The organism is Actinotignum sanguinis, assembly GCF_030230305.1.
GTDB classification, from domain to species: Bacteria; Actinomycetota; Actinomycetes; order Actinomycetales; family Actinomycetaceae; genus Actinotignum; species Actinotignum sanguinis.
The window spans coordinates 115,344-173,014 of sequence record NZ_JASPCQ010000003.1; the positions used below are offsets into that span (position 1 = coordinate 115,344).

Genomic DNA, 57,671 nt, shown 5'->3' on the forward strand with positions numbered 1-57,671 from the left:
AGTCCAATTCGGAAGAGCTGGAGACGGAGTCACCGAAGTATTCCTCAAGTTCCTCCACCCGCGAGGTAGGTAGGGCGACTTCTACCACGTCGCCCATTTCCAGGTAGGTATCCGGGGTGGCGAGGATCTCGTCGTCGGCACGGCGGATAACCGTCACTCGGGCTTCGAAACGGCGATAGAGCGGGAGGGTCCCCACCGTAAGTCCGGCAATATCCCGATTGGATACCGTAAAACGGTGCACCGTCAGATACGGATCAGTCAGCCGCCGATGGCGCATGCGGCTCCCCAGGCGTTCGATGGCTTCAGAAAGCGCTGCCCGGGAGGCGAAAATGCGAACCCGATCCCCCGGCTCCAGGGCACGTTCCATATCGAGGATGTGCCAGCGCCGATTGCGCCGCATTGCTACGAACCGCACCTGCTGACCCGCGATATCCCGCATCTGCTGCGCGGAGATCTCCCGATCCACGTACACGGTTGCCTGTTCCAGTTCCACATCATCCGGATCAAGCTGGTCGTTACGGGCCTTCCATTCCCGGTTAATAAAAATAGCGACCATGACAATGGCGAGCGTGACCCCGACCGGGTAACCAATGGAATAGCCCACCGCAGGGTTATCCGGATCGGTCATTTCCTGGGCGAGAGCAAGCGAAGGCGTCGAAGTGAGCGAACCTGCGAAAACACCCACGGCAGTGCCGCGCAATAAACCGAGAAGCTCCCCCAGTCCCACCGCGGCTGCCGAACCGGCCGTAATCGCAATAACGGAGGCAAGCATAAGGCCCAGCTGTTTGCGGATCTCTTGGAAGAATGTTTCCCCGGCTTCCAAGCCGATCATATAAACGAAAATACCCAGACCCAAATCTTGCAAGAGCACAAGAAGCGACGTGGAAGGTGGAACCACCGCACCGACAAGCAAACCGATGAAAAGCGCCCCCGCTGCCCCGAATTTCAGGGGACCGAAAGGAATCGCCCCGAAGGCGGCGCCGAGCGCCACCACGATGAAAACAACGAGAACGGTATTGCTGGCAAGGATATCGAGCACAGTGCCACCTCGGAGTTGAAGACTGGTAGAACGTTGTCTACTCTACCAAGTCGGTGTACCGTGCCCGCACTTTGGTGCACCGTGCCCGCCCCGTCCTACTCGGTAGGCGCTTCGTCAGGAGTACCTTTACCCATGATTTGGCGCGCCATTCCTGCCAGATAAACCGACCCAACGACCGCCACCACCGGCGTGGCGAGTTCTTCACCGGCCTCAGCCTCAGCCCATCCAGCAGCCTCGTCGATTGCGGCGAGCAGATCGCGTTCCACCCGCACCCGATCCTCACCGAAGACCTCCCAGGCCAGGCGCGCCAGATCCTCGGCGTCCATAGCCCGTTCCCCGGGCATATCGGTGATCACAACGGCATCCAGCACCGGCTCGAACTGCCCTAGGGTCCCTTCCACATCCTTATCTGCCATCATGGCGAGCACCCCAACCCGCCGGCCGGGATAATATTCTTCCAGCGCGCTCGCGGTATGTGCGGCGCCGTGGGGGTTATGAGCTGCGTCTACGAGGACGGTGGGAGAGGTGCGCACCACTTCGAGACGTCCGGGCGAAGTAACGGCCATAAGGGCATGTTCGACGACGTCACCTGAAAGCGCGCGCCCGCCAAAGAATGCTTCAACCGCCGTGAGCGCCAGCGCCGCGTTCTCTGCCTGATATGAGCCGCGCAGTGCGAGGGGAATATCGTCGTAGCGAGCCGCCGGGGTGCGCACGGTCATGAGCTGACCGCCCACCGCAGTCTCCCGCCCGAGGACCTGTATATCTTTCCCGTAGACAGATACGTGGGCACGGGCCCGGTGGGCTGCCTGAGCGATAGCCGCACCGGCTTCCTCGGGTTGGGCAGCGCTCACCACGCTGGCCCCGGGTTTAATAATCCCGACTTTTTCACCTGCAATCTGTGCGATGGTGTGCCCGAGCCAACGTTCGTGGTCGAGAGCGATGGGGGTGAGAACAGCGACGTCGCCGTCGATCACATTGGTGGCATCCCACCGTCCCCCCATACCTACTTCGACCACTGCCACATCGATAGGTGCGGCGGCGAAAGCTACGTATGCCATGACCACAAATACTTCGAAGAAGCTCATGCGCGGCCCTCCCTCGGCCTGGGAGCGCTGGTCCACCAGTTCAACGAAGGGCGCTACGTCTTCCCATGCCTGAATGAAATCGGCGCGGGAAATATTATGCCCGTCGATGGCGATGCGTTCACGCACCGACACCAGGTGCGGGGAGGTGAAACGCCCGGTACGCAGGCCGTGCTCACGTAGCAGCGCTTCGATCATGCGTGCCGTCGAGGTTTTCCCATTGGTACCCGTCACATGCACGCATCGGTAGGAATGGTGCGGGTTACCGAGCAAATCCAAGCACATCTGGACGCGTTCAAGAGAGGGTTGCACCTTGTGTTCGGGAGCACGGGTGAGGATATCCCGGTAGATCTCCTCCACTTGAGCTTCTTCTGCGGTGATATCCGCAAGTTCGATGGTGGGATCAGGTGACTCTTTGATATCTCGGAGCACCGCTTCGTCCCCAAAAATTCCAGAATTGAGGACCTCGGAAAGTGCCGCATCAAGTTCGGCCTCCCGCGCCTCTTCGCTGTCGTAGTCCGCACCGTCGTAGCTAGTGTTATTCGTGCCCATACCTGCCCCTTTCACGGCACACCAGCATATACTACGGGGCCCACGGTGCGACTGGCGCTGCCAGCCCCGTGGGCCCCGTTCCCGCACACCTATCGGTCTGCACAAACCATGATGTACGGATGTGTCTAGGCGGCGGATTCCTCAGCGTTCTCCACTGACGGGATGAGGGTGGAGAGCAGGAGCGCGATAATCACAAGGACCGCGCCCACCGCAATTCCGGCCTGGTAACCTCCCACCACGTTTTCAGTGCCGCCCACCGCGGTGGCCACCGCGGTGAGGATCGCGAAGGAAAGCCCAGCGCCCAGATTGAAGGCGCCGGCATTCATACCTGGGAGGTAGCCCTGGTTATCAGCCGGAGAGAGCACAATGCCCAAGCCGTTGAGCATGATATTGACGGTACCGGCGTAGGTAATACCAATGGCCACGCACAGGAAGAAGATGAGCGACTTCGAGGGTGCCCCCACACCGAACACCGCGATACCAAGGAAAATAACCGTGGAGAGCAGCCCCGCCTGGAGCACCTTCTTGTAGCCGAAACGCGAAGCGAGCTGCCCGGCAATCGGGCCCATAATGAGGCCGGCAATAGCGTAGGGCGTGAGCGTCACGAAGGAAACCGTTTCGGCCGGGATTTCCAGACCACCGGCGCTGGCTTCCAGCTGCGCCAGATTCGGGATAAGACCGTTCATGACCGCGAACACCCCGGTCATGGTGAAGAGAGTGGTAGATAGGAGCGCCCAGGTACGCCGTTGCTTGAGGTAGCGAGTGGCCACCAGCGGGTGGGCCCGCGAAGATTCGATCTTCCAGAAGATCACCGCGGACACGGCCGCCACCAGAAGTTCCACACCGATGAGCCACCAGCGGGCCTCCCCGAGCTTACCCAGCTCGTTGAAAGCGAAGTAGACGCAGCCGAAAACGATGAGCAGCGTGACAACCCCGGGCCAGTCCATTGGGGTGCGGTCGCCCTGGGATTCGCGAGTTCCGAAAATTGAAGCCACAAAGGCGACGGCGCACACAACTGCCATGCACACAAACACGTAGCGGAAGCCCCAGTTACCGGCAATCCAGCCGCCCAGCAGGGCGTCCACCCCGGCGATACCGCCGTTGACGGAGGTAAGAATCGCCATGTACTTGGCATAACGGCGCGGCTCGGGTACTTCCTGGTGCAGCATCACGAGGGTGAGAGGCACCATCGGCCCGGCAGTCCCCTGAATCACGCGCCCGATACCGAGGATGGTGACATTGGGTGCGAGCGCGGACACCACGCATCCAATCCCGGTAGCCAGCAGCATGCCCAGCAAAATCTTCTTGCGCCCGATCAGATCACCCCAGCGGGGCAGGAAGAGGGAAAAGAGGGCGGCGGAAGCGAAGAAGGCTGTTTGAGTCACGCCAATTTCAACTTCGGTCGCATTGAGTTCCACGCTCATGGTGTGCAGTGCTGGGGAGAGCATGGACGCGTTGAGCTGGAAAGCGAAGACCGCGCACAGCAGCGCGGCCATCAGCACGATAATATTCGTGCGCGAGCCGGTTTGTGCCCGGCCGCCACGCGTGGGAACGGAAGATGCCATAGTTTTTTCTTTCTCACCGGGGAGGACGACGCCGCACCGTGGCAGCGCCGTCCTCCGTTCACAAAGGTTGGGTTGGAAAGGGCCTAGCCCTTGTATTTAGCCCAGGTAGTGGTGTTCGCCTACACGCTCGAGCGCATCAGCGATGAGATCCCAGAAGCGCCCGTGATCGAGCCGGGTCGCAGCCCAGGTGTGGCAATCTTCGGGAATAGGTCCGCGGAAATCGGCCACCGTCATCCCCACGGTGAGGGTGCCGGTGAGTTCCACATCAATGGGGACCTGCACCGTTTCCACGATGGTGGGGTCGATAAGGTAAGCCACCGCGCACGGATCGTGTACCGGCGGGTAGTCGAAGCCCTGAGCATCCTGGTAGGAGGCACGGAAGAAGTCCATGAGTTCGTGGACGAAACGGGCCGGCTGGGTGCCCACCGCATCAATCTTCGCGTAGGCTTCCGGGGTGCAGAGCGCCTGGTGGGTGAGATCCAGCCCCACCATAACCACCTTCCACGGCTCGTTGAAAACAATATGCGCGGCTTCGGGGTCGATCTTGATATTGAATTCGGCGACGGCGGACCAATTGCCGACGTGGTAGCCCCCGCCCATGAGGACCACCTGCTTGACACGCTCGGCCAGGCGCGGTTCCTTGCGCACCGCCAGCGCGATATTGGTGAGCGGGCCGGTGGGAACAAGGGTGACGGTGCCCGGTTCGTGCGCCATCACCGTGTCGATAATGAGGTCGACGGCGTGCCGGGAATCAAGCTCAATAGCCGGGGCCGGTAGTTCGGTGCCATCCAGGCCGGTATCTCCGTGAATATCGGGGGCGACTTCCACCGGGCGTACCAGCGGACGATCACATCCGGCCGCGAAAGGCACGCCGGTCATTTTCATGACGGTGCCCACGGCGAGGGCATTATTCGTAACTTTCTTCAGAGTCTGGTTGCCACCCACCGTGGTGACGGCAAGCAGATCAATCTGCGGATTCGCCCACGCCAGCAGCATCGCAACGGCGTCGTCATGACCGGGATCGCAATCCAAAATGATTTTTTCCGGGGTGTGCTGTGTTGCCATGTTTTTCTCCACATCCTTGGGGAACTCCCGCGGAGTTCTACGTGGTTTCATTAAAACATAGAAACAATAATCTCACCGCGAGCGTTCACCAACACCCCGCAAACATGTACGAGCCTGGCGCCGTGGCCTCAGGATACTTGCGCCGTGGCTTCAGGAGACTGGCGCCGCGGCCGGCACATCGGCCCCCGCCCGCACCAGAGCCGGCGGAAACAATCGCCCCTGGATGCCGTCCACCGCTAGCCCGAGAACAAAACCGAGCAACGCCGGCCCGGCCCAGGCCAGTCCTTCTGCGCCCAGCGGGAAGAGCGCCAAAAACTCCGCAACGGGGGAGAAAATATCCCATTCGGTCACAACCAGCCCGTCCAGAAGCGCGAAAGGTGCCGCAATCCAGGCGGAGGCGCGGTAGGACCAGTGCAGGCGTCCGGGCACCGCCAGATCGACAAGCGTCACAAAGATAAGAACAATCGCGATGGGATAAATAAAGCGATTGATCGGGTTAATGAAATTGAGGATTCCTTCCAGTCCCAAGGTGGACATGGCGAAAGCAAACATGCCCTGCCCGATGAGGAGGGGACGGTACGCCAGCCCCGGAAGATAACTGCGGTAGAACTGGGTTGCCGCGCCCAGCAGGCCAATCGCCGTCGTCAAACACGCAAGAATCGTGATGGCACCGAAGATAAGCTGACCGCTCCGCCCGAAGAAACGCTCGGAAACAGCAGCCAATGCATCCGCACCGTTAGCGAAACCCTCGGTCGCCACCCGCACCCCTATCTGGGAGAGCCCCAGGTAGATCGCGGCGAGGATCAACGCGGCGATGAGGGCCACGCCCGCAGCTCCCCCGAAGAGTGCCCCGCGAGACGTAAAGCCCTTAGACCGCAGCGAAGACACGATGACGAGCCCGAAGACGAAGGCTGCCAGCGCGTCCATGGTCATATACCCGCTCAGCAGGCCGCCGGTGAGCGCATTCGGAGCATACGGCGCCTGCGGAAGGGCAACCTGGGGCGGCAGATGGAGTACCACCACCGTAATGAGAATCGCCATGAGGATGACGAGGGCTGGGGTGAGGATGCCTCCCACCCGATCCACCATCTTGCCCGGATTGAGGGCCACGAGTACGGCCACCACGAAGAACACGGCGGAGAAAACGAGGAGGGCGGGGCGGGCTGCGGCGTCGTCGTGCATCACGGGGCGGACCGCAACCTCGAAACTCACCGCGGCCACCCGCGGCACCGCATACAAAACTCCGGTGGTAATAAAAATCGCCCACAGCAGCGCATGACCGGGGATACGGCCGATACGGGTCGCAATATCTTGCGGGGTGCCGTCGCGGCTGGACGTGGCGGCGATGAGGCCGATGGCGGGGAGAATCACCCCGGTGCCAATAAAACCAGCGATAGCCAGCGGCGTATTCGTTCCGGCTTGAATACCGAGCATCACCGGGAAAATAAGGTTCCCCGCCCCGAAGAACATGGCAAAGAGCGCCAAACCGGTAACAGCGAGCGTGAGGACGCGCGAGTTTTTCATCCCTGACCTTCGTGTGAATTGTGAGAAGCCTGCGGGGCCGCGGCAGACACCATGGTGGTCTACCGCGGCCCGTGCAAGGCCCCTACTCTAGAGGATCACGGCGCGCCGTTACAGAGCGCGCCTCCCGTTAGCGCGCGACTTTCGTCACCTCGATGCCGAGCGGTGCGCCTTCTGCACCCGCCGTCACCTGCGCCTGCACCGCGAGGGTTTCCTCCTGGATGAAAGGCAGGTAGCGGCTAACCGCATCCACTCGCTCGGCGGGAACCGTGAGCTTGAGGGCGATCCGGTCGGCCACGTGCAGCTGCGCGTTCTTGCGTTCATCCTGCACGGCGCGCACGACGTCGCGGGCGTAACCTTCGGCCTCCAGTTCTTCATCCACCTCGGTATCCAGGGCAATGAAAGAACCGGAATCGAGCGCCGCGGCGACCGAGCCCGGATCGGCTTCCACCGATACGGTGATCTCGAACTGTCCGGGCGCCAGGCGCACCTCCGGATCGGTATGGAGCACCGCTTCCGCACCGTCCTCGCTCCAGTTCCCGGCCTTGGCGGCCTGGAAAAGCGCGGAGGTCATCTTGCGCAGCTGAGGATCCAGCTCGCGCGGGAGGACCTTGAGATCACGGCTGACCTTCATCCCCGATTGCGCCACGTCCTTGAGTTCAACGTTCTTGACATTGACTTCCAGAGCGATGAGGTCCGCGAAAGGTGCCAGATCACGGTCGGTGACAATGGTGAGGCTACGCAGCGGTTGCCGCACCCGCAACTGGTGGGTTTTACGCAGGGAGTGCGCGGCGGAGACGACGGCGCGTGCCTCGTCCATCGCTTCGCGCAGCGCATCATCCGCCCAGGAATCAGGCAGTTCAGGCCAGTCTTCCAAGTGGACGGAGCGCCCACCGGTCAGGCCCTTCCAGATCTCTTCTGTCACGAGAGGTGCGAGGGGTGCCATCACCCGCATGAGCACTTCGAGCGCCGTGTAGAGCGTATCGAAGGCGGCGTGGTCCTCATTCCAGAAGCGATCCCGGGAGGTACGCACATACCAGTTAGTCAGCACATCGAGGAAACCGCGCACCCGGTCGCAGGCGGCCGGAATATCGTACGTATCCAGGTCGGTGCGCACCTTATCGGCCAGCTCTTTAATGCTGGCCAGCAGGTAGCGATCCATAACATCAAGACCGGAGGGGTCGCTCACCCGCTGGGCCCGGTAGCCCTCCCCCTTCGAGCAGGTCGAGGCATAAAGCGCGAAGAAATAGTAAGCATTCCACAGCGGCAACAGCACCTGGCGCACGGTGTCGCGCAGCGCACGTTCGGTCACGATGAGGTTCCCGCCGCGCACGATGGGCGAATTCATGAGGAAGAAACGCATCGCATCGGCCCCGACCTCGTCGAACATCTCGTAGACATCCGGGTAGTTACGCAGCGATTTCGACATCTTCTGGCCGTCATCCCCCAGCACAATGCCGTGGGAGATACAGGTGCGGAAGGCCGGGCGGTCAAAGAGCGCGGTGGCGAGCACGTGGAGAGTGTAGAACCAGCCGCGGGTTTGCCCGATGTATTCGACGATGAAATCCCCCGGGTAGTGGTCCTCGAACCAATCCTTATTTTCGAAGGGATAGTGAACCTGGGCGTAGGGCATGGAGCCGGATTCAAACCAGCAGTCCAACACGTCGGTGATACGCCGCATGGTGGACTTCCCTGTCGGATCATCCGGGTTGGGACGGGTCAGCTGGTCGATATAAGGACGGTGGAGATCCACCTCTCCTTTCTCATTGCGGGGCAGTCGCCCGAAATCACGCTCGAGTTCTTCCAGGGAACCATAAACGTCTTCACGCGGATAGTTCGGATCATCAGAACGCCATACCGGGATGGGGCTGCCCCAGAAGCGGTTGCGGGAAATGGACCAATCGCGCGCTCCGGCCAACCAGTTACCGAACTGGCCGTGCTTGATATGCGCCGGGGTCCATTCGATCTGCTCGTTAAGCTCCACCATCCGATCCCGGAAGGCACTTACTCGCACGAACCACGAGGAGACCGCCTTGTAGATGAGCGGTTTACGGCACCGCCAGCAATGCGGGTAGGAGTGCAGGTAGGAGCGCTCCTGGACAAGCACGGCGCGCTCGTTTTCCGGACGGCGCGCCAGCGGCCCGGTTCCCTCACGCAGATCGCGGGTGATGGGCAGATTGGCATCAAAGACCTGGGTACCTTCGTAATCGGGCACCTCGGCGGTGAAACGGCCGGCGCCGTCCACCGGGACCACGGGGCGGATGCCCACTTCCTGGCAGGCGAACATATCGTCCTCACCGAAAGCGGGGGCGATATGGACGAGCCCGGTACCGTCTTCGGTGGTCACGAAGCTCCCGGCGATCACGTGATAGGCATGCGGGCCGGGTGCCTCGTCGGCCGCCCGGTTCATGAAGTAATCGAAAATCGGGGCGTAAGCGCGACCCACCAGCTGCGAACCGGGGAACCGTTCCACAACTTCCGGGTCGTCCCCCAGTTCCTTCGCATAGGATTCCAAGCGCGCGGCAGAGATAATCACCCGCTCGCCTTCCAGCTTGCCTTCGCGCGGAACCACGGTGAGGTACTCAATGTCCGGGCCCACGGCAATGGCCAGATTGGAGGGAAGCGTCCAGGGCGTCGTCGTCCAAATAAGGGCAAGTTCACCCGTTTCTAGGCGCAACCCGACGGTCAAGCTGAGGTCCTGCCGGTCCTTGTAGACATCGTCATCCATCTTCAATTCGTGATTGGATAGCGGAGTTTCGTCATTCCAGCAGTAGGGCAGCACCCGGTAGCCATCGTAGGCAAGGCCCTTGTCGTACAGGGTCTTGAAGGCCCACAGCACCGATTCCATATAGGTGGTGTCCAGGGTCTTGTAATCATGGGAGAAATCAACCCAGCGCGCCTGGCGGGTTACGTATTCTTCCCATTCCTTGGTGTAACGCAGCACCGAGGAGCGGCAGGCCTCGTTGAAGGTGGCGATGCCCATTTCTTCAATCTCATCGGTGGAATCGATCCCGAGGATACGCTGGGCTTCCAATTCGGCCGGCAGCCCGTGGGTGTCCCAACCAAAGCGGCGCTCAACCCGGCGCCCGCGCATAGTCTGGTAACGCCCCACCACGTCCTTGACGTAGCCGGTGAGAAGGTGACCGTAATGGGGTAGGCCGTTAGCGAACGGCGGGCCGTCGTAGAAAACGAATTCATTGGAGCCGTGCGGGCCGGATTCACGCTGCGCAACGGAGGACTGGAACGTATTGTCTTTCTTCCAGAAAGCGAGGGTGCCTTCTTCCATCTTCGGGAAGTTTGGGGAGGCGGGCACGCCGCCCTCGCGATGAAGCGGATACATATCCACGCGGTGTCTCCTCGTGTCTCAAACCTAGTCGGAATGAGGACGACGCCGGTTATCCGGTACCGCGGTACCACCTCATTTGCTACTCGCCACACGCGTGGTGCAGCGGGTAACCGCTTCATTAGGACGCTAACGGATCCACCCGCTCGGTTCTACTGGGCTCCACGGCGCGGGCCGCGCGGCTGTTCTTCCGAGAGCTCGCCGGTGATTGCCGGGTCAAAGCCAACGCCGCTCATTGTAGCCCTTCCTCGCGCGGGGCGCATCTAGCTTCCGGATGGCGGGCGCACCGGTACAGATCGGGGCGACGGCGCAGCTTCAGCCGGTAGCGCACCGGGCTCTGTAGTGATGCGAGCCAGTTCGCGCATCTGCGGGGAGTCTACGTTTTCCAAGTACTGCGAATGCTGGGAGAAGAGACCCCCGCGCCCCGCGAAATGATGCGCGGTGAAATCTGGATCCCGGCGCGGATTGAAACCTAGCGCATCGGTATGTCCACCCGAAACCGCTCCCCCGCCCACGGCATTGACCACGTTAATAATGTCTTTTTTATTGGAGAGGACGTGATTGGAGGCGGCGTTTCCAGCTCCGTGCGGCCCGGTATTCATATCCCAACCTTCGGCCACTACCCCGGGTGTTCCGTATACCACAAGGGTGTCGACGACGCCGGGCCTAGCCCGCTCCGCAGCCGCTGAAGCCGTCACCGAACCGTAGGAGTGCCCCAGCAGGTTAATACGCGGGCGATCCCCGCCCCGAACCTGGGCGATACCCTCCGCGAAACGCGCAAGGTTAGCTCCGCCTTCCCGGGCGCGCGCCGGGGTGTAGAGAGAGGAGTCCAACGCGCTTTGCGGGGCGGCGTAATCAAACCAGGTCACCACCGCGGGACTCCCTGTTTCGCCGCGGGCGGTGACAATTTCCTGCTGCAGAGCAGCTAGGCGGCCTGCCGCCCCCATATGGGAGTCGAGGGATGTGACCACATTGGTGGTCATTCCACCCACTTCAATGGTGACGGACGGGGCTGTATCGACATCGCCTTGGGCAAGGGCCACCTGGATAGTTCGCAATTCCGCGCCGGTTCCGGTGCGGGCCCGGTTCGGCCCGCGATAAACGAGAAGCTGACGGGGCTGCGCGGGGCCCACCCGCGAGGAGGAGCGCGCCGGGCCTGCGCGCCCCGAAGATGGCCGTGCCGGGGACGACGATGAGTGCCGCATCGCATCGTGATGCGAACCGGAGCGAGCCGGAGACGGGGAGAGGTGCTCACGCCAGTTGCGATCCAGGCCGCGCTGGGTGCGGATCGTGGCGTAAGCCGCCAGGTTGGCGGTGATAGTGGCATGGCGCAACTGAGCCGCACCGAGCTGGGCGGTGCGAAGTTCCCTATCGCTTTTCCCTAAGTTGCCCTCGAGATCTGCCTGGGCGCTGGCGATTTCTGCGGATAATTCGGTAAGAATAGGGTCGTAATAGGCGCGGGCCCTTTCTTCATCCTGGCGGGCCACGGCAATATTGGCGCGATCCCGCACCGCGTAGGGTATTCCGTCAAGATTACCGAGATCCTGCGGATAGTGAACAAGCATGTAGGAACGCTCGGCATCGCCCAGGGATGCCCACCACGCGTGCACATACGCCGCGCTTTTCCCGACCGGTACCCGCCCTACCGAACGATAGTGGTTGGTGCGAGCCTCCGGGGCGATCTGCCCGGCGGCCAGCTGGGTGAAAACCTTATCTAGATAGCTGAGTGTATTATCGGCCGACCTGTGGGCTACCTCTACCTCCGTCCTAATCTGGATCGCTATCTGACGGCGTTCCCACTCCGCTACCCCGGTGGTATCCGCGCCAGCGAGCGGGTCAATCACCTCACCGCCGGGCGTGATTTCCATGCCGGCAGCGTTGGCGCGGGAGAGCGCTTCACTCACGGCTGTTTGGGTACGGGTGATTTTATGCTGAGCTTCCCCCAAAGCCTGGATCAGGTGGTCAATACGGTCGGTGTGCGCGGCGGCACGTGCTGCCAGGGCCCGCACATCGGAGAGGAAGGCGCGCGCCCCGTAGCCTTCCCACGTGCCTGCAAGGGAGCGTGTGGCTAGCTGCCGTAGTTGCCAGCTGGCTTCTTCGCAGCGCCGGCGCGCGGAGGCTACTTCGCTGAGCACCGCCGTGAGTAAGGCACCGTTCCAGCGGCGCAGCTGAGCCCACGACACCGCTAGGTATCTCATTGTTTCACCCCCGCAATATCCGTAGCCGCAACGTTTTCTACGCCCTTGACACCAGTAAAATCCGCTGCGGCCTCGCCATCTGCCTCCTGATAGATACGCCAAGCTAGGGCGAGCGAATCGGCAAGCTCATCAGCTCGGGCCGCGATGCTACAGGTGCTCCTGTTGACCGCGGTGCATCCTGCGCTCACGGTTGCCGGCGGTGGGGTGCCGCCCAAGGCCGCACTCACTGCTCCCGGCACGTTATCGACCTGTACCGGAGCCAGTGCGGCGCTCACATCCGCGAGCGCCGCGCGCAGTTCCGCTGTGACAGATTCCGTGATGAGAACCCCGTCCACCGCTGCCTCCCCGTGTTGTTTCCGTTATCTTTGCGCTGGCACCGCTTGCTGAGCGCTCGAGTTCCTGTGTGTTAGCGCCGCTTGCTGAGCGCTTGAGCCGATGGTGCCAGGCATGGAAACATCCGTCCAGAGCCCATCCACAGGCAAGCTTTGACCCGTGCATTTATCCACAGGGAGGTCCGCGGTAGGGTGAAGTGTGCGTTTTTTAGTGACTTATTTTGAGCCTTTTGGTGCCGATACCGAAAACGCGAGCCGAGAGGCGGCCCTGCGATCTATCCCGCATCTTCACGATATGGTTCTTCCTTGCGAGGTGGAAGTCACGACGGTAATGCTGCCGGTGGTTTTCGCGCGCGCTGGGAAAGTGTTGGCTGAGGCAGTGGAGCGTATTCATCCCGATGCGGTCATATCCATCGGGGAGGCCGGTGGCCGCAGCGCCATCACCCCGGAGCTCCAAGCCTTTAATGAAAACCTCGCTCGGATTCCTGATAATGCAGGAGCCCAACCCCACGGCGAACCCATTATTCCCGGCGGTCCAGATATCGCCGTGAGCCCCGTGCGGGTGGCAGATATTACCCGCGCTATTAACGAGTCCGGTATTGCTGCGGAAACGAGCCAAGATCCGGGACGCTACCTCTGCAATAACGTTGCTTACCGGGTGGCCCGGCTTGCGGTTCCCGGCATCTTCATTCACGTGCCGGCCCTGCGCACCGTTGGGACGGCCACGGTGGGTGCGGAAACCGATGCGCCGCCCGCGCCGCAGCCGGCGCCACTAAGCGACACGGGGCGTGCCTCATTGCCCGAAACGGTGTGCAGCGCACCGTTAGGCGAAAGCGCCGCCCCGGTGCTCCCCCGGTGCGCCCGTACCTTCGATGATCTCAGCCTCGGGATTGCCGCGGCGATTGCTGAACTTGCCCGGCAGGTCGCCGAGGGGCGGTAATTTCCCCCACGATGCCCGCACATACTGGCACGGTGCTGGTACTACGCCGGCACCGTGCCAGCGCCCCGGTGCCCCCTACTCGCCGTCCAGCCCCGAGGAAGGCAACTCCACCACGTCGCTCCCGGCGCGGGCCACCGTCCAAGAATTCGCCTGGGCAACGGGGCGGATAACCACCGAATCAATATTGACGTGGGCGGGGCGGGAGAGCATCCACACCACCGTCTCAGCAATATCCTCGGCGAGGAGTGGCTCGGCAACCCCGGCATAAACGTTCTGGGCTGCGGCATCCGAGCCGAGCCGGTTCTTAGAAAACTCCTCCGTCATCACCATGCCAGGGCGCAGTTCCATGAGCCGGACCGGTTCTCCCACCAGTTCCAAACGCAGGGTGTCTTTTATCATGCGTTCGGCGTGCTTGGCCGCCGTGTATCCGGCCCCACCCACGTAGGTTTCCTGCGCCGCCGTGGAGGTCACAAAGAGGATACTCCCGCCATTCTCGCGCATATGTGGAAGCAGCGCCCGGGTAAGGCGCAAGGTACCGAGCACGTTCACGCGGTACATCCACTCCCAATCCTCGATTTTCGCGTCCGCCACGCGATCCTGCCCGCGTGCTCCACCGGCGTTATTGACCAGGGCGTCCACTCCGCCGGCTTCCGCCACGGTGGCGGCGAGCCGTGCGACGTCGGCCTCTTTGGTCACGTCCGCTACCACGTAGCTGCACCCGGTTTGCTCGGCGAGCTGGCGGAGCCGATCTTCGCGCCGCGCGGTGGCGATCACCTCCCATCCGGCCGCGCGCAAGGCACGGACGCTCGCCGCCCCAATTCCGCTGGATGCTCCGGTCACGAGTACTCGATGTGACATGTCAAACCCTCCGTTCTGCCGGGTGAGAGCCACGCCGGCCATAAAACACCTTTCTTCAGCCTAAAATAAAACGCGGAGAGCATACCCGGTGTTCGCTCAGCGCCGCTGCGGGAGCACCGGGCCTAGCTGGTAGAAAGGAAGTGCTCGTGATCGGCTTTATCGGAACCGGACATATGGGAGGAGCCCTGGCGCGCGGGGTGCTTGCCGCGGGTGCGGACCCGGCGTCCGTCGTCGTTTCTGCAAAAGATGCGCAGGCGGCGTGCGACTTCGCGAAGGAAACGGGGGCGCGCCCGGCCACCTCAAATACCGAGCTGGTCACGGCCGTGGGGGACGGAATCGTCGTCGTCGCGGTGAAACCGTACGCGGTTGCGGGCGTTCTGGAAGAAATTAGCGACGCCGCACGTGCCGCCGGCACCGTTATCGTCTCTATCGCGGCGGGCCTTGAACTTGCCACTCTCGCCCGCCATCTCGCCCCGGGGCAACCGCTCGTGCGCGCCATGCCGAATGTGGCCGCCAGTGTGCGCGCCTCCATGACGGCGCTGTGCTTCTCCAGCTCCGTCACCCCCGCTCAACAGGACGCGGTGCGGGAAGTTTTCGCCGCAGTGGGTGCCCATATCACCCTGGAAGAAAAGCATTTTTCCGTCTTTTCCGCGCTCGCCGGCTGCTCCCCGGCGTTCACCTTTACCTATATTGATGCCCTCAAACGCGCCGCCGTTGCTGATGGGCTCCCGGCCGCGCAGGCGGTGCGTATCGCCGCACAGGCGGTGGAAGGTGCGGCGCGCCTGGTGCTCGCAAGTGAACTATCTCCCGCCGACCTGGCCGATACGGTGCAGTCCCCGGGCGGCACCACCGTGGCCGGTGTGGTGGAATTGGAACGTGCCGGTTTCGGGGCGGCCGTCGTGCGCGGCGTGCAGGCCAGTATTGATAAAGATAGGAATCTCAGTTAAATGAACGGACTATCGATCCTCAGCTTCGCTGGGATTTTCCTGGTGGTGCTGATTCTGTGGGGAATTTCCATGCTGCGCGAGGCACGGTCACTACGTTTTATGCGCACCCACGAATGGACCGCGGAAGAAAAAGAACGCATTTTGGCGGCCGCGGCGGAGGGAACCGCCACCGCCATGCGCGCCGCGAAGAAAATCCACCCCATCTTGACCGCGCGCCACGCTCGCCTCGTGGTGCACGATCTGGAAAGCGAAGCCGCTGAGGCTCGCCGGCGCGCCAAGCACGCCAAACCCGGGACCCGCGCGTCCCGCTCTATCCGCGATACTGACGCAAAGGAGAGGTAGCTCGCCTTTTAACTCCACGTTTTCCAACGGTTCACATTGACTCGATAGATACATATATGGTGAAGCGTCCGCGCTGCGATGCGCCGAGCCATATTTTGACTTCACTACCTGATGGGAACAGATATGAAGCGTTTTGCGGGCGTCGCCCTGCTCGTTGCCGGACTCGCGCTGTCCGGATGCTCAACCAACCCGCCCTCCGGTGAGGCTTCCTCCCCCGCCAGTGGCCCGGCCCCGGTTCAGAATGCGAACCCGGATGCCTCGGTGCACGTTGGTTTTATTTTGGAACCCACCGGGCTGGATCCAACCTCGGTCTCCGGCGCAGCTCTCGATCAACTTGTTATCGATAATGTTTACGAAGGCCTCACCCGCCGCGCTGAAAATGGTGATATTTTGCCAGCTCTGGCCACTTCCTGGGATATTTCCGAAGATGGGCTCAGCTACACTTTCCATCTGCGCGAGGGCGTGAAATTCCACGACGGTTCTGATTTTGATGCCGCGGATGTGGTTGCCACCCTGGAAGCTTCAGCTGCCGAAGGTTCGAAGAATCCCGATCATAAGCTCATGCGCACTTTTAAATCCGCGCAGGCTTCCGACCCGCATACCGTCGTCGTCACCCTATCCGAACCGAATATGAATTTCTTGGACAGCATGTCCACGGATGCCGCCATGATGGTGCCCTCTGATAACACGGTCGATTTGAATAAGGAATCGAATGGCACCGGGCCCTTCACCATCGGTGAATGGAAGACCGGCTCCACCATCACCCTCGAACGCAATGACAATTACTGGGGCGATCCGGCCGGCACCAAGGAAGTGGTCTACCACTATTACGCGGATCAGACCGCCGCTGCGAACGCGCTTGCCTCGGGACAAATTGATATTCTCACCACCCAAAACACCGATACGGTGGAGCGTTTCGCGGCCGACCCGGCAATTATTACCTCGCAGGGCACGGAAACTTCATGGATGACGCTCGGCTTCAATCACAGCAATCCTGCGCTGGCAAATAAGGATGTGCGCACCGCTATCCGCAAGGGCATCGATAAGGATGGTCTCATTACCGCGCTGGGTGGAAATATGGTGCGGGTCGGCTCCATGGTCTCCCCCGAGATGGCCTGGTGGAGCGATTCCCTCAACGATATTGATTCCTATGATCCGCAAGCCGCCCGTGAACTGCTCAAGAAGGCCGGTGCTGAAAATCTTTCTCTCAACCTGCGGGTAGCCAATAATTACGATTCCGCTATTTCCGAATATATAGCGGCCCAGCTCAAGGAAATCGGCATTAATGTGACGATTGACCGGATGGAGTTTTCCAGCTGGCTCGATGAGGTCTACCGCGGGGGCAATTACGATATGACGATGGTGCTCCACGTGGATCCGTGGACGCTCACCTACTACTCCAATCCCAGCTACTACTGGCATTACGACAGCGCGGATGCTCAACGCCTCAATAAGGAGGCGATGACCGCCAGCTCGCTGGAGGAACGTGATAAGAAGCTCGGTGAGCTCGCCACCTTCGTGTCCGAAGATGCGGCCTCGGATTGGCTCTACAGCCCCAAGGCCATTATTTTCTCCCGGGAAGGGGTCTCCGGATTCCCGACCAACCGGACCGGTTCTCGCTTCTACGCCGCTGATATTCAGGTTGCGCGTTAATGGCTGAACCACTCGCGCTCGCGCAGGTGCCGGGGGCTAGTGCAGCTCCCGGCACCGTGGACCGCGAAACGGTGCTCCGTACCACGACGTCGCGTACCGCCCGCATCGTGCTCTCCGCGCTGGGGTGGGCGGTGGCGGCGTTGCTCCTCGCCTCCTTCGTGATTTTCTTCGCGCTTCACACCCTGCCCGGCGATCCGGCCGTTATCATGGGTGGCCTCGACGCCACCGACGCGCAAATTGAAGCAATCCGGGCCGAGCACGGCTGGGATCGTCCCCTCATCGTCCAGTATTTGAGCTGGCTCAGCGCCGCCCTCACCGGCGATTTCGGCACCTCTCCCTTTTCTTCCCTCTCGGTGACCCACGAGCTCGTGACGAAACTCCAGGTCACCGTGCCGCTTGCGCTGATGTCTTTGAGTTTGGCAGTTATTTTTGCTCTGGTGATCGGGGTATATGCCGCGGCTCGCTCCACCACTCTGGCCGGGCGCCTGGTCTCCTGGCTTTCCCAGTTGGGCATCGCCATCCCCACCTTCATCTTGGGAATGCTTCTCGTCATGTACCTGGCAACCCCGCTTCATCTTCCCTCCACCGGATTCCCGCGCGAGGGATGGGGCGATCCGGGAGCGGCGCTCCGTAGTCTCATCCTGCCCGCCATTACCTTGGCGATCCCGCAAACGGCGGGACTGGTGCGCTACGTGCGTTCCGCCGTATTGGAACAGCTTGGCCAAGATTATGTGCGCACCGCCCGTGCCCAGGGGATGAGCCGCCGACGCGCCCTGCTCACCCAGGCGCTGCGGAATGCCTGGCTCCCCCTCCTGGCTGTTATCGCCCTCGATGCAGCGGCCCTCCTCATGGGCACCGTGGTGGTCGAGCAGGTCTTTGCGCTTCCCGGTATCGGGCACCACCTGGTCGCGAGTGTATCTACCCGCGATATTGTTACCGTCCAAGGCTTCCTCATGGTGCTCTCCGGAGCGGTTATTCTCCTGATGATGCTCTCGAATGTGGCCTCCCGGCTCCTTGACCCGAGAGTGAGGTTGCGATGAGTATTCCTTCTCCAGCCCTGCGGGCCCTCTCCGCTACTTCTCCGTGGCGGGCCCGCTTGCGGGCCCTGCTGCGCAATCCTGCCGGCCTTATCGGCACCGCGGTGGTGCTGGCGGTACTGGCCACCTTTGTTCTTTCTTTCATCTGGGTGCCCTACGATCCGGAAAGCGTGGATTCGCGTGCCTCCTGGGCCCGCCCGAGCGGGGCGCACTGGTTTGGCGCCGATCAGCTGGGGCGCGATATTTTCTCCCTCATGGTGCTGGGTTCGCGGGTCACGGTGCTCACCAGCGTCGGAGGAGCTGTGGTGGCTCTGGTGGTCGGGCTGCTCCTCGCCTCGATTATTGTTTATGCCCCGCGGTGGCTCGGTTCCCTGACGGAGCGTCTCACCGATGTGTGGGTGGCTTTCCCCACCCTCATCATCGCCCTCATTCTCGTTACCGCATTTTCCGGTTCTACCCTCACGTCCACCGTTGCCATCGGGTTGGGCTCCGCTCCGGCGGTTACCCGCACCGTGCTGCCTGAATTGCGCCGTGCTACCGCCTCCGATCACGTGCTCCTGGCCGTGGCGGCCGGGGCGCGCTCCTGGTGGATTCTCTCGCGGCATATTTTCCCGGCGATCACTCCCACGCTTATTGTGCGCGTCACCCAAATCATGGGAACAGCCACGCTCGCGGAAGCCGGCCTGTCCTACCTGGGGCTGGGCACCCCTCCCCCCACTCCGTCCTGGGGGCGCATGCTCTCCACCTACCAGAGCTTCATGTATTCCCACCCGACCGTTATTCTTATCCCGGCCACCGCGATTGTCCTGACGATTATCGGATTCAACCTGTTGGGGGACGGACTGCGTGATGTGCTAGATCCGCGCGGAAGGGAAACGCGATGAGTCTTCTTGAGGTACGTAATCTCACCGTGGCTTTCGGTTCCACCGAGGTGGTGCGCGGAGTTTCCTTCACGGTGGAGGCCGGCGAACGGGTCTGCCTCATCGGTGAATCCGGGTCCGGAAAATCGATGACGGCAATGGCAATCCAAGGGCTGCTCCCCCGCGGGGCGCACGTGACCGGTTCGATTCGTTTTGAGGGGCGCGAATTGGTGGGCGCCTCCGATGCGCAGTTCCAGAAAATTCGGGGGCGCCGCATCGGCTGTATTTTCCAAGAACCGCATACGGCGCTCAACCCGGTGGTGCGTATTAAGCACCAATTGGTGGCGGCCTCGCGTATTCACGCGGGATTAAAAAAATCGGCGACGACGCAGCGGGCCAGCGAGCTGGCCCGCATGGTGGAGCTCCCTAGCCCGGAAAGCATTATTAACCGCTTTCCCCATGAGCTTTCCGGGGGCCAACGCCAGCGCGTGGTTATTGCCATGGCGATGAGTTTGGCACCCGCCCTCCTCATTGCGGACGAGCCGACAACCGCACTGGATGCCACGGTGCAGTCCCATATTTTGCAGCTCATGGATGATGCCGCCCGCGAACATAGCACCGCGGTTCTCATGATTACCCACGATATGGCGGTGGCCTACCACACCTCCGAACGCATCCTCGTACTGCGCCGCGGCGAACTGGTAGAAGAAGGGAGCGCCGCGGATATTTTGCTCCGTCCCGCGCATCCTTATACCCACGATCTTGTAGCAGCGGCCCGCGCCACCAGCTTGCAACGTCCCACGGTGCACGGAGGTGACCAGTCATGACAAGCACATCGGAAAAAACTTGGGATCCACGTGAGGCCGCCCTGCGGATGACTTCTCGGGCGCCGCTGGAAAAAGACTGGCCTGTCGAACGCGGGGAGGTCCTATTTAGCTGCCAGAATGTCACCAAATCCTACGGAAGCACCGTGGCTCTGGCACCCACGTCGTTCGAAGTGCGAGCGGGGCGGTCGCTGGGGATTATCGGCGAATCCGGCTCGGGGAAAACCACCTTGAGCCGCATGATGCTCGGCTTACTCGAGCCGAGCGGCGGCTCAATCACCTACCGGGGCCAGGAGGTGCGCTACGGAAAGTTGGGTGTTACCCGCCTGCGCCACGAAGTCCAATTAGTGCTGCAAGATCCTTTTGCTTCCCTCAACCCGCGGATGACGGTGGGCCAGATTATTGAAGAACCGCTGCGCCTGCTGCGCGTGCCGGGCAAGCACCGGGAGATGGTGCGTGATGCGCTGGCCGCCGTGGATCTCAACCCGGAATGGGGCTCACGCTATCCGCACGAGCTTTCTGGAGGGCAGCGCCAGCGGGTCGCTATTGCGCGCGCCGTGGGTTGCCAACCCAAGGTTCTTATTGCCGATGAACCGGTTTCCGCCCTCGATGTTTCGGTACGAGCCACCGTCCTGGAGCTTCTCCACGACCTGCGTGCCCGCCTGAACCTCACCCTCATTGTGATCTCTCATGATTTGGGCATTGTCCAGAATCTGTGTGAGGACACCCTGGTGCTGCGCGGGGGCACCGTCGTCGAATATGCTCCCACGGCGCAGGTTCTGGAGCATCCGCGTCACCCGGCCACCCGTGAACTTATCGCGGCAGTTCCGCTGCTACCTGAGCCACCGCAGCCCGAGACTGCCGCCCCGTCTATCACGCCATCCGAGGGAGACGATGACCTATGAGCTTGCGAATCCTGCACCTCTCCGATACCCATGTGCGGGCCGAGCGTGCCCGCCACTACGGAAAAATTGACACTTCCGGGCTATTAGAAGCGGCTGTTGCGGCCGCCGGCGAGCTCGCGCCCTGCCAGGCCATCGTGGTCTCCGGAGACATTTCCGATGACGGCACCCCCGCTTCCTACGATTTCGCTGCGCGAACCCTTGCACCACTGGCGGAACGGTGGGATGCGCCAGTGGTCTGGGCCTGCGGGAATCACGACCGGCGCCCCGCCATGCGCGAGGCCCTCGACCTGCCCGGCGCACCCATGGACCCTATCTTTTCCGTCACCGATATCACCGTGGCAGAAACACGTTGGCGTTTCGTTGCGGCTGACAGCTCCGTTCCCGGGCGCGGTTTCGGTTACCTCGGTGAACAAATCCACCGCATCGAGGACGCCATCACGAATGCTGATAGCACACCGGGGGTGGAGGGCGTGCCCTGCCCCGGTATCGACACCGCGCCCATCCACTCCGTTCTTGTCCTCCACCACCCGCCGTTGGCTGCCCCGACGGTGCTCCACGGGGCGCTGCGTCTCATGGATGCCCCGCGCCTGGCGCAGGGCCTGCAATCCTGGGAAGTGGCGCCCGCCGTGGTGCTGGCAGGGCATTACCACCTGGCCGGACGCGGGCGCGCAGGAGGGGTTCCCGTGGTGGTCGGCCCGGCCCTCGCCAACGAAACAACGCTCGGAAGGGGCCCCGAATGGGAAAGCGCACGAGCCCGCTCGGCTTTTTCGGTGGTGCAGATCAGCGAGGCCAGTATCCACCAGGACATCACCTACCTGGACGACGTCGCGGCCGCACTGCCCAGCGACATAGAGCCGGGCGAGGAGATCTTTGCCTATAGCCCGGAGGAGGTTGTAGCTATCGGCCGGCGAGCCGGGCGGCCCGGGTGGAGCCCGAGCGATCCGCTCGCCTGGGACGGGCCCGGCTCCTACCTGCTAGAAAATACGCTTTACGCCAGTTCGAAAGGACAGTGATGACTTCCCCACGCTTGCCCCTCGGCCTGCATAATCTTCGTTCCCTGGGAGGAACTCCAGTGGCCGGCGGGCATATCCGCGAGCGCGCCCTGCTACGTTCCTCAGCGGCTTTCCGCCACGATGAGAGCCTGGGAGATTTTTTGAGAGCGCAGGGCATCACCGGCGTGATTGATTTGCGCGACGACGCCGAACGCGCCGGCACCACCAATTGGGCAGACTACGGGGTGAGCGTTGCCTCCGTGCCTATTTTCAATAATCAGCTTGCCCACCTGGAATGGTCCGAACTTGCCGATTTGTATATGCAGATGGCCCGCAATTTCGGTGGGCAATTAGCGCAGGCGGTCACCGCGGTGGCAGAGCTATCCGCGGAAGGCGGGGTGCTTATCCACTGCACCGCCGGTAAAGACCGCACCGGGGTGGTCACCGGGCTGATCCTCTCCATCCTCGGAGCAAGCCGCGAAACAATCCTGGCGGATTACCTCACCTCCGCCACGGCGCTGGGCGAAAGCTACCAGGAGGACCTTGCCTTCGTCATGGGGCGCGAATATATCCCGGGGGCGGCCGCGCACCGCGCCGTCTACGTGACCGAAGAAGCCTTGAGCGCCGCCACGGTGCGCATTGAGGCGGCCGGCGGGGCGCGCGAATACCTCCTCGGGCACGGGATCGACCCGGCTGTTTTTAATCTGCTGCACGCCCACCTGGTGGAACCGGATACCGGCCTCTAACGGGGCGGTGCGCCATTCTGATAACGGGGCGGTGCGCCATTCTGACGGCCTCGGATACCAGCTACGGCGCCCGAAGCACCGCGCGCCGTAGCTGCGCCGTCGCCCCTCTCACGTACGGCGCAGTTTCCCGCAGCGCACGGGGCGTGAAACAATAGCCCCATGACTAGTTTTAACCAAGAGTCCAAACTCCTCGATCACACGGAGGTACCGGATCGTGCCACTCTCGACGGTCTTGAAACTACCTGGGGCGAACGGTGGGAGGCGGAAGGCACCTACGCCTTTGACCGCACCGCTACCCGTTCCGAAGTCTTTTCTGTAGATACCCCGCCGCCCACGGTCTCCGGCTCGCTGCATATCGGCCACGTTTTTTCCTATACGCACACCGATACCGTGGCCCGCTACCAGCGTATGCGCGGCAAATCAGTGTTCTATCCCATGGGCTGGGATGATAACGGCCTCCCCACCGAACGGCGCGTCCAGAACTACTACGGGGTGCGCGGGGATGCCTCTCTGCCCTACGACCCGAATTTTGTGCCGCCGCACCAGGGAGGCGCAAAATCCATTAAGTACGCGGACCAGGTGCCCATTTCACGGCGTAATTTCATTGAGCTGTGCTGGAAACTCTCCGAAGAGGACGAAAAGCAATTCGAGGCATTGTGGCGCCACCTGGGGCTATCCGTGGATTGGAAGCAGAATTACCAAACCATCGGAGCAAAAGCCCAGAAGGTAGCCCAAACCGCGTTCTTGCGTAATCTTGCGCGCGGGGAAGCCTACCAGGCGCAGGCCCCGGGCCTGTGGGATATTACGTTCCAGACCGCGGTGGCGCAGGCTGAACTTGAGGCCCGCGATTATCCGGGCGCCTATCATGCCCTTGCTTTCCACGGGGAGGGCGAGGATGTGGTGATCGAAACCACCCGCCCGGAACTGCTGCCCGCCTGCGTGGCACTCATCGCCCATCCTGATGATGAGCGCTACCAGCACCTCTTCGGCACCACCGTGCGCGTGCCCGTGTTCGAGATGGAGGTGCCCGTTCTCGCCCACCCGAAGGCGGAGATGGATAAGGGTGCCGGTATCGCCATGTGCTGTACCTTCGGCGACGTCACGGACGTGGAGTGGTGGCGCGAATTGCAGCTGCCGCTACGCAGCGTGCTCGGTAAGGATGGCCGGCTCGTGCGCGATATCCCCGAGTGGATTACTTCGGAGGCCGGGCACGCCATGTACGCGGAGATGGCTGGGAAAACCACGTTCTCGGCGCGCAAGGCTCTGGTGGAGAAACTCAAGGAAACCGGGGAAATGATCGGCGAGGAAAAGCCGACCATGCGTAAAACAAACTTCTTCGAAAAGGGCGATAAGCCTCTCGAAATTGTGACCTCGCGCCAGTGGTACATCCGCAACGGCGGGCGCTCCCACGTGGAGAAAAACGGCAAGGAGCTGCGCGATAACCTCATTGAGGCCGGCAATCAGCTGGCCTTCCACCCCGATTTCATGCACGTGCGCTACGACAACTGGGTCAAGGGCCTCAACTCTGACTGGCTTGTTTCGCGCCAGCGTTTCTTCGGGGTGCCGATTCCGGTGTGGTACGAGATTTCGGAGAACGGTGAAGTGAAGTACGACGCCGTCATCACCCCGGATGAGGCGAGCCTGCCCGTAGATCCTTCCAGCGATGTGCCGGCCGGGTACACCGAAGATCAACGCGGTAAGCCGGGCGGTTTCGCCGGGGAAACCGATATCTTGGATACCTGGGCAACCTCCTCCCTCTCCCCGCAAATCGCGGGCGGGTGGCTCACCGATGAGGATCTTTTCGAGCGCGTGTACCCCATGGATGTGCGCCCGCAAGGTCAGGATATTATCCGCACCTGGCTCTTCTCCACGGTGGTGCGCGCACACCTCGAATTCGGGGAACTGCCGTGGAAGCACGCGGCGATCTCGGGGTGGATTCTCGATCCGGATCATAAGAAGATGTCCAAATCCAAGGGCAATGTGGTCACCCCCATGGATCTGCTCGTCAAGCACGGTGCGGATGCGGTGCGCTACTGGGCGGCCTCCGCGCGCCTGGGCGTGGACGCTGCCTTTGACGAAAAGCAGATGAAGGTGGGGCGCCGTCTGGCGATGAAGGTGCTCAATGCCTCGAAGTTCGCGCTCGGTATGGGCGGGGCGGGTGCTCCGGTGTGTCTGGATGCTTCCCGCGTAACCGAACCGATTGACCGTGCCCTACTGGCAGATCTGGCGCACGTGGTGGAGGAAGCGACCGCCGCTTTTGATGCCTTTGATCACACTCGTGCTCTCGAAGTGGCAGAAACGGCTTTCTGGACCTTCTGTGATGATTACCTGGAGCTGGTCAAGGACCGTGCCTACTCGGATAGCCCCGAGGCGCAGAGCGCCCGGGTGACGCTGGCGCTTGCGGTGGATACCTTCCTGCGCTTGCTGGCGCCCTTTATCCCCTACGCCACCGCTGAGGTGTGGAGCTGGTACCGTACCGGCTCGGTGCACCGGGCGGCGTGGCCGGAGGCGGCGCCTTTGCGCGAGGCGGCTGGTTCCGGGAATGCGGAACTGCTCGAGATCGCCGGCCAGGCCCTCACGGTGCTGCGCGGCGTGAAATCCGCAGCGAAGGTGTCGCAGCGCACCAGCTTCGCTCGGGTCGAGCTACGTGGGAATACCTCCCTGCTGGAGGAGGTGCGCGCTGATCTGGTGCGCGCCGCCCACGTGCGCGGGGAGCTCCGCTTCACCCCGGATACGGAGGCCAGTGACCAGATCACCATTGGTGATTACGAACTGGATGAGCCGGAGCCGAAGCGGAAGTAGTACCGTAAGCGCCACGGCGCATCACGCGTAGCGCTACGTACAACTGAGCGAATTCGGGTGGCGGGTCTGCGAGAGCGGGCCCGCCACCCCCGTATTCGCGCTAGAACGCGCCACCAGGTAGCCTTCACCACCACACCGTGTCTTGCGCCCCCACAGGTAGGTCCCGATGATGAGAAGATTCTCATCATTGTTTCCTAGCCCCGTCATCTCGCTCCGGTGTACTAAAGGCATGACAACTCGTGTGAAACTTCTTGCCGTGCTTCTCGGGCTGGCGCTCCTCGGTTTCTTGGGGATGCAGCTTGCTCACGCCGTGAGCGGGAGCGGTACCCAGTCTGTGGGCCCCGCAGTTACCGTCACGGCGCCTTCCTCCACTTCCGCTACCACCACCGGTGCTGGCAGCGCCGCTTCGGTTGCTTCGCCCGCACCGACGCGCCCTCCGCTCAACAACGCACAGCGTGCTACCCTGCGCAGTCTTTTGATTGATGTGGCCGAAAATGCGCACCAATTCGCCAGTGGCGCTTCAGATAGTACGACGACGGCGCCCGCGGGCACCGTACCAGCCCCCGCGAACGTTGCTCCGGCACCGGCTCCTTCTCCGGAACCGGCTGCGCTGGCTCCCGCCCCGCAGCGGGTAGCTCCCGCCCCGCAGCGGGTAGCTCCCGCGCCCGCACGCCCCGTCCCGCCCCAGTACTCCGATGATGATTGGGGCAGCGACGATGACGATGCCGACGATGATTGGGATGATAACGACGACGATGACGATTGGGATGATGGCGACGACTAAATCATCTGAATACCTCGGTGCTACCGCCTGAGCTAGCAGCCCGATCCTTCTCTGAGAAGGCCCCGCTGCTCTAGCTCAGGCGGTAGCCCATTCCACGCACCGTTTCGATGCGGTCACGCCCGATTTTCCCGCGCAGGTAGCGCACATACACGTCCACCACATTGGAACCTGGATCGAAATCATAGCCCCAAACCCGGGAAAGGAGTTGCTCGCGGGAAAGCACCTGCCCCGGGTGGCGCATAAAGGTTTCCAGCAGGGTAAATTCGCGCGCGGACAGCTCCACCTGTTTCCCACCCACATGGGCGTGGTGGGATAGCAAATCCAGTGTGATGCCGCCGTGGGAAAGCTGGGTGGCAGAGCTAGCTGGTATCGGAGTGGCTGCGGCGTCGCGCAAACGCAAACGGATACGCGCGAGGAGTTCTTCGAAAGAAAAAGGCTTCGCCATGTAATCATCGGCCCCGCCCTCGAGCCCGGCCACGCGGTCTGTCACCGAGGTGCGGGCGGTGAGGAGAATAACCGGAGTATCCAGCCCCTGACCGCGCAAGCGTTCGAGCACCGCAAAACCGTCGATATCCGGCAGACCAATATCTAAAATAATCAAATCGAACGGGGTATGAACCGCCAGGTCAACAGCCTCCCCACCGCTTGATGCGGTGGTGGAAGTGTAGCCGGCTGCTCTCAACCCCTTCGCAATAAAGCGGGCAATGCGCTCTTCGTCCTCGACGATGAGGATGGTGCTCATCTTGCTCCCTTCTCCGGTTGTGAGGCTATCACGTTCCCCGATAAACGCTGGGCAAACTCAGCGTAAACACGGAGCCCTCCCCCAAACGTGAGCGCACCGTTACCTCCCCGCCGTGGGCCCGGGCGATAGAGCTAACAATCGCGAGCCCGAGCCCGGAGCCTTCCGAACGCCCGGTGTTACGCCCGCGCGCGAAGCGCTCCATGATGCGAGCGGTATCCTCCGGGGCGATCCCGCAGCCGGCATCTTCCACCGTGAAACTCACGCGGCCTCCGGCCACGGTCGAGGAAATCTCTACCGGTGAGCCATCTTCGGAGTATTTGACGGCATTCGCGGCCAATTGCAGCACTGCCTGGGTAATACGTTCCGGGTCCAGCCATACTTGTCCACGTGCCACCTCGCCGAGGTTCCAGGCACGCGAGCCCAACCCGGTAGCTTTATCGAAAATCCGCTCGGTGAGCGCGGCAATATCAACTTCGCGAGGCACCACAAAGTCAGCACGCTCGGATTTTGCGAGGGTGAGTAAGTCGCCTACCAGCGAATTCATACGGTCCAGTTCTTCGAGAGCCAGGGCGCGGGTATCAGCGGCGTCACTCGGATCGGCAGCGTCCATGAGTTCCAGATGCCCGCGCACAATCGTGATGGGGGTGCGCAATTCGTGCCCGACGTCATCTAAAAGTTGGCGCTGATCGGCATCCATGGTTTCCAGGGAATCGAGCATAGTATTTATCGCCGTCGAGAGCCGCGCCAGATCGTCACGCCCCTCCACCGGCACCCGGCGGGACAAATCCGCATTCGCGGTAATATTTTCGGCCGTGGCACGCAGCTGCTCCACGGGGCGCAGCAGCTGCCCCACCAGTCGCCACGCGATGGCGACGACGCCGCTCACCGCCACCAGGTAGACCACCGCCAGCACCGTCATAAGGTTCCAGATACGGGCACTGATGACATCAAGAAGATACACGTGCACCAGCGCGCCGGGCTGCGAGTCGGAGAACTGCACCGGCACCACGATATAGCGATATTCACGCTGCGTACCCGCGTAGGTACCCATCGTGACTTCCCCGCTGCGGGTGAGCGGGAGGAGGTGGCGCACCAGTCCGGAGTCTTCCTCGGGGCGTACCGGACTGGTATCACCGCCCACCCAGGCGACCCGCCCGTCCACGATCCCCATTTCCCCTTCCGCTTCGGAAAGGACGGTGCGCGAAAGATAGGTTTCGATGAGCTGGGATGGCCCGGCGAAGGGCTGCCCGGTTTCCGGATCGACTCCGTTTTCAGCCAGCACCCGAAATTCGTCTGCCACCCGCACCAGGGTGGCATCCACCTGGGCGCGCCACATACGGCTTTCGGTAAGAACAACGGCAACGCCGGTTGCCGCCAGCACGACCGCAACGAGGGCGACCATGGTGGCGGCAATCCGAAAACGAATCGTAATAGGACGTGATGTCACATTGTTTCCCGTTCGACGGCGGCGGGCGGGAGCGGCACGGTGTGCACGCCCGTTCGTTCCAGCTTATTCCATTCGCTGGCTTTTCCGCGCATTTCTAGCCAGATCGCGCACACCGTCGCGGCGCTCATCATCCAGGAGAAGGGGAGCCACAGGGGCAAGGCGGGAAGGAGACGCAGGTCGCGCCAGGCACGATCCAGGACAAGAGAAAGCACCGTTACCGCGAAGGCGACCACCAGTCCCGCCCCCACCAGTATGTTCATCCAATTCGGAGCCGCCCCGCTAAGTGCTGCAACCGCCCACACCGCGAGAGTGGCTACCTGGAACGCCGGGGCGACGAGGAGTGAGAAGAGATTGATAGGCAGGTAGGCGTCAATGGGGCGCCGCCAAGGAGAGGTGAGACGGGAGCGATGGATACGAGCGGTTTGAATAAGACCCCGTTGCCAGCGCACCCGCTGTTTCCATAATGCCGACAGAGTGGATGGGACTTCGGCCAGTACCAGGGCGTGGGGCGCGAATTCCACGTCCCATCCGGCAAAGTGGATCCGCCAGGTAAGCTCCAGATCCTCCCCCAGGGTATCTTCCCGAAAACCTCCGACCCGGCGCACCGCATCAGCACGGAACGCCCCGGAATTTCCTGCCACGATGGGAAGCATCCCCAGCAAAGCGAGGGCACGGCGCGTCATGCCTGTCCCGACGTGGGTCATGAGGGCAAGCAGAGCTGTGAGCGGACCGGTGATATTGACCGGCTGATCGTTGCCACATACGGCGCCCACCCCAGGATGGCGGAATCCACTCAAAAGCTGCGGGATGGTGGTGGGAGTGAAGAGCCCGTCGGCATCCACGAAAATGAGAATCTCCCCGGTGGCATGAGCGATACCGAGATTGAGGGCGCTGCCTTTCCCTCCGTTGATCTTACTGAGGAAGGTCACGCGCGGATCGCGAGTGAAGGGCGCGGCAACGGCGGCGGTCGCGTCCGTGGAACCATCATCGACGACGATGACCTCCAAACGGCGCCAGCCGGTAGCAAGGATGGAGCGCAGGCAGGCGCCGAGCACCACTTCTTCGTTATAGGCGGGGATAATAATCGACACTTTCGTGTGCGGGCCATAGAGGGGGCGGGGGCGTTGGCGCATCTCACCGAGGATGGCGGCCGGGTACATCATCCAGGTCACCGCGGTGAGGATGAGGGTAGGAACGGCAAGAATGAGAAGCAAGGTGGTCATGCGGTCACCTCGATAGCGGAGTGAGGTGCCGAAGTAGCCTCCGCGGGTGCGTAAGCATCCAGGAGCGCGTCCAACAATTCTGGTGCGTGAGCGCTATGCGCGCCGAAACGGGCATTGATTTCGATGAGCGCGGGGCGGCCCTGAGTATCGCGGCGAATATCAACGTCAGCCGCGCCGTTCACGCCCACCGCCCGCGCCGCCGCGAGCGCTAGTTCGGCAACATCTGGGGCTTTCACGCGCCGGACCCCGGTCGCGTTTCCGTGCTGTCCGGAGGCCAGGCTGGTTTTCTCTAGCACGACCACGGTGGCGGTGTGCCCCGATGCGGGAAGAGGAAGGTAGAGCTGCGCGCAGTATTCGGTTCCGGGGAGGAAGGCGGAGACCATCTCGGTATCGCGCAATGGCACGGTGGGCGGGAATGTTGTTTCCAGGCGTACCCCGCGCCCGCCACGTGCGACCCGCGGGCGTACCACGTAGGGGAATCCGAGCCAGTAGGCACCTTCCTCGGTGAGGGCAGGGCCTTCCAGACTCCGGGGCACGGCCAGGCCGAGGCTGTCTGCTACCCGATGGGTGAGCCATTTATCGGCAGCAATAGCCACCGCTGCGGTGGGTGAAACCGCAATGCGGGCCCGATGGAGCAGCGCACTGCGCAGCGGAGCAAGGATGGAAAGTTCTTCATCCACGGTGGGGATGATGAGGTCAATCGAATACTCCTCGCAGATGGCGGCCAGGGCGCTAACAAAATCCGGAGCTGTGGCCGGCGGGCACGGGAGGATCCGCGCACCATCGGTACGGGGGCGAGGCGCCATATCAACGCCGAGCACGGGGATTCGCCGGGCATCCAGCTGGGTGAGAAGGGAGGAGCCAGCCGGGCCGCCGGCCCCGGTAACGAGCACTCGCGGGCGGGAAGTAAGAGCGGAATGAGTCATCGTGATTGATCCTTCGGTAATAGTGGAGAGACGGCGCGACACGGTGCACCATACGGCGCAGCGCAGCGTGCCGCGGTGCGGAGAACAGCGCTACACGGCACCAAACGGTGCACCACACGGCACAGCGCAGCGCCGCGGGGTGGGCACTTACCCCGGGGCTTAGAGCACGCCACGGAAAGCGGGAATACGCACCGCTTCAAAAGCCTCGGCGGCCTCCATTTTGGCTTGTTCGCCACGGAAATTAGCTTTGGCGGTGAGCACGTCGCCAGCCATATACGGTTTGTCCATCTGGTCGGCGTGGATGGCCACCCCGGCGCTTTTCACCCCGGTGTACTCGGTGATATCCACGAAGACCTGCGGGGAAAAGTTCGCGGTAGCCGAAGGTGATTCGTAGCAGAGAATCGCCGGGTGGCGCCGCCCGGCCCGCATGGTAGCGCGGTGCACGGCGGTGTGGTCCTGGTGTTGATCGTGGGCCGAATGCGTGAAAATAATATCCGGGTTGAGGGTTCGGATTTTTTCTTCGATGGCGCTGGTGAGAGTATTTTCGTGATCAGCTAGCTGAGTATCGGGCAGGCCGAGAGTGCGCAAGGTGGTCACCCCGAGGAAAGTACCGGCGCGCTGGGCTTCCCCGGCCCGCTCCCCGGCATTACCTCCCACCGCACCATCCGCGGCCACGATGGCATGAATTTCATGCCCGGCATCGGCCAACCGAGCCAAGGTACCCCCGCAGGCCAATTCCAGATCATCGGGATGTGCCCCGACGGCGAGGATACGGCGCGTGGGCACCGCCGCCCCCACCGGAATCCAACCACTCACCAAGAGAACAAACTGGGTAACCAGCGCCGCAACGGAGCCCAGGCTCACCCACCGCTCCAGGTTCCCGGGCGCATCCCCACCTAACAAGGCGATATTAGCCGGGACAAGAAGGAAGGCACTTCCCAGCGTGAAAAGCTGGAGGGGCCGGAAGGCGCGGATGCGTCGTCGTACTGAAGTTTCAAGAAGAACAACGGACAGTGCCGTCACCAAAAGGAGCACGGCAAGCAGAGCATTCATGGAGATCGTCATGGCTCCAGTGTTCCGCCCCGTGTTAATATCGCGGTGAGGAGGTGATGAGAACTCTCTCATCGCGCCTCCACCCCCGTTTCCCGCGCGTGCCGTACACTTTACTTACTCACGCGTAACCTTGAGGAGAATCATGGCCGAAATCGAGCGGACTGAAGTTTTCACTCCCGGAAAGATTCATATCACCGATGAAATGACGATTCCGTGGGTTTTCCGTAATATCGCACGCGAGCAGCCCGAGCGCACCGTGGTGGCGCGCAAGGCCTCGTTGGGGCAATGGGTGCCGGTGGCGTGGCGGACTTTCGAATCCGAATATCGTGCCCTGGCACGCGGCTTTATCGCCATGGGCGTCCAGCCCGGGGATCGTATCGCACTCATGTGCCACACTCGCTACGAATTCTGCGTGGTTGATTTCGCGCTGTGGTCCATTGGCGCGATGGCCGTCACCGTGTATGAAACTGATTCCACGGAGCAGGCTCGCTGGATTGTGGAAGATGCGCACTGCCGCTTCGCCGTCGTTGAAAACCAACAGATGGCCGCGGTTATGGCGCCCTTCCGTTCCGATTTTGATTTCTTTAGCGATATTTTCGTTATTTCTGACGATGACTTGGCCCGGATTTCCGCGCGCGGCACCATGGATCTCGATGCTGAGATTGACCGCCGTATCGATGCGATGCATGCCGACGACGAAGCTACCGTCATCTACACCTCTGGCTCGACAGGCCGGCCTAAGGGCGTGGTTCTCAGCCACCGCAACCTGCTGCACGTAGTTATTAACGGGCCGCTGGATGATAACCTCGCCCCGATCCTCTCCGGCGAGAAGCGCACCCTCCTCTTCCTGCCCATGGCCCATGTTTTCGCACGCTTTATTAACCTGGTGGCCTTCTACGCGGGTAACACCATCGGGCACTGCCCCGATACCCATAACCTCGTTGAGGATATGAAGTCCTTCAAGCCGCATTATATTTTGGCGGTACCGCGCGTTTTCGAGAAGATCTACAACGCGGCGGATGCCCAGGCCACAGGTGTGAAGCAAAAGATTTTCCGCTATTACGCCAAGGTGGCTATCGCCTATTCGCGGGCCCTGGATAGCGCGGCCGGGCCGTCTCTGGCGCTGCGAGCTCAGCATGAAGTGGGTGAGCGCCTCGTCTACTCCAAGATTAAGGAGATTACCGGCGGGAACCTCGAGAATGTGATTTCCGGGGGTGCGCCGCTGGGCGCACGGCTGGGGCATTTCTTCCGCGGCATCGGGATTAACATTTTTGAAGGATACGGGGCAACGGAAACGTCCGCACCGACCACCGTGAACCGCTTCAACCACCAGCGGATAGGTTCGGTGGGGCCGGCGTATCCCGGCTGCCACGTCGCGATTGATACCGACGGTGAAGTGCTGGTCAAGGGCGATCACGTTTTCCACAAGTACCTGAATAACCCGGAAGAAACCGCCAAGGCATTTACCGAGGACGGCTGGTATCGCACCGGCGATCTCGGCAAGATTGAAGATGGCTTCGTGTGGATTACCGGGCGGAAGAAGGAACTTATTGTGACCGCCGGCGGGAAGAACGTCTCCCCCGCGATCCTGGAGGATCGGCTGCGCGGCCACCCGCTTATTTCGCAGGTGGTTGTGGTGGGTGATCAGCGGCCTTTCGTGGGCGCCCTCATCACCCTGGATTCAGAGATGCTGCCCATCTGGCTGAAGAATAAGAATCTGCCGGCCATGTCCGTTTCGGAAGCCGTGCATGATCCGCAGATTATCGCCGCGGTGGACCGCGCCATTAAGCGCACCAACGAAGCGGTATCCCGGGCGGAATCCATCCGTAAATTCGTTATTCTCCCTATTGATTTCACCCCGGAGAACGGCTACCTCACCGCGTCTCTCAAGGTGAAGCGCACCGCGGTGCTCCGCGATTTCGCCACCGTGATCGGGCGCGATATTTACGGGGACAAGGGCGATAAGAACCGCGATTAGGTCATAGTTCAGCTACGAGGCGGGGCGGGGGCTTCTTAGTCCACGCCCCGTCTCGTTTCACCTCGCGTTGTGCGAAGCTAGTCCGCGCCGGCACGGCCAGCTTCGCGCTCATCACCATCAACCTGCGCGGCGCGGGAAGCACGGGAAATACGCTGGTGATCCGCTACAGCCCGCGAGGTGATGACATTATGCACCCGCACCGCAAATTCGGGATCTAGCCCCACCGCGCGCGCCAGTTCAGCAATCCGAGCGTGCTGCACACCTTCGCGCGCCATATCGCGGGCGGGAAGCCGGTAGCGATCCTTGAGGCGCCCCACGGCGTCGGTTACCTGCTTGCGTTGCCCCAACAGCTCAATTAGCTGGGAGTCTAAAACGTCCAGGCGCGCCCGCAAAGCACCGAGTTCCGCGGTGCACCGCTCTTCTTCCGCATGGCGCTGCGCCCCTTCGCCGCTCACTAGGCGCTCTTCCGTTCCGCAGCGGAAACGATCTCCACAGCCGCACCGTCGGTGACCGCCGCGCGGGTAACAATCACTTCCCGGACATCCTTACGGGAAGGCACATCAAACATGGCCGGTCCGAGTACCCGCTCCATAATGGAGCGCAGCCCGCGCGCCCCGGTGCCCCGTTCCATCGCTTCGCGCGCCATGGCGCGCAGCGCCTCATCCTGGAAGGTCAGGCGCACCCCGTCCAGCTCGAACATGCGAGTGTACTGTTTGACCAGGGCGTTGCGCGGCTCGGTAAGAATCTGCACCAGGTCGTCTTCACCCAGCGCCTCCACCGTTGCGATAACGGGCAGGCGCCCCACCAGCTCCGGAATAAGGCCGTACTTATGGAGATCCTCCGGGGTGACCTGCGAGAGCATCGTCGAACTGGCCTCGGCGTCGTGCAATTGCGCCCCGAAACCGATACCGTGGCGCCCTACGCGGGTAGAAATAACATCCTCCAAACCCGCAAAGGCCCCGGCGCATATAAAAAGAATATTCGAGGTATTGATCTGGAGATAGTCCTGCTGGGGATGCTTACGCCCGCCCTGCGGAGGCACCGCCGCAACCGTACCCTCCACGATCTTGAGAAGCGCCTGCTGCACGCCCTCCCCCGACACATCCCGGGTAATGGAGGGATTCTCAGATTTGCGCGTGATTTTATCGATTTCGTCGATGTAAATAATGCCAGATTCGGCCTTTTTCACATCATCACCGGCAGCCTGCACGAGCCGCAATAAAATATTCTCGACGTCTTCACCCACGTACCCGGCCTCTGTAAGAGAGGTGGCATCCGCGATCGCGAAGGGCACATCGAGCATCCGCGCAAGCGACTGGGCAAGATACGTTTTCCCAGTACCGGTGGGGCCGAGCAGCAAAATATTAGATTTGCCGAGCTCAACAGTATCCTCACCGTCAGCGGGACGCGGCGCGGCTTTAGCGCGCAACCGCTTGTAGTGGTTGTACACGGCGACGGCGAGCGTGCGCTTCGCGGCCTCCTGCCCCACCACGTACTCGTTCAAAAACGCGTAAATATCTGCGGGAACGGGAAGCTCATTCGGGGAAAAACCATCGTTTTCCTTCCCGAATTCCTCGGCGATAATCTCATTGCACAGCTCGATGCATTCATTGCAAATGTAGACACCCGAGCCGGTGATAAGTTTCTTCACCTGGCGTTGGGTTTTCTGGCAGAACGAACACTTGAGAGCTTCTGCTGCATCGACGGTCGCCATGTTCCTCCTTGCCTCGCGGCCGCGCCGTACGCGCGTCTTCCCTATTCCACCGCATCTGCGCTCAAAGGTCACGTTCCCACGCGGGGCGCGCACAGTGAGTGAGATGTACGACGGCGCAGCTCCCGCGCCGCACCCGCCGCCCATGCAGGTGGGCGGGCAGGAGCACCTGGCCCCTACCCGCCCATGATACGCGCTCCCGCCCCGGCTATAGCCCGGAGCGTATACGCGCGAATCCTATTAACCGTTGGTTACGGTATCCGCATTTTTACGCGATTCGAGCACATTGTCCACCAGGCCGTAGTCCTTGGCCTGCTGGGCGGTGAGGATCTTATCGCGCTGGATATCTGCCCGTACCTCATCGGGAGATTTCCCGCTGTGGTGGGCCAGGGTGTTGACCAGCCATTCCGTCATGCGGTCAAGCTCATCGGCCACGATAGAAATATCGGTGGCCTGCCCCTGCATCCCCTCCATTGCGGGCTGGTGGATGAGCACCCGCGCATTGGGGAGCGCCAGGCGTCGGCCCGGAGAGCCGGCCGCCAGCAACACCGCCGCCGCGGAGGCAGCCTGGCCCAGGCACACGGTCTGGATCTGCGGCTTGATGTACTGCATGGTGTCGTAAATAGCCGTGAGCGCGGTGAAGGAACCACCCGGAGAGTTGATGTACATGGTCACCGGGGAGTTCGGGTCCATCGATTCGAGGACGAGCAGCTGGGCCATCACATCATCCGCGGAAGCATCATCCACCTGCACCCCGAGGAAAATAATGCGATCCTCGAAAAGTTTGGTGTAGGGGTTGGAACGCTTGTATCCGTAGGGGGTGCGCTCTTCAAAATCGGGAAGGACGTAGCGGTTGGAGGGCATCGGGCCCGCGCTACCGTGGCCGAAGCCAGCGGTGGGAACGCGACCGGCGGCCATCATGGCGGGCAGATTACCCGCGGCTCGGAAATTCATCGTCATGAGAGCTCCTCCCCCGCGTGGCTGGCTTCGAGTGCGCCGTCGTTACTATCGTTATTCGGCTTCTTGAGCATGACCTGCGAGTTGGAAATAATGTGGTCCACGAAGCCGTATTCCAGTGCTTCCTGCGCGGTGAACCAGTGGTCACGTTCGGAATCTTCCAGGATCTGCTCCAGTGACTTGCCGGTGTGCTTCGCGTTGAGCCCGGCTAGTTCTTCCTTCATCTGCAAGATGAGGTTGGCATTGATACGGATATCAGCTGCCACTCCGCCGGCGCCGCCCGAAGGCTGATGCATAAGAACGCGAGTATGCGGAGTGATATAACGCTTACCCTTGGTACCGGCTGAAAGCAGGAATTGGCCCATCGAGGCCGCCATGCCCATAGCCACGGTGACAACATCCGGTTGAACATACTGCATGGTGTCAAAAATGGCCATACCCGCGGTGACCGAGCCACCCGGAGAATTAATGTATAGGTAAATATCGCTCTCCGGATCCTCCGCGGCAAGGAGCATCATCTGGGCGCAAATCTGATTCGCATTATCATCGCGAACCTCCGAGCCGAGCCAAATGATGCGTTCCTTGAGGAGGCGCTGGTAAACAGCATCGCCGAATGCTGAAGGCTGGTTATTATCCCGGCCTTCCATGCGAGGTGATGTGGTCACGGTTTTCCTTCCTCGGAACCCCCACGCGGAGATTCCATACTCGTATGCGACTTTAACGCCCGCGGGCCGCCGCGATCATCCTGGCTCGAGGCTTTTTCGCTGATGGCGCATGGTTGGCGCCGTCACGGTGCCGCAGCCAAGAAAAGAGCGGGAGGGCGGCGAGGTAATTCTCGCTGCCCTCCCGCTGGAGAGGTGGCTAGTTACTAGCCGCTGGTAGTGACCTGTTAGCGGTTGACGGCCGGGCGATCAGCACCCGCGCCGTTCCAGTCACCGGCGAGGAACACATCACCGGCGCGGCCGAAGCCGAAGCTTGCCACCGCGACGCCCTCGCCCACGTTGTCACGCAGGTGCCAGACGTTACCGCGGACCACACCGATGCCGTCCACGCCATCCCCGTTCCAGTCACCGGCGAGGAACACATCACCGGGGCGCCCGTAGGAGGAGGTGGACTTTGCCTGGGTATCAGCGAAAGCCCCCTGAGCGAAGACGGTGTTGCCACGGTGCACCGCGAGTTCGTCGCGCCCGTTGCCATCCCAATCGCCGGCCACGATCTGGTCGCCGTGCCGTCCGAAGGAGACCGTGGACGTGTGGTTGCCACCCGCCAGGTCGTCGCGCACGTATACCGTATTGCCGCGCCGTACTCCGATGGTGTCCTTACCGTCCCCGTTCCAGTCGCCAATGATGATCTCGTCATCGGCCCGGCCGAAGGAGAATTGCATCTGGGCATTGCCGGTGGCGGCGTTGGTGAGCAGGAAGGTGTTGCCACGGCGCACCCCGGGGGTGTCCACGCCGTCGCCGTCCCAGTCACCCACGAAGATGGTTTCGCCGGCGCGACCGTAGCTGGTGACACGGTCGGCGTTACCACCAGCCAGTGCGGTGGAGCTGAAGAGCAGATTGCCCTGCGGTGCCGCAGGCTTGCTCGGCTTATCGCTCGGCTCGGTACCCGGCTTGCTGGGTTCGGTGCTCGGTTCCGTGCCCGGTTCGGTCGGCTCGGTACCCGGTTCGGTCGGCTCGGTACCCGGCTCGGTCGGCTCAACGCTCGGCTCCGTGCCCGGTTCTTCACCGCCGGGCTGCTCGCCGCCCGGGGTTTCCCCGGCGCGCGCGGTCAGCCACTTGCTCGAATCAAGCGGTTCACCCACGAGGCGAACTTCACCGATACAACCCTGGAATCCAGATTCACGCACCCCGGCATAGGAGCCCGCGCCGAGAACCCACGGCAGGCCCTGGGTGCCCACGCCCACGGTGCCCGGCGAATTACGCAGCACCGGTACCCCATCCACGTACATCGTGGTCATCTTGGTTTCCGGATCGTTGACCACCGCGAGGTGGAGCCACTGATCGCGCGAGACGATCTCGCCCGACCACGCCGAAGATTCGGCCGGGGTGGGCTTCTGGGAGTCCACGAAGGAGAACTGAATTTCCGCCAGGTTGGACATCGCCCACGCGAAGGGCGGTTCTTCACCCTCGGTGTTGTTGTAGCCGGCGATGTTCTGGCGCTGCCCGTCGCGGGAGAGCCAGGCCATCCAGGCATTGTTCTTGTTATCGAACTTCGGGGAGATCTTGATGAAGGTCTCGAAGGTGAAACCATTCTCGAAGGTCTCGTTATTGACGGCGGCATCGGCGGCGGTCACGAAGTTATTCCACCGCGCGTTATCGCGTCCACCATTGGCGAAGCACACCGCGCCGGCATTGGCCGAGAGCGGGTGGTGGTCACGGGTCCATACGACGTCGCCTTCTTCCGCACCCTTGGAACCGGGCTGGTCCAGCGGGGCCCGGGTGAAGTTATCCCCACCCACGGCATCCACGATGGCTTCACCCACGGCAACCGGGGTGCCCTCGGCCTTATCCACCGGCATCTTCCAGTGGGCCACGGTGCTCTCCACCTGCGGGTAGTCCTCCGCGCTGGTCGGGGCGGAGGGGGTAACCTGGGTCGGCGCATCGTAGGTGGCAAGCCACTCGCGCAGCTGCGGCGTCGTCAAAGAAGCCTTCGTATCAGCAATAACGAGGTTCGGGAAACGTTCCGCGAAGTTGAAGTCGAGCTCGAAGGTCTGGCCCGCTCCGGTAAGGATCGCCTGGTCGTCGGGAACAAGGGTGTCCTTGGCCTTCGTCATCACCCACGGGGAGAAGGAGGTCTGGTAAATCTTGTTACCCGGCAGGTCGAATTCGACCATGCCCATGTAGCCGTTTCCACCCATGTAGGCCATCTGGTAATCCATGAGGACCTGGTAAACGGGATGGCCGGCGTCGTTCGTGCGCGTCCAGGTGGTCGCGCCGTGATGGTGGCCGTTGAAGGTGAGGAACACCTGGTCGTGATTGCGGATGACCTTGTTCCATACCTTTTCACCGAACTCGGTGGCCAGCGGCGTCACGCCGTCGCCCTCCACATTAATGAGCTGGTGGGAATTGACGATCGTGGGGGTATTCGGATGCTTATCGAGCACATCGGAGGCCCACTGCAGGGCGTCATCCTGGGCCTGCCAGGACAGGTTCATGACCAGGAAATCTTGGCCATTGACCTTGAGAATGTGGTACTCGTGCGCGCCGGAAGGATCGCGCTCCACGAAGGTCACATTCTTGGCGGCACGCTCGGCACCGAACCATTCCTTGTAGGTGCCGTAGCCGACCGGGTCGGTATCCGACGCATCGGCCCCGACGTCGTGATTACCGGCAAGAATCGAGTACGGGTGCCCCGCATCTTCGAGAATCTTCATCGCCTTATCGGCAATTTCCCACTGCTGGGGATGGTTGTACTGGTCGACGATATCGCCCAGGTGCATGGACATCTTAATGCCGTACTTCTCAGCGTTTTCCGCGATCCAGGAGGTCTGGGCGGAGAAGGGTTCGCTGCCGTACATGGCACCGAATTGGTTACCGGTTTCCGCCGTGGCGTAACGCGAGTAGAACTGGGTGTCCGGGATAACGCCGAGGGAGAAGTTGGACAGCGGGGTCTTCTCTTCGTCCTGGCCGGTGCCTTCCTGCGGGGTGCCCGCCAGCGGGTTACCTTCCGCATCCAGGTACACGGTGAACTGCCCGGTGAGCAGCTCGCGGCGCTCCACCTTTTCCACCTCGTAGTTATCGTCGAGGATCGGGAAGAGCGAGATGGGGGTCATGACCATTTCGGCGGCCGGTTTCACCCCGGAATCGAGGGCCGGGCCGGCGTAGGGCTGAATCTTGATATCCAGGTGGCCGTAGTGTTTCCCGCCCGAGATGAGTTTCTTCACGCCCGCCTCGTTGGTCTTCCACATTTCCGGTTCGTTGGCCTGCGCCATCCACACGGAGTGGGAGTTGAAACGCAGCGGTTCGTACGAGCCGTTCTCCCCCGTCTTGACCATCTTTTCACCGCGCAGGCCGTCGGAGGCTACGCCGACGTCCCAGTGGTACACGCCCACGCCGTCGCCCGCTTCGTCCACGTAGGAGGCCTGGAACATTTCGTCGTGGCCGGAGAACACGGAGGCGACATTGTACTTTTCGAAGAGCGGCTGGAGGTGGCGCATGGGCACACCCGGCTGCTGATCGGGGAACTTGTGGCCCATCGGAGTGCCGTGCACGCCGTTGGAATATGCTACGTGGTGGTACTGCACGATGATGATCTGGCCCTTGGCGCGGGCATCAGCAAGCTGCTCGTCAAGCCAGCGGTACTGCTCCGAACCGGGCATGAAGCTGGGCTGATCCACCGAATCGGGGGCCGCATCCGGGCCCCACCAGCCGGCCGCCACGGACTTGGGGAAGTCCCGCGCGTATTCCTCGTACGGGAAAACGCCCTGGGTGTCCGTCCCGAGCTGAGCGGCGGTAATGCCTGCGTCGTTGCCTTCGATCTTGGCTTCTTCCGGCATCGTCTTGGTGGTCTGATCCGTACCGTTGGTCGAATCGAGGCTGATAATGGTCACCGGCCCCATATCGGTGCGGTGGTAGGCATCGCGAGCGTTCGCGTTATCCGAGCCGTTGGTATCAAAAACCTGGTTGTAGGCGGCGCGCGCCCGGGCTACCGCGGTGCGATCATCGGGGCTGCCGTAGCCGTACACTTCGTGGTTGCCCAGCGAGGTGATAACCGGAATCGAATCGAGGAGCTGGCCTTTATCGCCCGCGAAGTAACGGAACCATTCATCCCAGTGGCTCTGCGAGGAGGCGCGTTCGGCGATGTCGCCGGGCAGCAGCACCAGGTCAGGCTTGGCGGCGGCAATAGCGGCGTTATTGATTTCTTGCGCCTTATCCTCGGTAAGCATGTAATTGACGGCGTACTTCCCGTTACGGGTGGAGCCGCCGAATTTCTCATCCCAAGCCGAGCCCTTACCCGGGCGCTCTTCGGAGCCTTCCGCCAGGTTGAGGGTCTGTTCCCATTCGCGGTAGGTCACGCGCCCGATGGGATCGGTTTCGGTATCGGAGAAGGCGATGATATGGAGCGGATCAGTAATCCCCACCTTGCCGTCCGGGAGGGTGCGCAGCGTGGCGGAATGCGCGTAGCCGTCCACCGTGACCGTGTAGGTGTAGGTGGAGCTGGGCTGGAGCTCTTCTACGCGCTGGCTGTACTTATAGGGATGATCAGCACGAATCCAAGCTCCCTGCGGTACGGACAGCGCCTTCCCGCGGCTGAGGGTGCCCTGCTTAAGTTCGTAGTCCTGGTAATCGTTCACCGGGTTCTGCACGCCGGCTACCGTGTAGGTGCGCCCTTCGGCGGGCAGACCCGGGCCGGTGATGGTGAGAACGGCATTATGGCCCAGTTCCGTAAACCAGTTAATCGTCATCTCGTGGGCACCGGGGCGCTGCAGGTAGGGCAGCACTCGGAAGCCGGGACGTGGATCCATGGGCTGAGTCACCCCGTCAACGACGACGGGATTCTCATTCGTAGAGGCGAGAGCCGGAGAATCGACTCCCGGGAGTACTGGGTCGGCCACGGCTGGCACGGTACATGCCACCCCGACCGGCACTAGCGTAGCGGCAGCTAGAGCCGCTACTACTCGACGCACGTGTCGCATGAATATCCTTCGCTTTGAGCTAGTCGGGGCGCGGATTGGCCCGACTCGGAAACACGCGTTTCCATTGCTCAAACTATTGAATTCGCCTTAATAAGCCGTAAACGGGCTCTTAATTTAAGGAGCTTCACGTGAATATCACACTGCGGCGGTACGACGGTACGGCGGTACGACGGGGCGGCGCGCGCGGCGCGACGGTGGGAATGGTGCGGGAGTGAACGGTGCGACGGTGGGAATGGTCCGGGAGCGAACGGCGCGACGGTGCGCCCCTGCGGAGAACGGTGGAACGGTGGGTGGCACGACGACGGCGCAGCTACGCTGCGCATATACGCGTGTGGGGTGGGAGGCTGAGCCTCCCACCCCACACGCCCACCGCACTAGCGGGCACGTTCGTGCATATCTGAATTAGCCGAGATTAGCCAAGCAGCTCTTCAAGCTTCTTCACAAGGGTCTTGCGAGCCTTGCCGGCCTTCTCCGCCTCGAGCACGCGAGCCACTTCAGCGGCATCCGCACCCTGGGCGTATTCCACGACTTCGTCCACCTTCTTGGTGGCCGGGTCGAAAGCGTCCGCATCGCCAGCCGGCGCATCCGCGGCGGGAGTTTCCTCCGCCGGCGCGGCGTCGTCGCCCTGCGCTGCGTTATCCGAAACCGCAGCGTCCTCATCAACCGGGCCATCCCACACGGGGCGGGACGGAGCGGCGGAGAAGTCCGGGGTGAGTTCTTCTTCCGGCTTTTCACCAACGACCTTGATGACATCCACCTCGTTGCCGTTGGTGTCCACAACCTTGGCCAGGCGCAGCGCGGAAATAAGCGCCTTGCCGCGGCGCAGCTCGCCGCTGAAAGCCCCGAGCTGGCCGGTCTGCGCGGCCGCGGAGATGAACTGGTTGGGGTCCATGCCGTAAGACTGGGCCTGCTGCACCAGGAAGTTGAAGAGTTCATCCTGGGTGGTATCCACACCGAACTTCTTGGCCAGCTCATCGAGGATGATCTGGTCGCGCAGCGAATCGCGGATTTCCCCGCGGATTTCCTTGGCGTGGTCGTCGTCGGTGGCGCGGTTTTCGGATTCGAGGTGGCGTTCTACTTCAGCGTCGATCACGCGCTTGGGCAGCTGCACCGTAACATCCTCGCGGAGCTTATCCAGGAGAAGATTACGGGCGGCCATGACCTGCACCTGGGCGGCATCCGTGGCGGCCTTTTCCGCCAGGTCCGCGCGCAGTTCCTCAATGGTGTCAAATTCGGAGGCGAGCTGGGCGAAATCATCATCCGCTTCCGGAAGTTCGGATTCCTGCACCTTCTCCACCGTGACCGTGACATCAGCCTGCTGCCCGGCGTGCTCCCCACCCACGAGGGTGGAGGTGAAGCTCAGCTCATCGCCGGCCGCGGCACCGTTGACCGCCTCATCCAGGCCGTCGAGCATATTGTCATCACCGATGCGGTAGGAAACACCCTCCACCGAATCAACTTCCTCACCGTCGATGCTGGCGGAGAGGTTAATGGTGACGTAGTCGCGGCTGGCGGCGGCGCGCTCCACAGTCTTGAGGGTGGCGAAGCGTTCGCGCAGCTGCTCGAGGCGCTCCTCCACGGCATCCTCATCGGCATTGGTGGCTTCCACTTCGAAGCTGTACTGCGCCGGATCCGGGAGAACAATGGCCGGGCGCACATCCACCGTAACGGTGAAGGCAAGCGGGTCGGTGGAGTTCTTTTCCATCGCCACGCCGGTCACGTCCACCGCGGGACGGCCCATGGGAACGAGGTCGTGCTCTTCCAGAACGTCCTGGTAGTAGCCGTCCAGAGAGTCGTTAATCGCCTGCTCCACAATCGCGGCGCGGCCAATCTGCGCTTCCAGAACGCGCGCGGGCACGTGACCCCGGCGGAATCCAGGGATCTGCACCTGGTTGCCGATGGTCTTCGCGGCCTTGTCAATTTCCGGCTTGAATTCCTCGAAAGGAACCTCAACGGTCAGCTTTACCTGGGTGGGATCGAGCTGTTCGTAGGAGCTTTCCAACTTTTTCTCCAGTCTAAAAATGGGGGTGATAACCCTTGTCGATAGGACGAATCCGTCCCCTTACTGCGCCGCGCCGGGCGCGGGCATACCCGCTAATTCTACGGCACGCACCCCGGGTGATGGGAGTTCTAGCGCACAACTACTCGCCATATGTGAACGCACTCTCACCCGCGCACCGTTATGGGGCACGACGACGCAGCTGCCCGGTACCTCGCTGCGAGGTACCGGGCAGCTGGAGCTCACTCGCCTACCAGCGCAGCTGGCAAGGCGGGGTGATGAGGCTCGGGTAATGAACCTTAGAAGGCGGGGATAACCTCGCCGTTCGGCCAGGTATCACGAATGTACTTGGCAACCTCGGGGCTGTGCAGCGCGGCATCCAGCTTCTTCACGCCCTCGAGCTTCTCACCGGTGGCCTTGGAGTTCCAGGCGAGGATATTGCCGTAGGGGTTATCGGTCGGATCTTCGGTGTAGATAGCGTCCTTGGAAGGAACCAGGCCGTTTTGCAGGGCGAAGTTACCGTTGATAATCGCGATATCCACGTCCGGGAGGATCTTCGGGACGGACGGAGCATCAGCTTCGCGGAAGGTGAGGTTCTTCGGGTTCTCGACCACGTCGTAAATGGTGGGGGAAGCAACCTGCGGGTTGAGCTTGATGAGGTTGTTCTTCTGGAGCAGATCGAGGGCCCGGGCCTGGTTGGACGGATCGTTCGTCACGCCCACCACGGCATTGTCCTTGAGCTCGCTGAGCTGCTTGATCTTCTTGGAGTAGATGCCGTAGGGCTCGATGTGGATACCTGCGCCGTGGTCCAGGGTGTAGTTCTTTTCCTGGATTTCGTTCTCAAGGTAGGGCAGGTGCTGGAAGTAATTCGCGTCGATTTCCCCGGCGTTGAGTGCCACATTGGGCTGCACGTAATCGTTGTACTCGCGGATGTCCAGGGTGAAACCGGCATCCTTGGCAAGGTTATCGTTGACGAATTCCAGGATTTGCTTATGCGGGGCCGGCGAGGCGCCGACCACGAGGCGCACCGCGCCGTCGTCGTTCTTCGCGGGAGCGGAGGAGGACGAATCCGAGCTACCGCAGCCGCTCAACGCGAGCGCGCTCACCGCAGCTACCAGGGCAATTTTCGAAAGCTTCTTCATGGTTAATATTCCTCTATTTTTCACAATGTTGGTGGTGATGACGTATCGCTGTACACCGTTCGCTGACAGCGCTGCTCCGGGTGCGTCCCGGTGGTGCGTGACCCGGCCGGCGGTTCCTTAGCGGTGATCCACCAGCCGGCTGAGCATGTCACCCAGCGCCTGGATAACCATGACGAGGAGCACCAGCACGACCACCACGATCGTGAGGACATCCGGGCGGTTATTGTAGTACCCGGCGTTTTGGGCCATGGCGCCCAGCCCGCCGCCACCCACAGCACCCGCCATGGCCGAGTAGCCCACAAGGGTAACCGCGAGGATCGTGACGGATTGGACGAGGGCCGGCAGCGCTTCGCGCATGAGCACCCCGAACATGATGCGGGTGCGGGAGGCTCCCATCATGAGGACAGCTTCCACTTTGCCGCGCTCGACGCCCATGAGATTGGATTCCACCAGGCGCGCGAAGTAGAAGGCCGCTGAGATCGTGAGCGGAACGGTGAAGCCCTGCCAGGCGCTGCCCGTTCCGGCAATTGCACGCGAAAAGCCGATGAGAATAAAGACGAAGATAATGAAGGGGATGGCGCGGCCCACGTTGACAATAAAACCGAGGGTTTTATTGAGGAGCGGCGAGGGAAGTAGTCCCCCGCGGCCGGTTGCCACGAGGATCATCCCGAGGATAAGGCCGAGCGCCGAAGCGATAACGGTGGAGATACCCACCATCGCCAGCGTTTCGAAGGTGGCGCGGGCCAGACCGTCCTTGATTTCCGGGGCATCGAACCAGGTGCCGCGCTCCAGCGGGAGTGCGGCCGCGGCGGATGCGGCCGGCGCGGAAAGAACCGGGCTGAGAACTGCACTGAGAAGAGTGGTCATGCTGCCCGCACCTCCGCGGTGATTCCGGCGTTAGTCATCGCGGTGAGAACGGTATCGACCTGCGCGTCGCTGACCACGAGGGCCAGGCGCGCAATCTGAATCTCACCGATGGATTCAAAAACGCCCGCGCCAATATCGCAGCCGAGGCGCGCGGCCAGGCTGAGAGCTTGGGACCCGGCGGTTTCCCCGGGGCGGGCGGTAAAGGCAATATCGATAATGGAACCCGAAACGTTGGTCGTTTCAATATCCGGAGCGGGCACGAGGCGGCGCGCGAGGGGCGAACTCACGTCCGCGAGCACGCTTTCAATGGTGCCACCGGCGGTAATCCGGCCGGATTCGAGGAGGGTCACCGAATCGCAGATTCGGCGCACCACCTCCATTTCGTGGGTGATAATAACGACGGTCACCCCGTAGGCATCGCGCACCTCACGGAGCAGTTCGAGGATCTGCAAGGTGGTATCCGCGTCCAGCGCGGAGGTGGGCTCATCGCAGAGCAGCACTGACGGGGTGGTGGCCAGGGCGCGCGCAATGGCCACGCGCTGGCGCTGCCCGCCCGAAAGCTGGGATGGATAAGAATCGCCCCGATCAGCAAGGCCGACGACGCCCAGCATCTCGCGCACCCGTTCGGCTATCTTCGCGGATTTTTCACCGGCGATCTGAAGAGGGTAGGCGATATTTTCCGCGGCGGTGCGTGCCTCAAGCAGGTTGCCACCCTGGAACACCATCCCGATGGTGCGCCGGGCCGCGCGTAATTTCGAGGCCGGCAGCGCGTTGAGATCTTCGCCGTTAATGCGAATGGAGCCGCTGGTGGGTTTTTCCAGGGCGGTGAGGCAGCGAATGAGGGTGGATTTACCCGCCCCTGATTCACCGACGATACCGTGAATTTCCCCGGTGGGGATGGTGAGCGAGATGCCGCGCAGCGCCGCCACGGATTCCGCTCCGCGGCGCGGGTAGATCTTCTCCACCTCGGCTAGTTCGATCATCTCGTATCCCCTGACGTTTCCCTTAGCGTGCTCAGCGGGGCTGCTGCGCACAGTCAATCATCGTAGGTGTTTTTGCCGGGGACAACAACGCAATGGCTCACTCATGAGATACGCCACGGTAGGTTTCGGGGGCGAAAAACAGCGCTATCCCCTCGGTTTCCCCCGGCATTTCCGCGTTTTCCCTCCCGGCGATGCCGGTGCGAGTTTTGCGCAAATACTTTACCAAGGTCCCCGAGGGGATAGCTTAGGGTCGCTGACCTGCCGTTTCGCTTAGCCGCGATACTTCCGGCGCAGCACGTAGCCGCCCAGGATAAGCGCGGCCGCTCCTGCGATTCCGGTAGTCACCGCGGTGCCGGTATGCGCGAGCTTAGCCGCGGGGCGCTTCACCTTCACCGCCGGGGCCTTCTGCTCCGGGGTAGCCGGAGTACCCGGCTGCTGCGGCGCGGGGCGCTGGTCCGGATTACTCGGATCAGCGGGAGCACCCGGGCCGGCCGGTTCGGTAGGCGTGCCCGGCGTGCCAGGCTGCGGCTCCGGGGTACCCGGCACTTCCGGCGCGTCCGGGGCGCCCGGCGTACCCGGGTCATTCGGTTCACCTGGCCTACCCGGCGTATCAGGTGCGCCCGGCTCCGGGTTCACCGGCGGCTCCGGCACGGGGCACGGCCGTGCGGAAATATCGAAGGTCCACTCGGTCGTGGCTCCCGCGGCAAGGGCGTAACGCTGCGGATCCTTGAGCTGCGCCGTCACGGTCACGGTGCCGTTGTTCTCCGCGCGGGTGTACTCCACGACGTCGGATTCCGGAATGGTGACCGTGGCTGGAGTCCCACAGCTATCTGCCGGAACCAACGTCGGAGCAATCGGGGTCACCGCGGGCTTCTCCAACGGAGTAGCGGCACACGCGGTGGAAGTGAGATCCAGGGTCCAGGTGGCCATACGGTGCTCCTTATCAACCGTGTAGCTCGGCGTGGAGCCTGGCTCGGAAACCGGCGTGGCGATGAGGTACCCGGGTTTTGCCGTAGCGGTCACGGTTGCCGTGGTGCCGGTGATTTTCGGTTCGCCATAGATGATTCCCACAGCATTCTCGGGCAGCGTCACCTTCGCCGGTGCCACGGTTCCGCTCCCGTCACAGGGCTGCGGGGCGGTCACGGGCGCTGCGGGCACAACAATCTTGCCGTACACCGGGGTCAACGTAAGATCCTCGGCCGGCATGGCAAAGCTCAGCGCACTATTGGCCGGGTTCGTCTGCGCGTTCTGCCCGAGGGCTTCCGCGCTCAGCTGCTCGGTTGGCGTGGCGAGGTCAGATACCGTCCACCATGCAAAGGGAATACCCTTCTCCCCCGCCTGAAGGCTCTCCTCCCCCGCCTGAAGGCTCTCCTCCCCCGCCGGAATGCTCTCCGCCCCAGCCGGAATGCTCAGCTGCGCGCTCGTGCCTACCCGGGCTTGCGGCGCGGTGAAAATATGCTGCCGCACGGTGCCGTCCGGATAATGCTGCGAGCCAGGTTCGGTCACCTGACCGGTCACGGAATCGGTTTGCGCAGTGGTGCCGATTTGTGCCACGTAGCCCCGGCCAATGGTCCAGTTTCCGGTGCGCTGCCCATTGTGATTGACCACGAAACGAGTGCGGGCACTCGAAGAAACAGGGCTGGTACCGGTCGGGCCGGCCACCCTGTTCCGGTCGAGGTTCTCATCAACCGCATAGGCGCCGGCAGCGTATTCAGCAAGGGCGAAAGTGCCGGGCTTGGTCACGCCAATGCGCTCCCCGAATTCTGTATTCGGGCAGGTGAGGTAGGCACCGTAGCCACCGATGGTTTGGGCGGTTACCTCCCCCGTACCCAAGAAGCGGCAGGTACCTTGGCCCGCCGTGAAGATAGCCGGGGCATTCTTCGCCCCGTTCATCTTGATGAGGCTGTCACCGGTGCTCGCGAAGGTCACCCCGGTGGCACCGACCACTCCCCCGGCAACATTCGCCGAGGAAGCCGCCACCGTGAGAGTGGCTGCGCCGTCGGCCTTTACCTGACCTTCGCTGTACACCCCGTAGCCTTGAGATTGCGAGGAGGAGGTGACGTCAAGTGACGCCTTTCCAGCAACGCTGAGATTTCCTCTGCTGTATACGCCGAAACTCGATTTTCCTTGCGCCGTTGCCTGCGCCGTGACCTTCGCATCGGTGATGCTCAAAACGTCGCCGGTATTATCGACATCGCCGCCGCCGGCCTGCATAATCGCGGTTGCCGTGGAGGTGTTGGAGGTGGCTTCCGCCGTCACCGTGGCGCCCTGGGTACCGTCAATTTTGAGGTTCTTCCAGGCGTTAATCCCGGTCGCTAAACCGGTTTCATTGGTGACCCGCGCCGTGACCTGAACATTGCCGCCAATGCTGAGATCCGCGGTGCTGCGGATCGCGGTGCTCATCGCGGTATTGCTATCTCCGCTCCCGCACTTGTCGCACGTAATATCCTTGCTCACTGCGGTGAGTTTTCCCTGACCGACAATTTCAATCGGCGCACCGGAAGAATCCAGCCCAATGGAGCCGCCCTTGAGCCACTTAGCAGCCGGATCACTATCGGCCACATTCACCGGATACTTATTGATGGTATTTGTGGCATCAAAAGAGGCATCCCCATCAAAATCGAGAACGTATTTATACAGGCCGTCTTGGTTCCCGGCGAAATAAAGGGCGTTCGCGGTGTAGCCGCCCTCACTGGCGGTAAAAACGTTCGCGCCGCTGAATTTCACTCGAATATCGGAGGCAATCCCGCCCGTATCCACGGACACGCCACGCTTGTACGCATTCGAGGCATCCTGAACATAATTATTGAACCAGAGGGTTTTGGTGCCGGCATCCCAAGAAATCTTGTTATCGCCAGTAACGAAGGACTGGTCCAGGCAGTACGTGACGCTATTAGTGTAGTAACCATCCTGGCTCGGATACGTTTTCCCGTCATCCGGCTTGGCGGTGCGCAGGGTACGGCCCGTACATTCATTACTCGGGGCATTCACCACGACCGCGGTAACATCAGCGACCGCATCGGCAGGCACGAAGCCGGCGGGTAGCTCGCCCGCTGACGAGGGAGCTGCCACAGCGGAGGTGACAGCCCCAAACCCAGAACCCATAAGTATCAACGCAGCTCCGACTGCGGCAGATTTTCTCAACATAATGATCCCAACGACATAGGTGCAATCATTATTAAAGAATACCTACATATTGAAAGCATTATCGTAAAAGTGGGCCATATCCTTGCTGAGGCAGGGTTACGCGATCACGAGAAAGAAAAAGGGTGAAATACTGAGATGAGTTCGCACTATATCAACGAAAAGTATGGAGCGAGTGAGGAGAATCGAACTCCCATCATCAGCTTGGAAGGCTGAGGTTTTACCACTAAACTACACTCGCACACGGCCGCTTGCGCGAACGCTACCCGAAGAGAATACCACCCCACCCCCAAGACTTCCACCCCGGTGGCGCCCACTAACCGCATGGGCATCGCGGGCCAGAATCCATTACACTAGGCACGTTGCCTAGGTGCGGCTGGAAACCTTCAGTTTTCGGCGCATGGCAGCTACATACAATAACTAGCACGGGACGTGGCGCAGTTTGGTAGCGCACCCGCTTTGGGAGCGGGGGGTCGCGGGTTCAAGTCCCGCCGTCCCGACCGTGTGATGTTCCGAACGTGCACTGTTTCTTTTCGTGCAGCCTCGCCATATTTTTATGAACGACGCCGCCGCAGGCCGCCGCCAGCACCCGCCGCACACGTGCCGTAAAATCCACCCCACCGGGACATATGTCCTTAATTTACACACCCACCCCTCGGGAGCTACACCAACCCATCACACCCACCACCCAGCCGACTTTTCCGCGTATTTTCACGTAATTCTTATACAGCACTTGCGTGATCAAACTTACACAACCCACCGCGGCACACCCTTTCCATGGGCCTTTCGTCCCGCTAGATTGGGTTGCGTGGCGCCAGTCACGGCACCGCACTTACCAGAGCGACTCAATGAGGAGAAAATTATGAAGGCTCTTGTCTACGGAGGTCCGGGAATTAAGGAATGGAAAGAAGTTCCGGATCCGCAAATCCAGCAGCCCACCGACGTCATCGTCAAGATGGAAGCAACCACGATCTGCGGCACCGACCTCCACATCCTCAAGGGTGACACCCCGGAAGTCGAACCCGGGCGCATTCTGGGCCACGAAGGAATTGGCCGCATCACCGAAGTCGGGTCGAACGTGACAAATCTCAAGGTCGGTGATCGTGTCATCCTCTCCTGCGTGAGCTCCTGCGGGCATTGCTCCTACTGCCGTACCGGCATGTACGCCCACTGCATGGATCCCGAAGGCATGCCCGGCGTCGGCTGGATTTTCGGCTACATGATTGACGGCACCCAGGCCGAATACGTGCGCGTGCCGTTCGCGGAAAACTCCGTATACAAGATTCCGGAAGGTGTGAGCGATGCGGAGGGTATTCTGCTTTCCGATATCCTCCCCACCGGTTTCGAAATCGGGGTGCAGAACGGCAAAGTCAAGCCGGGCGACGTCGTCGCGGTGGTCGGCTCGGGTCCCGTGGGTCTGGCCGCGGTGATGACGGCGCGCCTGTACGGGCCGGCCAAGGTCATCGCCATTGACCTGGATGATAAGCGCCTGGATCGCGCCCGTGATTTCGGCGCCACCCACACGGTCAATAACAGCTCCTCCGATTGGAAGGAGCAGGTTATGGCCCTCACCGATGGTTTAGGGGTCGACGTCGCCATCGAAGCGGTGGGCGTGCCGGCTACCTTCGATACCTGCCTCCAGATCGTGCGCCCGGGTGGCCACGTGGCAAATGTGGGCGTGCACGGTAAGCCGGTTGACCTGCCTATCGACAAGCTGTGGATCGCCAATATCAATATTTCTATGGGTCTGGTGTCCACCAATACCCTGGAAATGCTGCTCAAGCTGGTGGCTGCTAAGAAGCTGCCCGCCGATAAGTTCGTCACCCACGAGTTTGCCTTCGAGGACATCCTGGAAGCCTACGAGGCTTTCGCCCACGCTGCGGATACCAACGCCCTCAAGGTTCTCATCCACTAAAGTAACTGGCCACCCATGTGACCTGTCCCCTCGTATAACCAGAACTGTCCTCGGGTTCCTAACAGCCTTCCCTCGTTTAGTAGCCCGAGGACGCATCCCCTACGGCCGGGCGCTCCCGTAAGCGCCCGGCCGTAGGTCCGCGGTGGCGCCCGAGGAGCTGCTCCGCCCCGCTCAGAAGCGCGAGCCCGGCCAGGTCATTGGGCTGATAGGGGATGGAGAGAAGCCCGCCATCCAAGGCGCGGTCGGTTAGGAAACTAGTGGAGGAAGCGGTGGCCTCCGGATGTTGCAGATCCCATACCAGCAGGCCAGTGAGGAGAGCCGCTGCGGTATCCGCGGCGAGGGGCGGGTATCCCAGCCGCTCCAGGCCTGCGTACCCAGCGCGCAGCGGCTGGGAAATGAGCACCGATTCGGTGCGGGACATCGGGGCAATAGTGTAGGAAATAGTGCGGCCGGCTTCCCGCTCCACGGTGGCACGCCACCGTCCGATGCGTTTCGCGGCCGCGTAATTGGGGCCCTGGATATCTTGGAGCAGATTGACGACGCCGGCCTCGCGGGCGGGCCGCGCCCCGGAAAGTTTCGCCCAGCTGCGGATCGCCGTTCGGGAAACCACCCCGCCGGGGAGCTCAGCGGCGCCAGCCGCTGCGTCGTCGTTCCCCGGAATCGGGTAGGCATCCGTGGGCGAACCGTACCAGGCGAACGCAGCGTTACTTTCCTCCCCTACCATGCGCAGCACGGCATCCGCTCCCGCTTCCACCAGCAGGAATTTATATCCGGGCGCGTAAAGGGTATCCACCACCACGAGGTCACCGGGCAGCGAGAGGAGCCAACCGGCCACCGCGTCCGGGGCTGCGGTCACGTCGCCGAAACCCGCGGGCGCAATATGGAGATCACCGGCAGCTTCCAGCGCCCGGGCTCGCAAGGTGCGCATGCGCCGCGACTCGCTGCGCCCCACTCCCGCCACCTGCGCTCCGGTGGCCAGCAGCGTAGGCGCGGGGGATAGCTCCGCACCGGCACCCAGGACCGCCACAGTGCGCCCCTCCAAGCGCATCATCTCCGGGTGATGCACCACCTCGGTGAGCGCGGCGAGCACCCCGGGCTGCACCCGCCCCTGTTCTTCCCACCGAGCCAGGTGGTCAAGGAGCTCCGTGCCGCTCAGGTACACGTAGTCGCCGCGAGCATCCCGACGGGTCGCGGCGCGCCAGCGCTCGGGAATCTCCCGGCCCCGGAAAGGAACCGTGAAGGGGCAGGGCACCGTGGTACCCCGGACGATTTCGCCCCGGGGTGTCCCGCCGCGCGGGCGCAGCTTGGCGAGCGGCGTACCGTCATGCAAGGTGAGCGTATGGTGCACGAAGTTCAACCCGGCATGCGCCGCATCCGCCCCGCGGGCCGGATCGTCGAGGCGGGTCAGCTGCGCGTAGGGCTCCCGGTAGGTACGGCGCCAAGGAATAGCATCCTCGAGGGCCGTGGCAAGCGCGGCGTCCCCGGCCGCGAAAACCTCGACCATGCCCCGCGAAACCGCGGTGCTGGAGGGTTTCCCATCCCGAATGGGGAGCACGATACCTCCCTGCGCCTCATGTAATTCCGCACTGGTGTAGCGCAGATGGACGAGGTCGCGCCCCGTGCGTTCCTCGACAACGGCGACGGCGCCTTCCTCCCCCACGGCGCGCAGTACCACCTTTTGAGGCAGTACCAGGGGCGCACGGAAGGTAACTTCCCCGCGGCCCGGTGCATCCCCGCGCAGGCCAAGCTGGCCGCAGGCCCAGGCGTCGGTAGCGGCACCGTGCAGCACCGCCCCGCTAAAGCCGAAGAGGCGGGCGGTTGCTCCGGAGAGGTGAATCGGGTTGATATCTCCGGTCAGGCGGGCCCAGTGGCGCGCATCCGCGGCAGTGAAGCGCCGTTCCGCCAGCGCGTGGGGACTGGCGTAGCGCAGATGCCCGGCCTCATCCACCCCGAATTCGGTGCGGAAATCGAGATCAGCGCCCCCGAGCTGCGGTTCTTCTCCGGTCACGCGCACGGGACTCCCGGTGCTGCCCCGATCCAGGTAACGTGCGATTTCTCGGTAACACACTGCGCCGTCGTACGAAATATCAGCCGCGAGGCGCAGCGCCGTACCTTTTTCATCACGCTCAAAACTGGCAGCCCACGCCCGCACCGTAAGCGGGCGCCCGAAAGGAACGGGGCTGAGAATCTCCCACCGCAGGTCGGTGATAACGGCACCGGTGGCGACCAGGGGCAGGCTGGTATCGGCAAGAATATCGAGAGTGGGCCCCAGGCATAGTTGGTGCAGCAGAGCAGCCGGGGCATGCCCGCCCACTCCCCCGCCGGCAAAACGGGCAATACCTTCCCCCACGGGGCGCTCGGCAACCGCGTGGACCTTCACCCGCGGCAGCTCATCAGCACGAGGAACGGCGCGGCGGCTGAGTTTTTGGCGGGCCGCGGCGGCAAGGATAGCGGCGTAGCGACGGGCTTGCATGGGAACCCCTTTCGTCGGTGTCCCTTCCATTTTAGGAAAAGAGCCGCCCTGCTGCCGGCAGCGCGCTCGCGGCCAAGCGTGCAGCCCCGTCGCCCCGTCGCACCGTCGCCCCGTCGCACCGTCGCACCGTCGCACCGCGGCGGCACCGAAACATAAAAATACCCTCGTGAGATAACCTCACGAGGGTAAGCAAGCTTGAGCTTCCCGCGGACTTAGTCCGAGAGCAGACCCTTCTTGTAAGCCTTGGCCAGCTTGCGCGGGATGCGCACTTCGCGGCCCCGCACGCGGACGGTCTGGAGCTCGGTGAGCTCGGCCTTCCACTGGGAGCGACGAGAGCGGGTGTTGCTGCGGGACATCTTGCGCTTAGGTACTGCCATGTCAACCGCTCCTCTCTACTTTCCGGGCCGCCCTGCGCAGCCGCTACGAATCTTCGTGAATATCCACGCCGAAACCGACGCTTCAATAACACACAGCGAATGAGTCTACCTCATCACCTCCACGCCGCGCCAGAGCGAGCATGTGAGATATCAAGCATCGCCACGCCACGCGTCAGCACCGGTGATGAGACAATACCACTATGTCGGATGTGCTATTAGAGGCCGGGGCGCGCTACGAAACTGAACTTGAGATCAAACGTTCTCGTTTTATTACAGTGCTGGCGCGGGTTTCCACCGAGGCGGAGGCGCGCGCTGTGATTGACGGCGAAAAGCGCCGTTTCCCCGATGCCCGCCACCATTGCAGCGCCTACGTGGTCTCCGTTGCCGGCAGCGCTCCGATCCACCGTTCTTCTGACGACGGTGAACCCTCCGGCACCGCCGGGCGCCCCATGCTCGACACCCTCCTCGGCGCGGGAATCACCGATGTTGTTGCGGTAGTCACCCGATATTTCGGGGGAACCCTGCTGGGCACAGGAGGACTGGTGCGGGCGTATTCGGATTCGGTCACCCAGGCACTCGGCCAGGCCCGGCTGGTGGAACGGCGCATCGTGCCCCGTTATCGGGCTTTTCTCCCGCACTCCGACGCCGGCAGATATATCGCCACCCTCTCAGGCGCGGGTTTCACCCCGGAGATGGACTACCACAACGATGGTGTTGAACTGCGCATATCCACTGAGCGCGGGGTATCTCTGGCCGCTATGATGGCAGAGTTGTCCGCGGGGAATGTCGGCGTCGAACAAATTGATGACGCGATTATCGAGGTTCCTTACCTGGATAAACATGACGACTCTTCTATAGCGCGTTAAAATAAACAAAAACGGCCGCATCGTGCAGTGCCGTATCGACACACGTCAACCACTGAATGCGGTGATGCCATGAGAAGCCCTTTACGGTCACACAAGAAAACCGGCCCCAAACCGACTTTCACTGCCGATGAAGCAATCGATGCAGTCTTCGAGATCGGTTTGGATCGGTTCACGCTCGGCCAGGTTGCCGAGAAGCTCGGCGTAGCGACCTCGGCTCTCTATCGTCTCTTCAAAAGCCGCGAAGATCTCATGGAAGCGTGTCTGGCGCGCGTTTCGAGCGAATATCCTCCGCCCGAAGGAGAGAGCGCGGATGCCCTGCTGCGTGATTATGCGAATAAAGTGTGGGAACTTATGGATACCCACCCGGGGCTTGATCTGCTTTTCGTGCAGTTCTCCGCAACCTCGCGTTTTATTGCCCCGCACCTCAATGCCCTTATTAATGCGCTCGAAGATATCGCCGGATGGGATGTGGAAATCGGGCTGCTCGCGGTAGACACCGTTACCAATATCATTATGGCCACCCACGCGGCGGCGGCCTCTTTCAACAACGTCAAAGACGGTACCCATATTGCTCAGCCTGCCCGCGGGAATATCGTGCTATTCTCCCGCCTGAAATGGCGCGACCGGGCCAATCTCGATACCAAACTCGACTTCCTTATTCCCGCTTTCACCGCGGAGGCCGAACGACGCGCGCGGGAATCGGATACCACTCCCCGCGATTAGCGGTTAGATGGGGTATCTGCCCAGGTCTATCCATATCTCGGGCCACGCCGAGCCACTCGCGTTCCAGAAAATAACATGGAGCCGCGGGAACAATATGGCTCGCAGCCGCGTTAGCGTACCCGAGGAGGAACTATGACCATTTTCAATGACGCTACTGAACTTGTGGGGCATACGCCCCTCGTCCGTATCAATAAGCTCGCGGAGGGTAGCTCCGCGGAAGTCCTCGCCAAGCTTGAGTTTTACAATCCCGCTAATTCGGTGAAAGACCGGGTGGCGGTGGCCATTATCGATGCCGCGGAAGAGTCTGGCGCGCTGCGCCCCGGTGGCACCATTGTGGAAGGAACCTCGGGGAATACCGGGATCGGCCTGGCCTGGGTGGGTGCCGCGCGCGGCTACAAGGTTATTTTGACGATGCCGGCCTCCATGTCCGTGGAGCGGCGTATGCTGCTGCGGGCTTTCGGGGCGCGTCTGGAGCTGACCGACCCGAAGGAAGGCATGCGCGGGGCGGTGGCCCGCGCCGAAGAAATCGTGGCGAATACCGAGAACGCGATTCTGGCCAGCCAGTTCACCAACGTGGCCAACCCCGCGATTCACGAAAAGACCACGGGTGAGGAAATCTGGGCGGATACCGAGGGCAAGGTGGATTACTTTGTGGCGGGTATCGGAACCGGCGGCACCATTACCGGGGCGGGGCGGGCACTGCGCCGCCATAATCCGGACGTGAAGATCATTGCGGTGGAGCCGGCCGAATCGCCGCTGCTCTCCGAGGGGAAGGCCGGTTCGCACGGTATCCAGGGCATCGGCGCGAATTTCGTTCCCGAGGTGCTCGACACCGAGCTGTACAACGAAGTTTTCCCGGTTCCCACGGCGACGGCGCTTGAGGTGGCGCGCGCGGCTGCCACCTCGGAGGGGCTGCTCCTAGGGATTTCGGGAGGCGCCGCTCTCCACGCCGCACTCGAGGTCGCGAAGCGTGACGAGGCTGCCGGTAAGCGCATCGTCGTCATCATCCCCGATTTCGGGGAGCGCTACGCCTCCACTCCCCTTTTCGATCCCTACCGCGATTAGGGAAAGGATAGGTACGACGGCGCAGGCCCACGTGGCGCGGGGACTCAGCTCACGG

The 57,671-nt window shown here is 62.1% G+C and carries 44 protein-coding genes and 2 tRNA genes (1 of these 46 only partly in view); 18 read left to right on the forward strand and 28 right to left on the reverse strand.

All coding sequences use genetic code 11. From position 1 onward, the window contains the following. The 8 genes from QP828_RS02800 to QP828_RS02835 all read right to left on the reverse strand — a co-directional run. A protein-coding gene (locus tag QP828_RS02800) for an aspartate:alanine exchanger family transporter (protein WP_274734018.1) crosses the window boundary here: on the reverse strand, positions 1–1,039 show its 5' portion. Its footprint begins 521 nt before the window's first position; the window shows 1,039 of its 1,560 coding nt (coding positions 1–1,039); it begins with the start codon at positions 1,037–1,039; its stop codon lies off the left edge, out of view. Between the two features lie 95 nt (positions 1,040–1,134). Next, positions 1,135–2,673, reverse strand: a complete 1,539-nt coding sequence (locus QP828_RS02805; RefSeq protein ID WP_284891212.1) for a bifunctional folylpolyglutamate synthase/dihydrofolate synthase — start codon at positions 2,671–2,673, stop codon at positions 1,135–1,137. Between the two features lie 125 nt (positions 2,674–2,798). Further along, positions 2,799–4,238: a uridine transporter UriT gene (gene uriT, locus QP828_RS02810; protein ID WP_274734014.1), complete on the reverse strand. Its 1,440-nt coding sequence runs from the start codon at positions 4,236–4,238 to the stop codon at positions 2,799–2,801. Between the two features lie 96 nt (positions 4,239–4,334). Then, entirely contained in the window at positions 4,335–5,303 is a 969-nt protein-coding gene (gene uriH / locus QP828_RS02815; RefSeq protein ID WP_274734012.1) for a uridine-preferring nucleoside hydrolase UriH, read from the reverse strand. A gap of 150 nt (positions 5,304–5,453) precedes the next feature. After that, on the reverse strand, positions 5,454–6,827 hold the full coding sequence (gene brnQ, locus QP828_RS02820) for a branched-chain amino acid transport system II carrier protein (protein ID WP_126134995.1): 1,374 nt from the start codon (positions 6,825–6,827) through the stop codon (positions 5,454–5,456). A 127-nt stretch (positions 6,828–6,954) separates the two neighbouring features. Next, positions 6,955–10,164 (reverse strand): isoleucine--tRNA ligase, encoded by a 3,210-nt coding sequence (gene ileS / locus QP828_RS02825; RefSeq protein WP_126135014.1) that lies wholly within the window; start codon positions 10,162–10,164, stop codon positions 6,955–6,957. 266 nt (positions 10,165–10,430) lie between these two features. Next, positions 10,431–12,365 carry an alpha/beta hydrolase gene (locus QP828_RS02830; protein WP_274735063.1) on the reverse strand — a complete coding sequence of 645 codons (1,935 nt, stop codon included), beginning with the start codon at positions 12,363–12,365 and terminating at the stop codon, positions 10,431–10,433. After that, positions 12,362–12,700 carry a hypothetical protein gene (locus QP828_RS02835; protein ID WP_126134993.1) on the reverse strand — a complete coding sequence of 113 codons (339 nt, stop codon included), beginning with the start codon at positions 12,698–12,700 and terminating at the stop codon, positions 12,362–12,364. Before QP828_RS02835 ends, QP828_RS02830 begins: the two co-directional genes overlap by 4 nt. Before the next feature lie 208 nt (positions 12,701–12,908). On the opposite strand from QP828_RS02835, the gene QP828_RS02840 reads away from it, so the two are divergent. Continuing rightward, on the forward strand, positions 12,909–13,637 hold the full coding sequence (locus QP828_RS02840) for a pyroglutamyl-peptidase I (RefSeq protein ID WP_274734008.1): 729 nt from the start codon (positions 12,909–12,911) through the stop codon (positions 13,635–13,637). 75 nt (positions 13,638–13,712) lie between these two features. Here the strand turns inward: QP828_RS02840 and QP828_RS02845 are convergent, their stop codons facing one another. Continuing rightward, the gene (locus QP828_RS02845) at positions 13,713–14,495 is read right to left on the reverse strand and encodes an SDR family oxidoreductase (RefSeq protein ID WP_274734007.1); all 783 of its coding nucleotides are present in this window, start codon (positions 14,493–14,495) and stop codon (positions 13,713–13,715) included. A gap of 146 nt (positions 14,496–14,641) precedes the next feature. Here QP828_RS02845 and proC point away from each other — a divergent pair, with 146 nt between their 5' ends. From proC to valS, 10 genes are all read left to right on the forward strand, one after another. Continuing rightward, positions 14,642–15,442 (forward strand): pyrroline-5-carboxylate reductase, encoded by an 801-nt coding sequence (gene proC / locus QP828_RS02850; protein ID WP_274734006.1) that lies wholly within the window; start codon positions 14,642–14,644, stop codon positions 15,440–15,442. Next, positions 15,443–15,784 (forward strand): hypothetical protein, encoded by a 342-nt coding sequence (locus QP828_RS02855; RefSeq protein ID WP_126134989.1) that lies wholly within the window; start codon positions 15,443–15,445, stop codon positions 15,782–15,784. 123 nt (positions 15,785–15,907) lie between these two features. Further along, on the forward strand, positions 15,908–17,437 hold the full coding sequence (locus QP828_RS02860; protein WP_274734003.1) for an ABC transporter substrate-binding protein: 1,530 nt from the start codon (positions 15,908–15,910) through the stop codon (positions 17,435–17,437). Further along, entirely contained in the window at positions 17,437–18,477 is a 1,041-nt protein-coding gene (locus QP828_RS02865) for an ABC transporter permease (protein ID WP_274734001.1), read from the forward strand. Before QP828_RS02860 ends, QP828_RS02865 begins: the two co-directional genes overlap by 1 nt. Then, on the forward strand, positions 18,474–19,358 hold the full coding sequence (locus tag QP828_RS02870) for an ABC transporter permease (protein WP_274734000.1): 885 nt from the start codon (positions 18,474–18,476) through the stop codon (positions 19,356–19,358). The genes QP828_RS02865 and QP828_RS02870 overlap by 4 nt, the downstream gene beginning before the upstream one ends. After that, positions 19,355–20,161 (forward strand): ABC transporter ATP-binding protein, encoded by an 807-nt coding sequence (locus tag QP828_RS02875; protein ID WP_274733999.1) that lies wholly within the window; start codon positions 19,355–19,357, stop codon positions 20,159–20,161. Before QP828_RS02870 ends, QP828_RS02875 begins: the two co-directional genes overlap by 4 nt. Further along, the gene (locus QP828_RS02880; protein WP_274733997.1) at positions 20,158–21,063 is read left to right on the forward strand and encodes an ABC transporter ATP-binding protein; all 906 of its coding nucleotides are present in this window, start codon (positions 20,158–20,160) and stop codon (positions 21,061–21,063) included. The genes QP828_RS02875 and QP828_RS02880 overlap by 4 nt, the downstream gene beginning before the upstream one ends. Next, positions 21,060–22,076 (forward strand): metallophosphoesterase, encoded by a 1,017-nt coding sequence (locus QP828_RS02885; RefSeq protein WP_274733995.1) that lies wholly within the window; start codon positions 21,060–21,062, stop codon positions 22,074–22,076. The genes QP828_RS02880 and QP828_RS02885 overlap by 4 nt, the downstream gene beginning before the upstream one ends. Continuing rightward, the gene (locus QP828_RS02890; protein WP_126134982.1) at positions 22,076–22,801 is read left to right on the forward strand and encodes a tyrosine-protein phosphatase; all 726 of its coding nucleotides are present in this window, start codon (positions 22,076–22,078) and stop codon (positions 22,799–22,801) included. Before QP828_RS02885 ends, QP828_RS02890 begins: the two co-directional genes overlap by 1 nt. A 159-nt stretch (positions 22,802–22,960) precedes the next feature. Further along, complete coding sequence (gene valS / locus QP828_RS02895) at positions 22,961–25,603, forward strand: valine--tRNA ligase (protein ID WP_274733993.1); 2,643 nt, start codon at positions 22,961–22,963, stop codon at positions 25,601–25,603. A 33-nt stretch (positions 25,604–25,636) separates the two neighbouring features. Here valS and QP828_RS02900 read toward each other — a convergent pair whose 3' ends face one another. Next, complete coding sequence (locus QP828_RS02900) at positions 25,637–25,834, reverse strand: hypothetical protein (RefSeq protein ID WP_274735061.1); 198 nt, start codon at positions 25,832–25,834, stop codon at positions 25,637–25,639. On the opposite strand from QP828_RS02900, the gene QP828_RS02905 reads away from it, so the two are divergent. Further along, the gene (locus QP828_RS02905) at positions 25,833–26,387 is read left to right on the forward strand and encodes a hypothetical protein (protein ID WP_274732788.1); all 555 of its coding nucleotides are present in this window, start codon (positions 25,833–25,835) and stop codon (positions 26,385–26,387) included. The genes QP828_RS02900 and QP828_RS02905 overlap by 2 nt on opposite strands. Positions 26,388–26,457: 70 nt before the next feature. On the opposite strand, the gene QP828_RS02910 is transcribed toward QP828_RS02905, so the two are convergent. From QP828_RS02910 to QP828_RS02930, 5 genes are all read right to left on the reverse strand, one after another. After that, positions 26,458–27,129: a response regulator transcription factor gene (locus tag QP828_RS02910; protein WP_274732786.1), complete on the reverse strand. Its 672-nt coding sequence runs from the start codon at positions 27,127–27,129 to the stop codon at positions 26,458–26,460. Between the two features lie 28 nt (positions 27,130–27,157). Beyond that, the gene (locus tag QP828_RS02915; protein WP_274732784.1) at positions 27,158–28,576 is read right to left on the reverse strand and encodes a sensor histidine kinase; all 1,419 of its coding nucleotides are present in this window, start codon (positions 28,574–28,576) and stop codon (positions 27,158–27,160) included. After that, positions 28,573–29,799, reverse strand: coding sequence for a glycosyltransferase family 2 protein (locus tag QP828_RS02920; RefSeq protein WP_274732782.1), 1,227 nt, complete (start codon positions 29,797–29,799; stop codon positions 28,573–28,575). Before QP828_RS02920 ends, QP828_RS02915 begins: the two co-directional genes overlap by 4 nt. Next, entirely contained in the window at positions 29,796–30,725 is a 930-nt protein-coding gene (locus QP828_RS02925; protein WP_274732780.1) for an ATP-grasp domain-containing protein, read from the reverse strand. Before QP828_RS02925 ends, QP828_RS02920 begins: the two co-directional genes overlap by 4 nt. Positions 30,726–30,884: 159 nt before the next feature. After that, positions 30,885–31,790, reverse strand: coding sequence for a PIG-L deacetylase family protein (locus QP828_RS02930; RefSeq protein WP_274732778.1), 906 nt, complete (start codon positions 31,788–31,790; stop codon positions 30,885–30,887). 130 nt (positions 31,791–31,920) lie between these two features. Here QP828_RS02930 and QP828_RS02935 point away from each other — a divergent pair, with 130 nt between their 5' ends. Further along, entirely contained in the window at positions 31,921–33,756 is a 1,836-nt protein-coding gene (locus tag QP828_RS02935; protein WP_126134973.1) for an AMP-dependent synthetase/ligase, read from the forward strand. 77 nt (positions 33,757–33,833) lie between these two features. On the opposite strand, the gene QP828_RS02940 is transcribed toward QP828_RS02935, so the two are convergent. The 11 genes from QP828_RS02940 to QP828_RS02990 all read right to left on the reverse strand — a co-directional run bounded on the left by QP828_RS02940 (position 33,834) and on the right by QP828_RS02990 (position 50,438). Continuing rightward, the gene (locus QP828_RS02940) at positions 33,834–34,211 is read right to left on the reverse strand and encodes a chorismate mutase (RefSeq protein ID WP_274732776.1); all 378 of its coding nucleotides are present in this window, start codon (positions 34,209–34,211) and stop codon (positions 33,834–33,836) included. Next, positions 34,211–35,470, reverse strand: a complete 1,260-nt coding sequence (gene clpX, locus QP828_RS02945) for an ATP-dependent Clp protease ATP-binding subunit ClpX (protein WP_274732774.1) — start codon at positions 35,468–35,470, stop codon at positions 34,211–34,213. The genes QP828_RS02940 and clpX overlap by 1 nt, the downstream gene beginning before the upstream one ends. Before the next feature lie 237 nt (positions 35,471–35,707). Continuing rightward, positions 35,708–36,385, reverse strand: a complete 678-nt coding sequence (locus tag QP828_RS02950) for an ATP-dependent Clp protease proteolytic subunit (RefSeq protein ID WP_375712894.1) — start codon at positions 36,383–36,385, stop codon at positions 35,708–35,710. A gap of 38 nt (positions 36,386–36,423) precedes the next feature. Continuing rightward, positions 36,424–37,071, reverse strand: coding sequence for a ClpP family protease (locus QP828_RS02955; RefSeq protein ID WP_126135012.1), 648 nt, complete (start codon positions 37,069–37,071; stop codon positions 36,424–36,426). Between the two features lie 242 nt (positions 37,072–37,313). Beyond that, on the reverse strand, positions 37,314–41,981 hold the full coding sequence (locus QP828_RS02960) for a metallophosphoesterase (protein ID WP_284891227.1): 4,668 nt from the start codon (positions 41,979–41,981) through the stop codon (positions 37,314–37,316). 493 nt (positions 41,982–42,474) lie between these two features. Beyond that, the gene (tig, locus tag QP828_RS02965) at positions 42,475–44,064 is read right to left on the reverse strand and encodes a trigger factor (protein WP_274778498.1); all 1,590 of its coding nucleotides are present in this window, start codon (positions 44,062–44,064) and stop codon (positions 42,475–42,477) included. A gap of 296 nt (positions 44,065–44,360) precedes the next feature. Then, on the reverse strand, positions 44,361–45,203 hold the full coding sequence (locus tag QP828_RS02970; protein ID WP_274732768.1) for a MetQ/NlpA family ABC transporter substrate-binding protein: 843 nt from the start codon (positions 45,201–45,203) through the stop codon (positions 44,361–44,363). 117 nt (positions 45,204–45,320) lie between these two features. Next, the gene (locus QP828_RS02975) at positions 45,321–46,070 is read right to left on the reverse strand and encodes a methionine ABC transporter permease (protein ID WP_274732766.1); all 750 of its coding nucleotides are present in this window, start codon (positions 46,068–46,070) and stop codon (positions 45,321–45,323) included. Beyond that, positions 46,067–47,053, reverse strand: a complete 987-nt coding sequence (locus QP828_RS02980) for a methionine ABC transporter ATP-binding protein (RefSeq protein ID WP_274732765.1) — start codon at positions 47,051–47,053, stop codon at positions 46,067–46,069. The genes QP828_RS02975 and QP828_RS02980 overlap by 4 nt, the downstream gene beginning before the upstream one ends. 270 nt (positions 47,054–47,323) lie before the next feature. Next, on the reverse strand, positions 47,324–50,125 hold the full coding sequence (locus QP828_RS02985) for a hypothetical protein (protein WP_274732763.1): 2,802 nt from the start codon (positions 50,123–50,125) through the stop codon (positions 47,324–47,326). Positions 50,126–50,364: 239 nt separating this feature from the next. After that, positions 50,365–50,438, reverse strand: a tRNA-Gly gene (locus QP828_RS02990). A gap of 185 nt (positions 50,439–50,623) precedes the next feature. Here QP828_RS02990 and QP828_RS02995 point away from each other — a divergent pair. Both QP828_RS02995 and QP828_RS03000 read left to right on the forward strand, forming a co-directional pair. Beyond that, positions 50,624–50,697: transfer RNA gene (locus QP828_RS02995), tRNA-Pro, on the forward strand. A gap of 362 nt (positions 50,698–51,059) precedes the next feature. Then, positions 51,060–52,112 (forward strand): zinc-dependent alcohol dehydrogenase family protein, encoded by a 1,053-nt coding sequence (locus tag QP828_RS03000; RefSeq protein WP_126134964.1) that lies wholly within the window; start codon positions 51,060–51,062, stop codon positions 52,110–52,112. Between the two features lie 76 nt (positions 52,113–52,188). Here QP828_RS03000 and QP828_RS03005 read toward each other — a convergent pair whose 3' ends face one another. Both QP828_RS03005 and rpmF read right to left on the reverse strand, forming a co-directional pair. Continuing rightward, positions 52,189–54,585, reverse strand: coding sequence for a MaoC family dehydratase (locus QP828_RS03005; protein ID WP_274732761.1), 2,397 nt, complete (start codon positions 54,583–54,585; stop codon positions 52,189–52,191). A 212-nt stretch (positions 54,586–54,797) separates the two neighbouring features. Further along, the gene (rpmF, locus tag QP828_RS03010; protein ID WP_016442420.1) at positions 54,798–54,962 is read right to left on the reverse strand and encodes a 50S ribosomal protein L32; all 165 of its coding nucleotides are present in this window, start codon (positions 54,960–54,962) and stop codon (positions 54,798–54,800) included. A 200-nt stretch (positions 54,963–55,162) separates the two neighbouring features. On the opposite strand from rpmF, the gene QP828_RS03015 reads away from it, so the two are divergent. The 3 genes from QP828_RS03015 to cysK all read left to right on the forward strand — a co-directional run bounded on the left by QP828_RS03015 (position 55,163) and on the right by cysK (position 57,616). Further along, positions 55,163–55,828 carry an IMPACT family protein gene (locus tag QP828_RS03015; RefSeq protein ID WP_274732757.1) on the forward strand — a complete coding sequence of 222 codons (666 nt, stop codon included), beginning with the start codon at positions 55,163–55,165 and terminating at the stop codon, positions 55,826–55,828. Positions 55,829–55,897: 69 nt separating this feature from the next. After that, complete coding sequence (locus tag QP828_RS03020; protein ID WP_274732755.1) at positions 55,898–56,551, forward strand: TetR/AcrR family transcriptional regulator; 654 nt, start codon at positions 55,898–55,900, stop codon at positions 56,549–56,551. A gap of 132 nt (positions 56,552–56,683) precedes the next feature. Then, the gene (gene cysK, locus QP828_RS03025) at positions 56,684–57,616 is read left to right on the forward strand and encodes a cysteine synthase A (protein WP_274732753.1); all 933 of its coding nucleotides are present in this window, start codon (positions 56,684–56,686) and stop codon (positions 57,614–57,616) included. The last annotated feature ends 55 nt before the right edge of the window (positions 57,617–57,671 follow it).

What these genes read in the sequence shown, in the direction of transcription:
- QP828_RS02805 (WP_284891212.1), bottom strand. Translation starts at nt 2,673, where the DNA reads ATGGGCACGAATAACACTAGCTACGACGGTGCGGACTACGACAGCGAA.
- uriT (WP_274734014.1), bottom strand. Translation starts at nt 4,238, where the DNA reads ATGGCATCTTCCGTTCCCACGCGTGGCGGCCGGGCACAAACCGGCTCG.
- uriH (WP_274734012.1), bottom strand. Translation starts at nt 5,303, where the DNA reads ATGGCAACACAGCACACCCCGGAAAAAATCATTTTGGATTGCGATCCC.
- brnQ (WP_126134995.1), bottom strand. Translation starts at nt 6,827, where the DNA reads ATGAAAAACTCGCGCGTCCTCACGCTCGCTGTTACCGGTTTGGCGCTC.
- ileS (WP_126135014.1), bottom strand. Translation starts at nt 10,164, where the DNA reads ATGTATCCGCTTCATCGCGAGGGCGGCGTGCCCGCCTCCCCAAACTTC.
- QP828_RS02830 (WP_274735063.1), bottom strand. Translation starts at nt 12,365, where the DNA reads ATGAGATACCTAGCGGTGTCGTGGGCTCAGCTGCGCCGCTGGAACGGT.
- QP828_RS02845 (WP_274734007.1), bottom strand. Translation starts at nt 14,495, where the DNA reads ATGTCACATCGAGTACTCGTGACCGGAGCATCCAGCGGAATTGGGGCG.
- QP828_RS02855 (WP_126134989.1), top strand. Translation starts at nt 15,443, where the DNA reads ATGAACGGACTATCGATCCTCAGCTTCGCTGGGATTTTCCTGGTGGTG.
- QP828_RS02860 (WP_274734003.1), top strand. Translation starts at nt 15,908, where the DNA reads ATGAAGCGTTTTGCGGGCGTCGCCCTGCTCGTTGCCGGACTCGCGCTG.
- QP828_RS02865 (WP_274734001.1), top strand. Translation starts at nt 17,437, where the DNA reads ATGGCTGAACCACTCGCGCTCGCGCAGGTGCCGGGGGCTAGTGCAGCT.
- QP828_RS02870 (WP_274734000.1), top strand. Translation starts at nt 18,474, where the DNA reads ATGAGTATTCCTTCTCCAGCCCTGCGGGCCCTCTCCGCTACTTCTCCG.
- QP828_RS02875 (WP_274733999.1), top strand. Translation starts at nt 19,355, where the DNA reads ATGAGTCTTCTTGAGGTACGTAATCTCACCGTGGCTTTCGGTTCCACC.
- QP828_RS02880 (WP_274733997.1), top strand. Translation starts at nt 20,158, where the DNA reads ATGACAAGCACATCGGAAAAAACTTGGGATCCACGTGAGGCCGCCCTG.
- QP828_RS02885 (WP_274733995.1), top strand. Translation starts at nt 21,060, where the DNA reads ATGAGCTTGCGAATCCTGCACCTCTCCGATACCCATGTGCGGGCCGAG.
- QP828_RS02890 (WP_126134982.1), top strand. Translation starts at nt 22,076, where the DNA reads ATGACTTCCCCACGCTTGCCCCTCGGCCTGCATAATCTTCGTTCCCTG.
- valS (WP_274733993.1), top strand. Translation starts at nt 22,961, where the DNA reads ATGACTAGTTTTAACCAAGAGTCCAAACTCCTCGATCACACGGAGGTA.
- QP828_RS02905 (WP_274732788.1), top strand. Translation starts at nt 25,833, where the DNA reads ATGACAACTCGTGTGAAACTTCTTGCCGTGCTTCTCGGGCTGGCGCTC.
- QP828_RS02900 (WP_274735061.1), bottom strand. Translation starts at nt 25,834, where the DNA reads ATGCCTTTAGTACACCGGAGCGAGATGACGGGGCTAGGAAACAATGAT.
- QP828_RS02910 (WP_274732786.1), bottom strand. Translation starts at nt 27,129, where the DNA reads ATGAGCACCATCCTCATCGTCGAGGACGAAGAGCGCATTGCCCGCTTT.
- QP828_RS02920 (WP_274732782.1), bottom strand. Translation starts at nt 29,799, where the DNA reads ATGACCACCTTGCTTCTCATTCTTGCCGTTCCTACCCTCATCCTCACC.
- QP828_RS02925 (WP_274732780.1), bottom strand. Translation starts at nt 30,725, where the DNA reads ATGACTCATTCCGCTCTTACTTCCCGCCCGCGAGTGCTCGTTACCGGG.
- QP828_RS02930 (WP_274732778.1), bottom strand. Translation starts at nt 31,790, where the DNA reads ATGACGATCTCCATGAATGCTCTGCTTGCCGTGCTCCTTTTGGTGACG.
- QP828_RS02935 (WP_126134973.1), top strand. Translation starts at nt 31,921, where the DNA reads ATGGCCGAAATCGAGCGGACTGAAGTTTTCACTCCCGGAAAGATTCAT.
- clpX (WP_274732774.1), bottom strand. Translation starts at nt 35,470, where the DNA reads ATGGCGACCGTCGATGCAGCAGAAGCTCTCAAGTGTTCGTTCTGCCAG.
- QP828_RS02950 (WP_375712894.1), bottom strand. Translation starts at nt 36,385, where the DNA reads ATGGCCGCCGGTCGCGTTCCCACCGCTGGCTTCGGCCACGGTAGCGCG.
- QP828_RS02955 (WP_126135012.1), bottom strand. Translation starts at nt 37,071, where the DNA reads ATGGAAGGCCGGGATAATAACCAGCCTTCAGCATTCGGCGATGCTGTT.
- QP828_RS02970 (WP_274732768.1), bottom strand. Translation starts at nt 45,203, where the DNA reads ATGAAGAAGCTTTCGAAAATTGCCCTGGTAGCTGCGGTGAGCGCGCTC.
- QP828_RS02975 (WP_274732766.1), bottom strand. Translation starts at nt 46,070, where the DNA reads ATGACCACTCTTCTCAGTGCAGTTCTCAGCCCGGTTCTTTCCGCGCCG.
- QP828_RS02980 (WP_274732765.1), bottom strand. Translation starts at nt 47,053, where the DNA reads ATGATCGAACTAGCCGAGGTGGAGAAGATCTACCCGCGCCGCGGAGCG.
- QP828_RS03000 (WP_126134964.1), top strand. Translation starts at nt 51,060, where the DNA reads ATGAAGGCTCTTGTCTACGGAGGTCCGGGAATTAAGGAATGGAAAGAA.
- QP828_RS03005 (WP_274732761.1), bottom strand. Translation starts at nt 54,585, where the DNA reads ATGCAAGCCCGTCGCTACGCCGCTATCCTTGCCGCCGCGGCCCGCCAA.
- rpmF (WP_016442420.1), bottom strand. Translation starts at nt 54,962, where the DNA reads ATGGCAGTACCTAAGCGCAAGATGTCCCGCAGCAACACCCGCTCTCGT.
- QP828_RS03015 (WP_274732757.1), top strand. Translation starts at nt 55,163, where the DNA reads ATGTCGGATGTGCTATTAGAGGCCGGGGCGCGCTACGAAACTGAACTT.
- QP828_RS03020 (WP_274732755.1), top strand. Translation starts at nt 55,898, where the DNA reads ATGAGAAGCCCTTTACGGTCACACAAGAAAACCGGCCCCAAACCGACT.
- cysK (WP_274732753.1), top strand. Translation starts at nt 56,684, where the DNA reads ATGACCATTTTCAATGACGCTACTGAACTTGTGGGGCATACGCCCCTC.